General features: G+C 69.6%; 52 protein-coding genes and 4 pseudogenes (2 of these 56 running past the window's edge). 22 read left to right on the top strand and 34 right to left on the bottom strand.

The genetic code is table 11. From position 1 onward, the window contains the following. Positions 1-2,901: the 5' portion of a TIM-barrel domain-containing protein gene (locus ACFY01_RS23405; protein ID WP_390737932.1), read on the bottom strand. 300 nt of this gene lie to the left of the window's left edge; only the first 2,901 of its 3,201 coding nucleotides appear in the window; the start codon lies at positions 2,899-2,901; its stop codon lies beyond the left edge, outside the window. Positions 2,902-3,663: 762 nt separating this feature from the next. On the opposite strand from ACFY01_RS23405, the gene ACFY01_RS23400 reads away from it, so the two are divergent. Next, positions 3,664-4,389, top strand: coding sequence for a peptidylprolyl isomerase (locus tag ACFY01_RS23400; RefSeq protein WP_390737658.1), 726 nt, complete (start codon positions 3,664-3,666; stop codon positions 4,387-4,389). A 129-nt stretch (positions 4,390-4,518) separates the two neighbouring features. On the opposite strand, the gene ACFY01_RS23395 is transcribed toward ACFY01_RS23400, so the two are convergent. The 3 genes from ACFY01_RS23395 to ACFY01_RS23385 form a co-directional block, all read right to left on the bottom strand. After that, positions 4,519-4,644 carry a hypothetical protein gene (locus ACFY01_RS23395; RefSeq protein ID WP_390737657.1) on the bottom strand — a complete coding sequence of 42 codons (126 nt, stop codon included), beginning with the start codon at positions 4,642-4,644 and terminating at the stop codon, positions 4,519-4,521. Positions 4,645-4,919: 275 nt separating this feature from the next. Continuing rightward, complete coding sequence (locus ACFY01_RS23390) at positions 4,920-5,843, bottom strand: NADP-dependent oxidoreductase (RefSeq protein WP_390737656.1); 924 nt, start codon at positions 5,841-5,843, stop codon at positions 4,920-4,922. A gap of 106 nt (positions 5,844-5,949) precedes the next feature. Continuing rightward, a complete protein-coding gene (locus ACFY01_RS23385) occupies positions 5,950-6,345 on the bottom strand; it encodes a MerR family transcriptional regulator (RefSeq protein WP_390737655.1) in 396 nt (131 codons plus the stop codon). Positions 6,346-7,429: 1,084 nt separating this feature from the next. On the opposite strand from ACFY01_RS23385, the gene ACFY01_RS23380 reads away from it, so the two are divergent. Next, positions 7,430-10,126, top strand: a complete 2,697-nt coding sequence (locus ACFY01_RS23380; RefSeq protein WP_390737654.1) for an ATP-binding protein — start codon at positions 7,430-7,432, stop codon at positions 10,124-10,126. A gap of 339 nt (positions 10,127-10,465) precedes the next feature. On the opposite strand, the gene ACFY01_RS23375 is transcribed toward ACFY01_RS23380, so the two are convergent. The 4 genes from ACFY01_RS23375 to ACFY01_RS23360 form a co-directional block, all read right to left on the bottom strand. Next, the gene (locus ACFY01_RS23375) at positions 10,466-11,791 is read right to left on the bottom strand and encodes a sensor histidine kinase (RefSeq protein ID WP_390737653.1); all 1,326 of its coding nucleotides are present in this window, start codon (positions 11,789-11,791) and stop codon (positions 10,466-10,468) included. 302 nt (positions 11,792-12,093) lie between these two features. Further along, positions 12,094-13,368: a hypothetical protein gene (locus tag ACFY01_RS23370; RefSeq protein WP_390737652.1), complete on the bottom strand. Its 1,275-nt coding sequence runs from the start codon at positions 13,366-13,368 to the stop codon at positions 12,094-12,096. 38 nt (positions 13,369-13,406) lie between these two features. Next, positions 13,407-14,675, bottom strand: a complete 1,269-nt coding sequence (locus ACFY01_RS23365; protein ID WP_390737651.1) for a sensor histidine kinase — start codon at positions 14,673-14,675, stop codon at positions 13,407-13,409. Next, a complete protein-coding gene (locus ACFY01_RS23360) occupies positions 14,666-15,319 on the bottom strand; it encodes a response regulator transcription factor (protein ID WP_390737650.1) in 654 nt (217 codons plus the stop codon). Before ACFY01_RS23360 ends, ACFY01_RS23365 begins: the two co-directional genes overlap by 10 nt. A gap of 175 nt (positions 15,320-15,494) precedes the next feature. Here ACFY01_RS23360 and ACFY01_RS23355 point away from each other — a divergent pair, with 175 nt between their 5' ends. Further along, the gene (locus ACFY01_RS23355) at positions 15,495-15,833 is read left to right on the top strand and encodes an iron chaperone (protein WP_390737649.1); all 339 of its coding nucleotides are present in this window, start codon (positions 15,495-15,497) and stop codon (positions 15,831-15,833) included. Positions 15,834-16,608: 775 nt separating this feature from the next. Here the strand turns inward: ACFY01_RS23355 and ACFY01_RS23350 are convergent. Beyond that, on the bottom strand, positions 16,609-17,703 hold the full coding sequence (locus tag ACFY01_RS23350) for a sodium-dependent transporter (RefSeq protein ID WP_390737648.1): 1,095 nt from the start codon (positions 17,701-17,703) through the stop codon (positions 16,609-16,611). A gap of 459 nt (positions 17,704-18,162) precedes the next feature. Then, positions 18,163-18,357: pseudogene (locus tag ACFY01_RS23345) on the bottom strand (putative quinol monooxygenase); the annotation flags it as partial. Between the two features lie 175 nt (positions 18,358-18,532). On the opposite strand from ACFY01_RS23345, the gene ACFY01_RS23340 reads away from it, so the two are divergent. The 3 genes from ACFY01_RS23340 to ACFY01_RS23330 all read left to right on the top strand — a co-directional run bounded on the left by ACFY01_RS23340 (position 18,533) and on the right by ACFY01_RS23330 (position 21,895). Continuing rightward, complete coding sequence (locus tag ACFY01_RS23340; protein WP_390737647.1) at positions 18,533-19,366, top strand: helix-turn-helix domain-containing protein; 834 nt, start codon at positions 18,533-18,535, stop codon at positions 19,364-19,366. Positions 19,367-19,519: 153 nt separating this feature from the next. Further along, entirely contained in the window at positions 19,520-20,212 is a 693-nt protein-coding gene (locus ACFY01_RS23335; RefSeq protein WP_390737646.1) for an SDR family NAD(P)-dependent oxidoreductase, read from the top strand. Positions 20,213-20,440: 228 nt separating this feature from the next. Then, positions 20,441-21,895 carry an RNB domain-containing ribonuclease gene (locus ACFY01_RS23330; protein WP_390737645.1) on the top strand — a complete coding sequence of 485 codons (1,455 nt, stop codon included), beginning with the start codon at positions 20,441-20,443 and terminating at the stop codon, positions 21,893-21,895. A gap of 391 nt (positions 21,896-22,286) precedes the next feature. Here ACFY01_RS23330 and ACFY01_RS23325 read toward each other — a convergent pair whose 3' ends face one another. Then, the gene (locus ACFY01_RS23325) at positions 22,287-22,412 is read right to left on the bottom strand and encodes a hypothetical protein (protein WP_390737644.1); all 126 of its coding nucleotides are present in this window, start codon (positions 22,410-22,412) and stop codon (positions 22,287-22,289) included. A gap of 285 nt (positions 22,413-22,697) precedes the next feature. Continuing rightward, positions 22,698-23,744: an epoxide hydrolase family protein gene (locus ACFY01_RS23320; protein ID WP_390737643.1), complete on the bottom strand. Its 1,047-nt coding sequence runs from the start codon at positions 23,742-23,744 to the stop codon at positions 22,698-22,700. Positions 23,745-23,781: 37 nt separating this feature from the next. On the opposite strand from ACFY01_RS23320, the gene ACFY01_RS23315 reads away from it, so the two are divergent. Continuing rightward, the gene (locus ACFY01_RS23315) at positions 23,782-24,342 is read left to right on the top strand and encodes a TetR/AcrR family transcriptional regulator (RefSeq protein WP_390737642.1); all 561 of its coding nucleotides are present in this window, start codon (positions 23,782-23,784) and stop codon (positions 24,340-24,342) included. Between the two features lie 244 nt (positions 24,343-24,586). On the opposite strand, the gene ACFY01_RS23310 is transcribed toward ACFY01_RS23315, so the two are convergent. After that, entirely contained in the window at positions 24,587-25,417 is an 831-nt protein-coding gene (locus ACFY01_RS23310; RefSeq protein ID WP_390737641.1) for a hypothetical protein, read from the bottom strand. A 9-nt stretch (positions 25,418-25,426) separates the two neighbouring features. After that, positions 25,427-25,960 carry a YbhB/YbcL family Raf kinase inhibitor-like protein gene (locus ACFY01_RS23305; protein ID WP_390737640.1) on the bottom strand — a complete coding sequence of 178 codons (534 nt, stop codon included), beginning with the start codon at positions 25,958-25,960 and terminating at the stop codon, positions 25,427-25,429. 135 nt (positions 25,961-26,095) lie between these two features. Here ACFY01_RS23305 and ACFY01_RS23300 point away from each other — a divergent pair, with 135 nt between their 5' ends. Continuing rightward, positions 26,096-26,746 (top strand): GntR family transcriptional regulator, encoded by a 651-nt coding sequence (locus ACFY01_RS23300; RefSeq protein WP_390737931.1) that lies wholly within the window; start codon positions 26,096-26,098, stop codon positions 26,744-26,746. A gap of 583 nt (positions 26,747-27,329) precedes the next feature. Here ACFY01_RS23300 and ACFY01_RS23295 read toward each other — a convergent pair. The 5 genes from ACFY01_RS23295 to ACFY01_RS23275 form a co-directional block, all read right to left on the bottom strand. Continuing rightward, the gene (locus tag ACFY01_RS23295; RefSeq protein ID WP_390737639.1) at positions 27,330-27,944 is read right to left on the bottom strand and encodes a GAF domain-containing protein; all 615 of its coding nucleotides are present in this window, start codon (positions 27,942-27,944) and stop codon (positions 27,330-27,332) included. Next, complete coding sequence (locus ACFY01_RS23290; protein WP_235458097.1) at positions 27,907-28,530, bottom strand: ATP/GTP-binding protein; 624 nt, start codon at positions 28,528-28,530, stop codon at positions 27,907-27,909. The genes ACFY01_RS23295 and ACFY01_RS23290 overlap by 38 nt, the downstream gene beginning before the upstream one ends. After that, complete coding sequence (locus tag ACFY01_RS23285; protein ID WP_350838696.1) at positions 28,508-28,894, bottom strand: DUF742 domain-containing protein; 387 nt, start codon at positions 28,892-28,894, stop codon at positions 28,508-28,510. Before ACFY01_RS23285 ends, ACFY01_RS23290 begins: the two co-directional genes overlap by 23 nt. Positions 28,895-28,897: 3 nt before the next feature. Further along, positions 28,898-29,290: a roadblock/LC7 domain-containing protein gene (locus tag ACFY01_RS23280; protein ID WP_106960650.1), complete on the bottom strand. Its 393-nt coding sequence runs from the start codon at positions 29,288-29,290 to the stop codon at positions 28,898-28,900. Positions 29,291-29,364: 74 nt separating this feature from the next. Next, a complete protein-coding gene (locus tag ACFY01_RS23275; RefSeq protein WP_390737638.1) occupies positions 29,365-30,834 on the bottom strand; it encodes a sensor histidine kinase in 1,470 nt (489 codons plus the stop codon). Between the two features lie 1,189 nt (positions 30,835-32,023). On the opposite strand from ACFY01_RS23275, the gene ACFY01_RS23270 reads away from it, so the two are divergent. Both ACFY01_RS23270 and ACFY01_RS23265 read left to right on the top strand, forming a co-directional pair. Then, on the top strand, positions 32,024-32,716 hold the full coding sequence (locus ACFY01_RS23270) for a VOC family protein (RefSeq protein ID WP_390737637.1): 693 nt from the start codon (positions 32,024-32,026) through the stop codon (positions 32,714-32,716). 435 nt (positions 32,717-33,151) lie between these two features. Further along, positions 33,152-35,419, top strand: coding sequence for a M4 family metallopeptidase (locus ACFY01_RS23265; protein WP_390737636.1), 2,268 nt, complete (start codon positions 33,152-33,154; stop codon positions 35,417-35,419). Between the two features lie 109 nt (positions 35,420-35,528). On the opposite strand, the pseudogene ACFY01_RS23260 reads toward ACFY01_RS23265, so the two are convergent. From ACFY01_RS23260 to ACFY01_RS23210, 11 genes and pseudogenes are all read right to left on the bottom strand, one after another. After that, a pseudogene (locus ACFY01_RS23260) lies at positions 35,529-35,772 on the bottom strand (CBS domain-containing protein); the annotation flags it as partial. A gap of 101 nt (positions 35,773-35,873) precedes the next feature. Next, positions 35,874-36,502: pseudogene (locus ACFY01_RS23255) on the bottom strand (hypothetical protein); the annotation flags it as partial. A 34-nt stretch (positions 36,503-36,536) separates the two neighbouring features. Beyond that, positions 36,537-36,710 carry a hypothetical protein gene (locus tag ACFY01_RS23250; RefSeq protein WP_390737635.1) on the bottom strand — a complete coding sequence of 58 codons (174 nt, stop codon included), beginning with the start codon at positions 36,708-36,710 and terminating at the stop codon, positions 36,537-36,539. 224 nt (positions 36,711-36,934) lie between these two features. Further along, on the bottom strand, positions 36,935-37,378 hold the full coding sequence (mscL, locus tag ACFY01_RS23245) for a large conductance mechanosensitive channel protein MscL (protein WP_390737634.1): 444 nt from the start codon (positions 37,376-37,378) through the stop codon (positions 36,935-36,937). 77 nt (positions 37,379-37,455) lie between these two features. Further along, the gene (locus tag ACFY01_RS23240; RefSeq protein WP_390737633.1) at positions 37,456-37,629 is read right to left on the bottom strand and encodes a hypothetical protein; all 174 of its coding nucleotides are present in this window, start codon (positions 37,627-37,629) and stop codon (positions 37,456-37,458) included. Positions 37,630-37,633: 4 nt separating this feature from the next. Continuing rightward, positions 37,634-37,822: a hypothetical protein gene (locus ACFY01_RS23235; protein ID WP_390737632.1), complete on the bottom strand. Its 189-nt coding sequence runs from the start codon at positions 37,820-37,822 to the stop codon at positions 37,634-37,636. Positions 37,823-38,353: 531 nt separating this feature from the next. Then, a complete protein-coding gene (locus ACFY01_RS23230) occupies positions 38,354-39,193 on the bottom strand; it encodes an STM4011 family radical SAM protein (protein WP_390737631.1) in 840 nt (279 codons plus the stop codon). Between the two features lie 11 nt (positions 39,194-39,204). Further along, the gene (locus ACFY01_RS23225; RefSeq protein WP_390737630.1) at positions 39,205-40,563 is read right to left on the bottom strand and encodes an STM4012 family radical SAM protein; all 1,359 of its coding nucleotides are present in this window, start codon (positions 40,561-40,563) and stop codon (positions 39,205-39,207) included. Next, a complete protein-coding gene (locus tag ACFY01_RS23220) occupies positions 40,560-41,366 on the bottom strand; it encodes an STM4013/SEN3800 family hydrolase (RefSeq protein WP_390737930.1) in 807 nt (268 codons plus the stop codon). The genes ACFY01_RS23225 and ACFY01_RS23220 overlap by 4 nt, the downstream gene beginning before the upstream one ends. 1 nt (position 41,367) lies before the next feature. Continuing rightward, entirely contained in the window at positions 41,368-42,516 is a 1,149-nt protein-coding gene (locus ACFY01_RS23215) for an STM4014 family protein (protein ID WP_390737629.1), read from the bottom strand. A 7-nt stretch (positions 42,517-42,523) separates the two neighbouring features. Beyond that, a complete protein-coding gene (locus ACFY01_RS23210; protein ID WP_390737929.1) occupies positions 42,524-43,468 on the bottom strand; it encodes an STM4015 family protein in 945 nt (314 codons plus the stop codon). A 305-nt stretch (positions 43,469-43,773) separates the two neighbouring features. Here ACFY01_RS23210 and ACFY01_RS23205 point away from each other — a divergent pair, with 305 nt between their 5' ends. The 6 genes from ACFY01_RS23205 (at position 43,774) to ACFY01_RS23180 (ending at position 48,392) form a co-directional block, all read left to right on the top strand. Then, positions 43,774-43,989 carry a hypothetical protein gene (locus ACFY01_RS23205; protein ID WP_390737628.1) on the top strand — a complete coding sequence of 72 codons (216 nt, stop codon included), beginning with the start codon at positions 43,774-43,776 and terminating at the stop codon, positions 43,987-43,989. Next, positions 43,949-44,362: a GAP family protein gene (locus ACFY01_RS23200; RefSeq protein ID WP_390737928.1), complete on the top strand. Its 414-nt coding sequence runs from the start codon at positions 43,949-43,951 to the stop codon at positions 44,360-44,362. Before ACFY01_RS23205 ends, ACFY01_RS23200 begins: the two co-directional genes overlap by 41 nt. Positions 44,363-44,873: 511 nt before the next feature. Further along, positions 44,874-45,908 carry an ArsR/SmtB family transcription factor gene (locus ACFY01_RS23195; RefSeq protein WP_390737927.1) on the top strand — a complete coding sequence of 345 codons (1,035 nt, stop codon included), beginning with the start codon at positions 44,874-44,876 and terminating at the stop codon, positions 45,906-45,908. A gap of 238 nt (positions 45,909-46,146) precedes the next feature. Further along, positions 46,147-46,557 carry a hypothetical protein gene (locus ACFY01_RS23190; RefSeq protein ID WP_390737627.1) on the top strand — a complete coding sequence of 137 codons (411 nt, stop codon included), beginning with the start codon at positions 46,147-46,149 and terminating at the stop codon, positions 46,555-46,557. A gap of 75 nt (positions 46,558-46,632) precedes the next feature. After that, a complete protein-coding gene (locus ACFY01_RS23185; RefSeq protein ID WP_390737626.1) occupies positions 46,633-47,529 on the top strand; it encodes a hypothetical protein in 897 nt (298 codons plus the stop codon). 653 nt (positions 47,530-48,182) lie between these two features. Continuing rightward, the gene (locus tag ACFY01_RS23180) at positions 48,183-48,392 is read left to right on the top strand and encodes a hypothetical protein (protein WP_390737625.1); all 210 of its coding nucleotides are present in this window, start codon (positions 48,183-48,185) and stop codon (positions 48,390-48,392) included. Between the two features lie 49 nt (positions 48,393-48,441). Here ACFY01_RS23180 and ACFY01_RS23175 read toward each other — a convergent pair whose 3' ends face one another. After that, entirely contained in the window at positions 48,442-48,780 is a 339-nt protein-coding gene (locus tag ACFY01_RS23175; protein ID WP_390737624.1) for an SDR family NAD(P)-dependent oxidoreductase, read from the bottom strand. A 247-nt stretch (positions 48,781-49,027) separates the two neighbouring features. On the opposite strand from ACFY01_RS23175, the gene ACFY01_RS23170 reads away from it, so the two are divergent. Both ACFY01_RS23170 and ACFY01_RS23165 read left to right on the top strand, forming a co-directional pair. Then, positions 49,028-49,765, top strand: coding sequence for a dienelactone hydrolase family protein (locus ACFY01_RS23170; RefSeq protein WP_390737623.1), 738 nt, complete (start codon positions 49,028-49,030; stop codon positions 49,763-49,765). Positions 49,766-50,049: 284 nt separating this feature from the next. Then, positions 50,050-50,243 (top strand): annotated as a pseudogene (locus ACFY01_RS23165) (IS701 family transposase); the annotation flags it as partial. A gap of 124 nt (positions 50,244-50,367) precedes the next feature. On the opposite strand, the gene ACFY01_RS23160 reads toward ACFY01_RS23165, so the two are convergent. Continuing rightward, positions 50,368-51,255 (bottom strand): neutral zinc metallopeptidase, encoded by an 888-nt coding sequence (locus tag ACFY01_RS23160; protein WP_390737622.1) that lies wholly within the window; start codon positions 51,253-51,255, stop codon positions 50,368-50,370. 172 nt (positions 51,256-51,427) lie between these two features. On the opposite strand from ACFY01_RS23160, the gene ACFY01_RS23155 reads away from it, so the two are divergent. The 4 genes from ACFY01_RS23155 to ACFY01_RS23140 all read left to right on the top strand — a co-directional run bounded on the left by ACFY01_RS23155 (position 51,428) and on the right by ACFY01_RS23140 (position 54,440). Then, positions 51,428-51,646, top strand: a complete 219-nt coding sequence (locus ACFY01_RS23155) for a hypothetical protein (protein ID WP_390737621.1) — start codon at positions 51,428-51,430, stop codon at positions 51,644-51,646. An 80-nt stretch (positions 51,647-51,726) separates the two neighbouring features. Then, the gene (locus ACFY01_RS23150) at positions 51,727-52,323 is read left to right on the top strand and encodes a hypothetical protein (RefSeq protein ID WP_390737620.1); all 597 of its coding nucleotides are present in this window, start codon (positions 51,727-51,729) and stop codon (positions 52,321-52,323) included. Between the two features lie 46 nt (positions 52,324-52,369). After that, positions 52,370-52,705, top strand: coding sequence for a transcriptional regulator (locus tag ACFY01_RS23145; protein ID WP_390737619.1), 336 nt, complete (start codon positions 52,370-52,372; stop codon positions 52,703-52,705). A 136-nt stretch (positions 52,706-52,841) separates the two neighbouring features. Continuing rightward, positions 52,842-54,440: an alpha/beta hydrolase gene (locus tag ACFY01_RS23140; protein ID WP_390737618.1), complete on the top strand. Its 1,599-nt coding sequence runs from the start codon at positions 52,842-52,844 to the stop codon at positions 54,438-54,440. 283 nt (positions 54,441-54,723) lie between these two features. Here ACFY01_RS23140 and ACFY01_RS23135 read toward each other — a convergent pair whose 3' ends face one another. Together ACFY01_RS23135 and ACFY01_RS23130 are read right to left on the bottom strand one after the other, a co-directional pair. Continuing rightward, entirely contained in the window at positions 54,724-55,374 is a 651-nt protein-coding gene (locus ACFY01_RS23135; protein WP_390737617.1) for a hypothetical protein, read from the bottom strand. Beyond that, positions 55,371-56,345 carry the 3' portion of a serpin family protein gene (locus tag ACFY01_RS23130; RefSeq protein ID WP_390737616.1) on the bottom strand. 180 nt of this gene lie beyond the right edge of the window, so the window shows 975 of its 1,155 coding nt (coding positions 181-1,155); its start codon lies beyond the right edge, outside the window — the gene reads right to left on this strand; it ends in the stop codon at positions 55,371-55,373. Before ACFY01_RS23130 ends, ACFY01_RS23135 begins: the two co-directional genes overlap by 4 nt.

Here is a 56,345-nt window from a genome sequence, read left to right as displayed (position 1 = left end):
GTACAGACGGTACGACCCCGGCGCGCCGGAGGCGACGGTCAGGGTGACGTCGGTGAGCGGGTTGCGGTCGTTGTCGGCGACGTCATTGGTGCGGGTCGGCAGGATGCCGCCCGCCTTGATGAACACCGGCATGGCGTCCAGACCGGTGGCGATGTCCTGGGTGGTGCCGCCCTGGTACGTCTTGCCGGTGAAGTAGTCGGTCCACCGGCCGGGCGGGAGCCACACCGTGGTGGTCGCCGTCGTCCCCGGCGTCGTCACCGGAGCGACCAGGACATCGGGGCCGTAGAAGTACTCACTGTCTGCCCTCTGGTACGCCTGCGCTTCGTTCGGATACTCCAGGTAGGTGGGACGGACGATCGGTACGCCGGTCCGGTTCGCCTCTTCGGCCAGCGAGTACGTGTACGGCACCAGGTTCTCGCGGAGGTTGAGGAACTTGTCGGCCGAGTGCCGCGCCTGTGTGCCGTACTGCCAGGGCAGCCGGTCACTGTGGTTGCTGTGCAGCCGGTCGATCGGCTGGAAGGTGCCGAACTGTACCCAGCGCGCGTACAGGTCGTCGGGGAGCTTGTGCGTGGTGCGGGTCTGCCCGCCGTCGGTGTACGTCTCCGAACCAGTCAGCCCCGTTGTGTCGTTGTGCCCGCCGATGTCGTGGGTGATGGCCGCCATCCCCGTCGCGGCGGACTCCCCGGGCGTGTAGCCGATCTCCAGCTTCAGTGTGCCCCAGGTGGAGGCGGTGTCGCCGGTGAAGTGCACGGTGGTGCGCTTGTCCGCCCAGGGTCCGGTCGGCAGCGCCTGCTGGCCGCTGTATCCGCCGGCCTGGAGCGAGCCGTAAGCGCGGGAGAGGACAAAACCGCGGCTGTTGGTCTCACCGGTGAGGGTGGCGTACTGCTGATTGATCCACGCGTCCGGTGTGATGCCCTGCAGCGATGACTGGGAGGAGTCGCAGCACCAGTCGAGCCACCAGAAGTCGTTGCCCTGCTCGTTCATGGTGCGGTGCAGGTCCATGTAGGCCTTCAGCTGGTCGGGGTCGCCGAAGTCGAAGGTGTAGCAGTTGTTGTCGACCGAAGCGGCGGAGGCACAACCGCCCTTCGCCAGCTTGCCCTTGGCTGTGCTCTGGGCCTGGGCGAACTGAGGGTCGGTGGCGAGGATGCTCGGGTGCACGTTGAGTGTGTTGTGCAGCCCCTGTGCGGCTGCCCAGTCGAAGAACCCCTTCGGGTCGGGGAATCTGCCGGGGTCCATCTCCCAACCGCTCCAGCTGTTCACGGCCTTGAAGTCCGTGTCGGTGACCAGCACGTCCAGCGGGACGTGTTCGGAGCGGAATGCGGGAAGAATCGTGTCCTCGTAGTCGGCCGCGGTGCGGTCGATGTACTCCGAGTACCACACGCCGTACGCCCACTGCGGCAGCAACTGCGGGGGCCCGGTCAGGGTCGCCAGGTCGGCAAGTCCCTGCTTGTAGTCGTGCCCGTAGCCGAAGACGTAGCCGTCCTGGTAAGGCGCGCCACCGTGTGAGGGCCGGGGCGTGACCTTCTTCGACGCGTTGCCGTAGAACGCCGACGGGGTGTCGTCCAGCAGGTACCAGCCGTCCTGGTTGAGCAGGCCGGGGGTGGTCACCGGAGCGCGGCCGTTGCCGCTCACGCCGTCCAGGCCACGGCGGTAGCCGCCGAGCGCGAGGTGCGGCGCCGGCGCGGCCTGCTTCGTCGCGGCCACCGAGACGGTGTCCAGGTTGACGTGGCAGCTCGCTGCTTCAGGACAGTCGAGGGTGACGTCGTCCTCGCCCGCCTTCAGGGCGATCGGTACGGAGGCTGTCTTCCAGGTGTCCCAGCCCTCTGTCGGTGGCAGCGTCAAGGCCTTGGTGGCGGTGCCGGAGGAGACGGAGGCGGTGCGGGTCTGGTGGAGACCGTCGCCGCCGGTGCCATTGGCGTAGCGCACCCGCAGGGTGTACGTGCCGTCGGCCGGAACGCCAACCACATGCGTGGTCAGACTCGACCCCTTGTTCAGCTCCGCGACGAAGCCGTTGCCCGCGTATCCCCCGTGGTCCATTGCGCTCACCGCGGTGCCGTCGATCCGCCCGGCCTCCGCCTCGCAGCTCGTGCCGAGCAGGCAGTCGGTGATCGCGGTGCTGGCGACCGGCGGGTACTCATCACCGGGGCGGACCAGGGCGACACTGTCGACGTTGACGTTCCCGCTGTCCGACGCGGTCCGGGTCAGGGCGATCGTGTGGTGGCCTGCGGTGAGGTCAAGGCTCGCGGTGGCCAGGCGCCAGGTGTTCCAGTCGGCCGTGGTCGGCAGGGACACCGTCCGCGGGACGTCGCCGTCCACTGAGAGGGCCAGTGTGCGGGTGCGGGTCTGGCCGTCCCCGCCACGGGAGTTGGCATAGCGCAGGTCGAACTGGTAGGCGCCGGCGTCTTTGACATCGATGTCAGAGGACATGGAGCTGCCGGTGCCCTCGAACCCCGCGGCGAAGCCCGTGCCGGTGTGGCCGGCGTGATCCGAGGCCACGGACAGCCCGTTCAGCTGAAGGTTCTCCGCCTCGCACAGCGCGCCGATCTCACAGGTCAGCCGTTGCCAAGGGGTGGCTGTCACCGGACTGCCGTCCGCCGCCAAGTGCACCGAGAGGTTGCGGGCGTTGAACGGCCCGGAACCGACCTGGTAGCGCAGGGTCAGCGCGCTCGTCCTGATAACCAGCCAGCCGTTGGACATCGTGGCCGTGTAGTCGGCCGGAGCGAAGCCGCTGCGGCCGATAGCGTTGAAAGTCGGGTCATCGGTGAACTTCCCGTCGCCCGCGTACTCAGTTCGGATCAGAGTAGACGAGAGGATCTCGAAGCGCGCGTCCCCCGACCTGACGGTGGGAGTGCTGTGGTCGTGCGAGCCGGCCGACACGGGTCCGGCGCCCATCAGCGTCATGGTGGCGGCGACCGCCAGGGCCGCGGTCGTGCCTACCCGCCGCCGTATGGATCTGAGCCGTCGCTTCCTCGATGCGGCAGTCATATCAACTCCGTTTCGATGTCTGTCGGCTGACGCGTCCTCTGCTTGCGCCGGTCCCAACGCACCCCAGTCCTTACATCGTTGGAAACGGTTGCAGTGGCGTGAGAGTACGTCCTTGACTGCGGTGCCCATAAGAGGCCGTGCAACGATGTCACCTCAGATCAGTCTTGGAGGTTCAGATCGAGTCATGGCCCGTCCGTCTCCCTCCTCCCTGAGCTTCATGAGCGTGCGGTGCGCATGGTCACGGAGATCCGCCCCACCTCCCGACCGAGTGGGCCGTGACGAAGGCGGGCGGTCGCGGCGAAGTCGAGCGTTGGTGCCGCCGAGACGGTGCGAACCTGGGTCAAGCGGCGAGCTGTACGCCGTACGAGGTCGGAAACCACACCCGGGTCTGCCCGGCCTGCGGACCCCGGTGAGATCACCTCATGCGCACGGCAGCGTTCGGTGGGCCTCTGCGCGGACTGGGGAGGCCGCGCGACCGGGTTCGGGGAGCATCCAACGTGCACCGGGTGGACGCCCTGATCGGCCAGCCGACGCTGTGCCGGATCCGAACGAAGTGGCCTGCGGCTGCGGGCCGAAGGCTGGGATCGGATGTGGCTTGCGGACGGGTACTCGCCCGCGGGGCCCCGCTTTAGACTGCGACCGCTCCGAAATCTGACGATCTTTTGGAGGGTGTGCAGGATGAACCGAGCTCTCTGGACCGCATTGGCGGCAGCAGCGTTGGTCGTGTCCGGGGGCAGCACCACCGCCTCCGCTTCCGATGCCCCGCCGCGAACCACGCACGGTCCTTGCCAGTACACCCAGACCCCGGACGAGCCGGCGGCGCGGCCGGTTCCCCTGCCGCCCGACCCGCGGCACACCCCCGTTCACGGCACGGTCGACATGGCTGTCCCGACCAGCCAGGGCCCGCTCCCGCTGCGTCTGGACCGGGCGAAGGCGCCGTGCACGGTCCAGAGCTTCGTGCACCTGGCGCGACACCGGTTCTACGACCGTACGGTGTGCCATCGACTGACGGCGTACCCGACGCTGAAAGTCCTGCAGTGTGGCGACCCGACCGGCACTGGCGAGGGTGGGCCGGGGTACGAGTACAAGGACGAGCTGCCGGTGGACCTGCCGCCGGCACCGAGCGATCCCACCGGCGTCCGTCGCCTTTACGGCCGCGGTTTGCTGGCGATGGCCAACGCCGGGCCGAACACGAACGGTTCCCAGTTCTTCGTCGTCTACGGCGACTCCGCGCTGCGACCGAACTACACGGTGTTCGGCACGGTCGGTATCGCCGGCCTGAAGACGCTCGACAAGATCGCTGCCGGCGGTATCGAGCCAACTACGCAGGACCCGGCACCTGTCGACGGCACGCCCGTGCTGCGGACCGAGCTGCTCAGCGTCCGGCCGTCCTGCCGGCCCTGATGAACTGTGGTGCGGTCACCGTGGGTCCAGCTATGTGCCTGGTCTCACGGTGATGTGAAGGAGCCGTTGCTGAACGCCTCGTGCTGCAATTCGCTGTGACGCTGGGCGGGCCGTCGGGCGGGTGACGCGTCAGGGGCCGTAGGGGCTCCAGTGCCCGAGGAAGGGCTTCAGGTCGTCGGCTCGCGGCTCGGGGATGTCGGGCAACTGGGGCGGAGGTTCCAGGGGGTCGAGACGCTCCACGATGTCCGCTGCCAATCCGTTTGGCCTCCGGCAGGGTCCCGGTCGGCGGACGGCCGGGCGGCCGCGCAGCCCGACCGCCGACCCCCGCGGCAGCGCCGGTCTCGACCGAGCGGGTGTCCTGCGCCGTGCCGGGCGGTGCCCTGCCGCACGCGTCCGCACGCGGCTTGTCGGCGTACGCCTGAACATGCTCAACCCCGTACAGGTGAACGTGCTCAGCTGATGATGCGCTGACCACGGGTTCTCGCCAGTCCGCAATGGACGGTCGGCAGCGTCAGACGGCCGGGCACTTCTCATGCCACCTTGATGACAACCTTGCCCGAGGTGTGACCGTTCTCGACGGTGGCGAGGGCGGCCGGGGCGTCGGAGAGCGAATGGACCGCGGTGATCACGGGTGCGAGGAGTCCGTCGAGGGCCAGCCGGGCCGACCGCTCCAGGTTCTCGCGGTCGACCCGGCGCTCGACGAAACGCCCACCGAGATCGGGCACGGACATATCACCCACAGCGATGACGTTGCGGGGATCCTGGGCCAGCGGAGCGACCGTCCGCAACGAGTTGCCTCCGGCCAGGTCGACGATCCCGTCGAAGCCGTCCGGAACCAGCTCGCGTGCCGCGGCGGCGACGTCCTTGGCGGTGTAGTCGATGAACCGCACCCCGATGGCCTCGGCGTGCTCGCGTTTGGCGGTACTCCCGGTGCCGATCACACGCAGCTCGCGCCCGACAGCCAGCCGGGCGACGGCGAGGCCGACCCCGCCCCCGACCCCGTTGACCAGGACCGTGGCACCGGCCGGGAGGCCGAGCTGGTCGAGCACGTCCACCGCGGTCGTCCCGGCTACTGGCAGCGTTGCCGCCACGGTCGCGGACAGGCCCTCCGGGATGCGCGCGGTGTTCGGCGCGGACAGCACCGTCGTCTCGGCGTAGGTGCCGCCACCGGTGAGTGCGAAGCCGAAGACCGCGTCACCCACCTCGAGCCCGTTGACGTCCTCGCCCCGGGCGAGAACGGTTCCGGCTGCCTCCATGCCCAGCACGCGGGGAAACGGACGCCCGCCGTCGAGCCCGTCGACCAGACCCGAGCGCAGAAGGTGGTCGAGGGGATTCACTCCGGCGACGTCGACCTGGATCAGCACCTCGCCGCGACCGGGGACGGGATCGGGGCGATCGAAGAACTCCTGCACCTCGGGCCCGCCATACCTGCCGAAACCCCACGCCTGCCCCATCTTCCGCCGCCTCTCGTATGACCGACCCGGTGATTCCGGGCGTTGTCGCCATCCTCACCTCTGACATTGATGTGAGGGGCAACCGGATGAGATGCAGATCACAGCGTCAGGTCGACCGCGCCACCGGTTCCGGGGCCGTGGACAGCTCCGCCCGGTGTCGGCTGTTGGCCCTGATCAGCACGTCGAGTGCATCCCGGGTCTCGATCAGGTGCGCGATGTCGGCGTCGATCCGGTCGCGCTCGCGCATCATCGCCGTGAACGTCTCCTCGGCGACGCCCAGGTCACCCGGCACGTCCACACACGGCAGCACAGTCGCGATCACCCTGCTGGACATACCCGCGTCGAACAGCTGTCGGATGAGTGACACGCGCTGGACCGCAGCATCGGAATAGTGACGCTGCCCCGCGTCGGAGCGTGAGCTGGTCAGCAGGCCCTGCTCTTCGTAGTACCGCAGTGAGCGCGGACTCACGCCCGTGCGCTTGGACAACTCGCCTATCCGCATCCCTGAGAGCCTACGCCCGCATGCTCCAGGTTCAGACCGCCGTCGAGTCACGGACGTTCGCGGACACCCCCACGGCCGCAGGGTTGTCCTCCCGGTCCCACGACTGAGCACGTTCGTCTGTACACGCTTGAGCACTTTTCTCGATACGCCAACAACGTCCCTCTCGGGCCTGCGGGTGCACGCGGACGGAAGACGCTCGCCCGGTGCAGCCACACCACCAGCCTCCTGGCGTGCCGCCCGCCGGACCCCGTCACCGGTCCGGTGGGTTTGCTCGGTACCGCAGTCCCGTGACGGTGGGCGAACAGTACGGTGCCAGATGTGGGCGACTGCTCGAGGTTCATCAAGCGGCGGGTCTCCTCCCGCCTGCACCGGCGGGACGGCAGCGTGGACCAAGCGGGATCCGGCAGTGTGGACGCTGGCGCACCGCGGCTACAGCGGCAACGGGCGGCTGGATGTGGGGGTGTACGCCACCCAGCGCGAGGCTCTGCTCGAGGGCGCGAGGCTCGCCCTGGCATGCGGCCTGGAGGAAGACGGCCAAGCCCGCCGGGACTTCGAGGCCGGCCACCACCAGCAGGTCCTGGACCGCTACGAGGAAACCCACCCCGACACCCATCTGCTCCGGGTTCAGACGGCGTTCCTGCAGTTCCCCGACCGAGAGGACCGAGCACCGAGCAGATCAAAGGCAACGCGGTGGTCCCGCCCGTCACGGGCAGGACCACTGAGCGCTTTCAACGTTACCGCTCCAGGGTGAGGGCGGCCTCGGCAGTTGACGACACTCGATTCGTGTTGCACCAGGCTCTTCCGAAGATGCGCCAAGACCTCAGCTGGGCCGCGCATGCCCCGTTCGACAGGCGCTCTCGTTGCGGAGAACGCCTGTTTGCCCATGCGCTGGCCTCGGCGATCTCGAGCGTGTCTCTGCCGGTGACCGCTGTGCCGTCGGCAGAGGACCGCGGGAGCCGTTTTCGGTGGTCGTTGAAAGAGCGGCCAGGTGCCGTGTGGAGGCGTTCTGGGCATGACTGACGTCGGGGCGGCGGTAGCGCGTTTGGGGACGGCGCGGATGCTACAGCGCAGGAGGGGGCGGTCGATGACGGTCGAGGAGCTCGTGGCGGCAGTCGTCGCCTTGGCAATCGTGTCTGCGAAGAGGTTGGGCGCCGGTCTGGCGGATCGCGCGGTGCAGGGGCTGGAGCAGTCGGTGGCCGACCGGCTGGGGCGGCTGTACCGGTGGATCGCCGGACGGCTGCCCGGTGAGGAGGGCGCGGCCCTGGTCGAAGAGGCGAGCCGTTCTCCTGCTGCCCAAGCACTGCTGCGACGGCGGCTGATACGGGCCCTGGATGAGGATCTTGCAGGCGTCGAGGAGTTGCGGCTGCTGCTGTCGCCGCACGCGTCGGCCCTCGCCCATGGCGATTTCCTTCTCTCCGGATCGCCCGGCATCCCGCGCCAGCTGCCGTCGGCATTGGCGGATTTCACTGGCCGCGGTAAGGAGATAGCACGGCTGGTGGAGTGTGCCGAGCGTCCAGGCGGCTGCAGGATGTGCCTGGTGCACGGCCCAGGCGGGATCGGCAAGACATCTGTCGTGGTGCAGGCTGCTCATCGGCTGATGGCTTCTTATCCTGACGGCCAGCTCTTCGTCGATCTGAACGGGGCGGAGGAACGCCCTGCCGCTGTGGCCGAAGTCCTTGGTGACTTCCTGGTGGCGCTGGGAGTACCGCGCGGAAGAATCCCCGACGACGAGGCCGGCCGGACACGGCAGTTCCGGACGGAGTCGGCCGACCGGCGTGTCCTGGTTGTCCTGGACAATGCGGCCAGTGAACAGCAGGTAAGTGCGCTGACACCGGGTGGGTCTTCGTGCGCTGTCCTGGTCACCAGCCGCCAGGCCCTTGCTTCGCCGGCGGTGCATGAGCGCGTCGCATTGTCCGGGTTGGACGAGGGCACCGCCTGGGAACTGTTGCGACGGATCGGTGGCGCGGACCGGGTGGACGAGGATCCCGAATCGGGTCGGGACGTAGTCCGTCTGTGCGGCGGACTCCCGCTGGCCCTCCGCATCGCGGGAGCGCGGCTGGCCACGTTTCCCGCGCGCACCGTGGGCTCCTTCGCCCGCGATCTGGCCGACGACCACCGGCGGCTGGATGTGTTGAGCCTGGGCGAGCGCAGTGTTCGCGCGGTCTTCCGCGCCGCTTATCAGGCGCTCCCGTCGTTGCAGCGGCGTGCATTCAGGCTGTTGTCGGCCCTGGACACTCCCGACCTGCCGGCCTGGGCGCTGTCGCCTTTGCTGGACGTGGACGCCGATGCGGCCGACGCGTGCCTGGAGGGACTGCTGCTGGCGCATCTGGTGCAGGCTCGGCGCGGCACGACAGAGGGCCAGCGCATCGTGCTGCACGATCTCGCGCGTGGGTATTCCAAGGAGCGAGCGGCCGAGCATCTCGCGGACGAGGCCGACCGGGCCGTGCGGCGTCTGCTGGGCGCCCTGCTCAGCGCGGCCGACGTAGCCGACGCTCAGCTACGGCCGGCCGGTGCCCGGCACAGCGGCCGCGACGGGGCGGTCCGACATCCGCCGCCGGGCAACGCTGTGGCGGGGGATGTGTGGGAGGCCGTCGAGTGGTTCGAAGCCGAGCGGGTCGTGCTGGTGGCAGCTGTCGCCCATGCCCATGCCCGCGGGTGGTGGGAACTGTGCTGGGAGATCACCGACGCGATGAGTATCGCTCTTGAGCACCAGTGGCGCTGGGACATCAGCAGCCAGGTCCATGAGCTCGCTTTGGACGCGGCCGACCGTCTGGGGGATGGCCGGGCCCGTGCCGCTCTGCTGCGCAATCTCGGCGAAGCCTTGCGTGACGGCGGCAGTGACATGGGCAGGGCCGCGGAGTGCTTCAGGGAGGCGATCGCCCTCTTCCAAAGCTCGGGCGACGCACACGGCGAGGGCGACGCCCTGGGTAACCTAGGAATCCTGCTGCGCCAGCAGGGCGTACTGAGGGAAGCCATGCGAGCGCTCATCGCGGCCGAGATGCTCTTCAGGGCCCTGCCGCTTGAGCGTGGGCTGGCCTGGGCCCTGCGGGAAAAAGCGGTGATCAGCCGGCACCAGGCTCACTACACACAAGCCCTCGCCCAACTCGACGAAGCACAGACCCTGTTCGCAGCCAACGAAGAAGCCCGCGGCATCGGCTGGGTCCTACGCACCCGCGCCGACACCGAAAAGGAGAGCACGGTGGACGGCTGCCCGCTTTCTCGCCGCTGGTATCCAGGCCCCTGGCCCGGGCGTCACGCCACCAGCCGTCCCGAACAGGATCCGCGATGGGCCGCAGCCCGCGCCCACTACGAACAGGCCGCTCAGCTCCTGCACGCCGTCCGAGACCACCGCGGGCACACCTGGACCACACTGGGACTCGCCGACATGGCCCTCTACGAGGGCGACCACACCGCCGCCGAGCTGATCAGCCACGTGCTCCGGGAGACCGATGCCTGCGGCGATCATCGAGGCCACAGCAGAGCTCTGACCGTGCAGGCCCTGCTACGCGCTGAGACAAACCGCCTCAGCGACGCCATCGCGCTGGCAGAACAAGCCCTCGCCGGCCCCACCGACCACGTCGGCGCCGCTCAGGCCAGCTTCCGCCTGGCCCGCCTCTACGGCGCCGCCGGCCAGCACCAAGACGTCCTCCGCACCCTCCAGCAGTCCCGAACCCATCACCACGCCGCCGGAATGCCTTTCCCCGACCTTGCCGACACCGAACTCTCCAGGACACTCACCCGCCCCGCACCCCGAGCTCGCCGCTTCCGCCGACACCAGTGATTCCTAGGGCCTCCGACCAGGCGGCGTCGAACAGGGGCCCCCTTTAGCCCATACGGAGGAGACTCAAAGATGAGCGATACCGCAGGCAGCCATCAGAGCCGCCCCGTCTCCTCACCGCCGGATCCGCCGACGACCAGCTGAACGCGTTGCGCTCACGTGCCCTCGGCAATGTCGGAGCGGGCCTCCTCGCACGACTGCGGGACCTTCAAGCCCGGCGGTACCGCAGGTCCACCGTCTGTGCGGGGTGGCCGTCGTGGATCCGGGCCCACCGTTACTGGCTCGACACCAGGGGCAGGCGAACAAGCCACACCCGGAGCCGAGCATGTCGGAGAGGGACATTCATCTGCCGGCCGGTGCGTTGCCCTCGGAGCCGGACCCGCGGACCGGGACGAGGAGGGTGAACGTGGTCGGAGCCCTTCTGGTGAGGGAGAGTCGGCCGCCGATGGAGAGGGCCAGTTGGGAAGCGAGGGCGAGGCCGATGCCCGTCCCATGGCCGCCGCCGGTGTGCCCGTGGTCGAACAGCTGCGCCGGCTCCCCCTCCGCGGCTCCCTCGTCACTCACGTCGAAGGCGAGGGCGTCGTTCAGGTCCCGCACCACCAGTCGCGTGGTTCCGCGCCCGTGCACCCGTGCATTGTCCAGCAGGAATCCGAGCACCTCGGAAACGGGGCCGCGGGGGACCAGGACATCCGCGGGTCCGTCATGTGTGCCGCACTCCAGGCGTCTGCCGTCGGCGGCGAACAGGCCGAGCCAGTGCTCCCGCGTCTCCTGGAGGAGGTGTGCCACCGCGATGTCCCCGGCGACCGGGCGGGGCGGGGCCGGGGAGCGGGACAGGCGCAGCACTTCTTCCACGGTGTGGTGGAGGCGATGGGTGGTGTCCAGTGCCTCGGTCAGGGCGGCACGTAGCCGGGCGTCGTCGTCCTGGGCGAGGCCCGCCTCCAGAGTGAGTTGCAATCCGGTGAGCGGCGTGCGCAGCTGGTGGGAGGCGTTGGTGGCGAAGTCACGCTCGCGGCGCAGGAGTTCGGACAAGCTGCGAAGCATCGCGTTGTGCGTGCGGGCCACCTGGTCGATCTCGGCGATGCTGCTGGGGGCCGCCTGCGCATTCACGTCCCCTTCGGCGACGGCCCGGCAGTGGCGGGAGAGGTCCTCCAGCGGGGCGGCCAGCGCCCGAGCCTGCCGGCGGGCGACCAGCACCGCGATGGTCAGCGCGACCACGGTCACGCCGAGCAGGACGGCCCACGCCGCCAGGACCCGGTCGCGTACGGCGTCGGCGGGGGAGGACGCGCGGACCACGCCGATCACCTGCTCGGAGTGGGAGACCGGTACGGCGGCGACCAGATCGCCGCCCGCCTGCCCCCGGACCACCTGTCCGCCAAAGGCGCGGCGGACCGGCGCGTCCCCCAGCCCGGGGCCGCTGCCCGCGCGCTTGGCCTGTTGCGGGTCGTACAGGCCCAGATGCCCCCCTGCCGGCGCTCTGGGCAGTTCCACCGGGTCACCGGTCGCATAGTCCGGGCTCACCCGTACGGCCGCGGCGAGGGCCGCGCGCTCCAGGGTGTCGCGCTGTCCGGCGTACAGGGAGGACCTGATGGCCAGGGCCAGGGGGACGGCGAGCAGGACCACGGCGACCAACGCGGCGGTGAGGGCGACTCGCACCACGCGCTGTCTCATGCCCTCATCATGCGGCGGTTCGGCGGGGCGCGCGGGACTGCACTCACGCTTTTGCCGTCGTCTAACCGTCGGCGAGCAGGGCGTTAACCGGCCGCTTCCTAGCGTGGGTGCCATGACCGTCCGGCTTGGAGGGCAGTGGTGATGGCAGCACACGCACGGACGTCCGCGACAGTCGGGCTGGTGCTCGTGGCAGCGGTGACCGCGGGCTGTTCCGGCTCAGGCTCGCACTCCGGTTCTGACCGCACTGCCTCGGCACACTGAGCCCGTCGGCCAGGTGGGCCGGCCGGGCGCTGAGCGGTCTGTCAGCCCATGTCCGTCAGGAGGGCGTCCAGTTCCTTCTCCTGCTGCGCAGGCGACATCGGCGGGTTCGAGTGATCGATGCCGAAGGTCTTGAGTACCTTGTCCATCTGGGCGTCGACAGAGGTCCAGCCGGTCTGGTCCAGCGGCTGCAGCGATGCCTGGTCGGCGTCCCACAGGTCACGCAGCGACTGGGCGGCCGCGTGCGCCCCGGCCGCCTTACCCGAGCGTGCGTCCTTGAGCGAGGTGGACGCGAGCTTCTTCAGCGCAGCGACCTTGGCGGGCGGGAACTTCTTCACCGCCTGGCCGGGAGCCATCTGGACGGAGGAAGTGTTGTCCTCCTCCGGCGCCGGACCGACGTGCGGCTGGCCGTGAGCCCAGACCAGCAGGCCCGCGGTGGCAACGGCGAGCAGTCCGAAGCCGGCCAGCGCGGTGCGCTCCTTGCGCGGGTTGCTGGTGGCCGGTGCGACGTGGGTCGCCTCGTGGGTCTCGGTCACGTCCGAGCGCGTCACCGTCAGGTAGACCACCGTCGCCAGGATCAGGCCCAGGAAGATCAGGCTGGTGGTGAACGTGCCCAGGTTGAGACCGGTGGGGTCGCCCGGGTTCTGGGCGACCTTGGGGGAGGCGAGCCAGTCGCCGATGTTCGCGCCCAGCGGGCGGGTCAGGATGTAGGCGAGCCAGAAGGACAGCACCGGGTTGGCGCCGAACTTCCACAGCAGCGTGATCGCCGCGATGAGGCCGAGCGGCAGCAGGACCGAGACTCCCGGGCTCCAGCCGGTGAGCTCGAGGGTCCAGTCGCCGGTCGCGGTGCCGAGCGCGAAGGTGACGAGAACGGCGAGCCAGTAGAACGACTCTCGCGGGAGCGTCGTGACCGAGTGGATCGACAGCGTGCGCTCCCGCAGCCACCACACGCCGAAGACCACCGCGAGCAGCACCGAGAAGACCGCGGAACTGATCCACAGCGGCACGTTCAGCTGGTCGGTCAGGATGTCGGTGTACAGGGTGCCCGTGACGCTGACAACGACCACGGTCAGCCAGTAGGGGAACGGGACGTACCGCTTCAGCCGCAGCTGGACGGCCAGGACCACCACGAACACCGCGGTGAAGATCCAGGCTGTGTTCACCAGGCCGACGCCCAGCTTCATGTTGATCCAGTCGGCGAAGCTCTCACCGACGGTCGTGCACAGGACCTTGATCACCCAGAACCAGACGGTGACCTCGGGAACCTTGTTGAGCATGAGACGCCCGCTGCGCGTGCGTGCTTCCGTTGTCGTTGTCATGCGGGAAGGTTTACGCGGGGAATCTGCACATAACCTGACTACGCGGTTGCACGGGCGGCCGGGAGTGTCACCTCGACGTGACCGCGCCCGTCCGCGATCGCGCGGACCTCCACACCGGCCGAGGCGGCGATGCGCCGGACCACCGGCAGCCCCAGCCCGTACCCGCCGCCGCCGGTCACCCCCGCTTCGAAGACCCGGTCGACGTCCGCGGGATCGATTCCGGGGCCGTCGTCGAGGACATCGACCACGATGGTCTCGCCCTGGTCGCGGGCGGTGATCCACACCCGGGACTTCGCATGCCGCAGGCCGTTGTCCAGCAGGGGTGACAGCAGCGACACGGCGACGTCGGCCGCCACGGCGACCTCGACCTTCGCGGGGAAGGCGACCTCGACCGCGCGGCCGGCGATCGCCTGCCGTGCGGCGGAGCGCAGGTCGCACCGGGTCCCCTTGTCCGTCCGTGCGCGCGCGGCACGCAGAAGCGTCGTGATCGCCGTATCGAGGCGGTCGACCTCGCTCAGCACCGCCTCCGTCGGCACTGACTCGCCGGACAGCTGCGCCAGCTGCGCCTCGGCCCGCAGGACCGTGAGCGGTGTCCGCAGCTCGTGGGCGATCTCGTCGGTGAGCCGGCGTTCATCCGCCAGCGCGTTGTCGACGCGCTCCAGGAGGTGGTCCAGGGTCCGCCCCAGTTCCCCGAACTCGTCGCGGGGGACGCCGAGGTTGAAGCGGCGCCCGGGTTCGTGCTGGCCCCAGTCGTCGGCGAGGGCGGCCATCTCGTGCACGACCCGCAGCGCGCGGCGCACCACGAGGTGTGCGACCCCGCCGGCGAGGAGGATGGTGAGGCCGCCCAGTATCAGGGACAAGGTCAGGCTGCGCTGCTCGGACGTCTCGTAGGGAGTGAGGCCCACCCGGACGATCACCATGACGTGGTGGCCGTGGATCGGGACCTTCCGCGCGTACAGGAGGTAATCGCCGACCGACGCGGTCTGCGATCGCCCCGAGTCCGCCAGCTCCTCGACGCGATCGACCAGGCTCGGCGGGACGTTGCCGTCGATCAGGCGGCCGTCGGAATAAACCCAGGCGACCTCGTCCAGCGCCTCGCTGCTGTTCTCCGTGAGTACGACACGGCCGCCTTTGGAGGTGACGTTCGCCGCGACCGCCTCGGCGCGAGTACGTGCCAGATCGTGCGCGTCGGCGTCGGTCACCCGGCTCAGCAGCACGTGCGAGACGACGACCAGGATTGCGACCACGGCGGTGGCGATCAGCACGGTGAGTGCGACGACCCGCTTACGGAATCCCGTCACTGCCATCGGTAGCCCACGCCGCGGACGGTCGCCAGCCGCTCGGCCACACCCAGCGGACCGAGCTTGGCCCGCAGCCGGCGCACATAGGAGTCGAGGGTGTTGTCGCTGACCTGCGCCCCGTGCGGCCAGCCGGCAGCGATGAGGGCGTGGCGGCGTACCGCGTCGCCCTGCGAGGAGATCAGGCGGCCCAGGAGCCGGAACTCGGTCGGGGTCAGGCTCATGCTCACCGAATCGTAGGTGACCACGTGCTTCGCCGGATCGAGGATGACCTCGCGCGGTGCGGGCGCCACGGTGGCCCGGCGCAGCAGCGCCCGGACGCGGACCAGCAGTTCCGGGATGTCGAAGGGTTTGGTCATGTAGTCGTCGGCGCCGGCCTCGAAGCCGCCCACCTTGTGATGCAGGCCGTCCAGGGCGGTGAGCATCAACACCGGCGCGTCGACGCCGCGAGCCCGCAGGGCCAGGCAGACGTCGCGGCCGTCGGCGTCCGGGAGGCCGAGATCCAGGACGACCAGATGAGGCGCCGGTGCGAGCTGCCGCAGCAGGCTGTCGGCCGTGGCGGCGACGGAGACGGTGTGGCCGTCGTGCTCCAGGGCGCGCTTGAGGACGCCGCGGACCGCCGCGTCGTCTTCGCACACCATGATGAAAGCCACGGGCTGACCCTAGATACTCCCGGCCCAGTTCTCCATCTTCCCAGGTCAACCGCCTGGTGGTAGGGAACAGTCCACTGGTGCCGCACGGTCCGGCCCTGCCATGAAGCCGCGACGGTCGTGCGCGAGGGGCCGAGACTGCAGCGGCGGTGTTCGCGGGAGGACCACAATGGGTCGCATGGGCTCTGTGCAGGAGTACGTCGACTCCATTGCGCCAGGTCACCGTTCGCTCTTCGACCGGGTGAGCGGGCTGATCCTTGAGGAATTCCCGCATGCGAGCGTGGCGCTGTCCTACGGAATGCCCACCTACCGGGTCGAAAAGCGCAGGCTGCACATCGGTGTCTGGCAGCACGGCGTCTCGATCTACGGGTGGGGAACGGACCGCGATGGTGGCTTCAGCTCCCGCCATCCCGGGCTCATCAGCGGAAAGGCCACCATTCGGCTGCGGTCCACGGACATGGCGGCCGTCACCGACGATGAACTGCGCGCTCTCATCCGTGCCGCGCTGAAGCCCTGACGGGGGACCCGGCCCTGCACGCAGGCACAGCCAGGCGGTCCCTGGATGGCCCGACCGCCTTCCGCCCTCGCGGTTGGAAGCTGCAGCGAATCGTGCGCCGGGGTAGCACCAATCGGTGCGGTTCCGGCGGGCGATGTTCCCCCCGCCGGCAGGGAACCGGGTCCCGGTGATCGCGAAGCTGGTGCAGGCGGACGAGGGAACCGTCCGGGCCGCGCATGACCAGCTTCGGTGATGCTCGTGCCGGTCCGTGGGCTGGGACGGCGTGAAGACGGACAGGCCGCGGACCCGGTTTTGTTGATTGATCACTCATCGGTCTCGGAACGGACTGTTCGCAGTACGTTGTTTCTGGCGCGCATGATGGCGGTCCCAGATCCGTGGTGGCGAGGATCGGGGGCCGTGTTGATCGTCTTCGGACCGCGACCAGCGTGTCCCATCCGACCTGGACATTTACGGCTGAGCGTTTCAGTGCTGGTTGGGCACCTTGCGTCTCATCGCCTCGGCCGTCTGCTGACGGGCGACGTACAGCGTGGGACGCGTCTTCGAGCCGACGGGCGGTCTCGGCGCTGTGGCCGACGGCCAGCCAGCGCTTCAGTGTCTCGCATCGTTCGACCAACTCGCGCAAGTGCGGCTGGTACGCGATGACCAAGTCTGCCTCCCGTGCGGGCGGGCCGCACCGATCCCTCTTCACCCATACGGTCGTAGCCATCGACGCCTGTCGCATCCTGGGAACAGGCTGCGACAGCTTGCGCGCATCGGTGCCCTGCGGTTCCCGGCGTCAGGCCGGGGACCGCGATGTTCTAGGCGAACGCAAGACCGTGGGAGGCCGGACCCGTACGACTCGGTTGGCGGCTGTCTTCTGGAGCAGGCCGTAGCAGAGGACCGGGAGCAGCAGGTGTGGCTTGTCCGGGAGCACGGCGGTGATCAGTACGGCGCTGGCGCTGCTGTTGTTCATGCCGCAGGCGAGGGTGAGCGAGGAGGCGGCGGGCGGGTCCAGCCGCAGCAGCCGCGCGGCGCAGCGGCCGAGCACGAACGACAGATGGCAGACCAGTGCAGCCACGACCAGTGCGGCGCCCAGCAGCAGCGGGCGTGGCCGAGCGACGAAGGAGCCGAGGGCGCCGCTGGCGTTGACGTACGCCAGGACCAGTGAGCCGGCCAGGGCCACAGGCACGACTGCGCCCAGCGCCCGGCCGAGCAACGACGCGGGCAGGGCGAGCCGGATCAGGATGCCCGCCGCGCAGGGCAGCACCACGCCGACGAGGGTAAAGCCACCGCCCGCAGTGTGGACACTCGCGGCGAGCGAGTCGGCGTAGCCGCCACTGAGCAGCGGAGACAGCAACTCGATGACCAGCGGTGTGGTGAGTGGGCTGATGAGGGTGGAGGCGAGGACCAGGCCGATCATGGTCGGCTGGTCGCCGTCGCCCTTGCCGGTCCACACCGTGGCGCCGGCCGCGACGGGCATCGCCATGATCAGGATCATCGCGGTGACCAGGCCGCTGCCGCCGTCGGAGTCGGGCGAGGCGTGCAGCAGGACCGCGATGAGCGGGATGACCAGCAACGGGATCGCCAGGTGCAGCGCGAGCCCGGCGAGCAGGGCACTCGGGCGCCGCAGGACTCGGACCAGCTCACGGATGGGGACCTGGAGTCCGGATGAGAACAACACCAGCCACAGCAGGCATGGTGCGGTGGACACCGGCAGTCGGATCAGTGGTCCCAGCGGCAGTGCGTAGGAGTGGCGCAGCCACAGGCCGGGGCCCGGCACGAGCAGGGCTGAGGCGTAGGACAGGACGACGGCCCGGCCCAGACGGCGCCGCAGCCAGGCGGTCGCACGGTCAGTGGGCGCCGGTGTGGCGGTGGGAGCTGGTGCGTGCATGGCGGTCTTCTTCCGTCGCGGGGGCAGGGGCGGGACGGAAGACCGTTATGCGGAGACCATGTGCGTGCGTGTGCATGGAGCCATGGTGCGCGCACGGAACCGGCGGGGCGGGTGATCCACGGCGGCAGTCAGGATGTGTTCAGGCACCCGATGCCACGGTCGGGCAACATGGCATACGAGACATCTGAGGATCCGGTGCTTGAGGAGGTCGGCCAGGCAGACAGCCCCTTCCCGTCAACGGCTGCGCTGGAACAAGGTGTCCGAGGTCACCGTCTGCTTCTGGGTGATCGGGGTGCTGTGCACCACAGTCGGCGAGACCGCCGCCGACCTCCTGAACGAGATCGTCGACCCTGGTCGCCACGGGGAGGCCGCATGCCTCACAGGCCATGTTGGGTCCGTCGGCTCCGTCGAGGCCGCAGCAGGCACCGAATTACAGTCCCCCGGGTACTGCATGCGGGGTGCCTGCAGGTGGCTTTCGAGGGCCTGGCGGCTCTCCCAGCGCTCGAAGATGACGAACGCGCCCGGTTGTCCCTCGACCTGGTGAGCCTCGTAGTCGATGTTGCCCGCGTCGTAGCGCGATGCGGTGACGGCGGCTGTCATGAACGCCTTCATCGCGGCTTCCTTTCCGGATTTGGCCCGGGCTTCCCACAGCACGGTGACGTAGTGGTTCGACGTGGTGGTCACACTTGCCTCCTGACTCCGAACAGCATCGTTGTGCGCCGTTCACGACTCGACACTGAGCCCCCGGAGAGCGTCGGCGGGAGCTACGGGACTTCGTGGTACAGCGCGTACCACCCAGCGGAGCGGGGTGTGCGGGAGGATGGTGTGCATGGATCAACTCGGTGCCGCGCTGCGGGCGTGGCGGGACCGGCTGGACCCTGCGACGGTGGGCTTCGCACACGGCTCACCCCGTCGGGTCCCCGGTCTGCGACGCGCGGAGCTGGCGACGCTGGCCGGCATCTCGGTCGAGTACGTGGTCCGGCTGGAGCAGGGACGGGTGGCGACACCCTCGGCGCAGGTCTGCTCGGCCCTGGCTCGCGCCCTGCACCTGTCCGACGACGAGCAATCTCACCTTTTGCGCATGGCCGGTCACGCAGCGGATCCGAGCCGGGTTCCACGAATGATCCCAGGGAGCCTGTACCGGATCGTGGACCAACTCGCCGGCAACCCGTTGGCGATCTACGACGCCACCTGGCAGTTGCTGCACTGGAATCCGCTGTTCGCGGCCACGTTCGGCGATCCCACGGTCCGCGCTGTGGGGGACCGCAACGTCCTGGTCTGGCAGTTCCTGGCTGAGCTGCCCCGGGTCCGGCAGACGGCGGCCGAGCGGGTGGCGTTCGAGGAGTCCCTCGTCGCCGACCTGCGCGCGACGACGAGCCGGTACCCCGACGATCCCGACCTCGCGGCGTTGATATCGAGGTTGAACCTCAGCCCACGGTTCTGCGAGTTGTGGAGCCGCCGAGCGGTGGGCGGTCACCAGAGTGCGCACAAACTCGTCCAGCACCCGGATGTCGGAGACGTCGCCATGAACTCCGACATCCTCAACACCCAGGACACGAACCTCCGCCTCGTGGTGTACACGCCGCAGCCAGGCACCGACGCCCGCAGCAAACTCGAATTCCTTGCGGCCATCGGGGTCCAGAGGATGTCTCCTCAGGGATGAAGGCCCGCGTTTCTGCCTCGTCCGGTGGACCAGGCTGCTGGGTGGTACGGGCGGTACCAGGAAGTCCCGTAGCTCCCGCCAACCCTCCCGGGGACCCAGCATGGAGTGCGTGAACAGCGCACGACCGTGCTGTTCGGACCAGTAGGAGCCAGCATGACCACCACATTCATCACCGGGGCCAACAAGTCCCTCGGTTTTGAAACCGCTCGTCGTCTCGTCGAGGCGGGGCACACCGTCCTCCTCGGTGCCCGCCACCGTGAACGCGGTCGGGCCGCGGCCGAGTCGCTCGGCGCCCGGTTCGTTCAGATCGACGTGACCGACGACGTCTCGGTCCAGGCCGCGGCCGCGGATGTCGCCGCGCATGAGGGAACGATCGACGTCCTGGTCAACAACGCCGGCGTCCTCGGCAAGGTCGGCCCCGTCGAGGAGTACACCGCGGCCGACGTGAGGGCCGTGCTCGACGTGAACGTCGTCGGGATCGTGCGCGTCACGCACGCCTTCCTCCCGCTGCTGCGCAAGTCGCCGAACCCCGTCATCGTCAACGTGTCCAGCGGGATGGGCTCCTTCAGCATGACCCAGGACCCGGCGCGGATCGAGTCGCAGTATGCCCTGCCCCTGTACTGCGCCTCGAAGGCCGCGGTCACGATGCTCACGACGCAGTACGCCAAGGAACTGAAGGACGTGAAGGTCAACGCCGCAGACCCCGGGCAGACCGCGACCGACTTCACCGGCGGCCTCGGACACGGCGTCGCCGACGGCGCAGAGTCCATCGTGACCCTCGCGACGATCGGCCCGGACGGGCCGACGGGACAGTTCATCGACCGATCCGGGAACCTCCCGTGGTGAACCTGCCCTGAGCCCAGGGTCGGCCGACCCGCCGCGCTGCGCGTACCTCATGCTCGTAATCTCTATGGGCGTGTTCGGGCGATTCGACAACGCGGCGAGGGGCCGTAGCTGTCGTCGCGCGCCCTCCGGCGATGTCCCCTCCCCGCGCGGCCGCCGGCGCCCGGTCCCCCTCAGCCGCCCGGCCCCGCTCGCCGTGCCGGTTCGTGACCGCCGCCCTACGCTCGGGGCATGCAACGTCGCCTGATGCACATGTCTGCCGAGGCCCAGGACGCTCTGCGCACCGCGCTGGAGGAACTCCGCGCGGAGCTGAAGGTCCCCCTGAGCTTCCCCAAGCGCGTACTCAAAGCGGCCGACAAGGCCGCGGGTGAGGCGCGCTTGCCCGACAAGGACGCCACCCACCTGCCGTTCTTCACGATCGATCCGCCGACCTCGAAGGACCTCGACCAGGCCATGCACCTGGAACGGCGGCCCGGTGGCGGCTATCGCGTGTACTACGCCATCGCGGACGTGGCGACCTTCGTCAGGGCGGGCAGCCCTCTGGACATCGAGGCGCACGACAGGATCGAAACGCTGTACTTCCCCGACCTCAAGGTGCCCCTGCACCCGCCCGTCCTCTCCGAGGGCGCGGCCAGCCTGCTGCCGAACAAGGACCGCCCCGCCCTGTTGTGGCAGCACGACCTCGACGCCCACGGCAATCTGACCGACTCGTCCGTGAGCCGGGCCGTGATCCGAAGTCGGGCCCAGCTCGACTACGCCGGCGCCCAGCAGGCCATCGAGAACGGCACGGCGGAGGAGTCCCTCGCCCTGCTGCGCGAGATCGGCGAGCTGCGGGAGGCCGTCGAAATCGCGCGCGGCGGCATCTCGGTGAATCTGCCGGACCAGGACGTCACCCTCGAGGACGGATCGTTCCGGCTGCGCTACGTGGCGACGCTGCCGGTCGAGGGCTGGAACGAGCAGATCTCCCTCATGACCGGGATGTCCGCGGCCCAGATCATGCTCGACACGGGTACCGGCATCCTGCGGACCCAGAAGGAGCAGGCCGATCAGAACGTGATCAAGCGCCTGCACGACATCGCGAAGGCCCTGGGCATCGTCTGGCGGCCCGGCGTCTCGTACGCCACGCTGGTCCGCAAGCTCGATCCCCAGAACCAGCAGCACATGGCCTTCCTCACCGAGGCCACGAGCACGATGCTCAAGGCGGAGTACACCGTCTTCCGCGACAACCAGAAGCCGGCGTACACGATGCACGCAGCGATCGCGGCCCCGTACACCCATTGCACGGCTCCGCTGCGGCGCCTGGTCGACCGGTACACCGGTGAGCTGTGCGTGATGGCGTGCGCGGACAAGACCCCGCCGAACTGGGTGCTCGACGCCCTGTCCTGCATCCCGTGCGACACGGCACGGGGGAAGGGCGGCCTGGCGCACCGGCAGACCGTGGACCTGGTCGAGGCCGCGGTGCTCAAGGACCGCGTGGGCGAGGTGTTCGACGCCGCGGTCATCGACACCGACGCGGAGCGGGGCAGGCCGCGCGAGGGCAAAGTGTTCCTGGCCGACCCCGCCGTGCTGGCCAAGGTCGTCTCGACCAACGGCCTGGATCTCCAGCTCGGATCCAGCATCAGGGCCAGGCTCAAGCAGGCGGACCCCGCCGCGGACGAGGACAAGGTCCTCTTCACCGTGCCCTGATAGGACTCCGTCAGGTCTTCCCGTCGGGCCTGTTCCTGGGCACGTTGGATGTGTGGATGCATACGAAGTGAAGCGTGTACAGACGGGCGATACCGATGCGTCACACCTGCGACTTCTGCGAGCTGCCCTTCGGCGGTGCCGGAGAGCCGCCGCCGTGCACCGGGCCCAATCGACTCACGCCTTGGCGACGAGCCCTGCGACGCACGGCGCCGATCAGAGTCGCGGTGGTGGCAGCCGCCCTCGCTGGGCGGGTGGCTGCAGAGCCTCAGAGACTGGTGAGCCGTTCGGCGTCGAGGTGCCGCTCCTCCGCCTCAAGTGCGCGGACGGCAGCAGCGGCGGCCAGGTAGCGTTCGGCCGCGGCGCATTCCTCGGAGTTCCCGTCGAGTAGGTGCTACAGGTCGGTGCGGTCGCGGGCGAGTGCCTCGCCGAGCATGCGGGCGCGGCCGCGTTCCAAGATGTGGACTGCCTGGTCCCGCCGGTGGCACCGGGTCCTGACCCGGAACTCGCTCGAGATCATGACGGCGCTGGAAGACGCGCGATCCGGGAGCGGCGGCACCTGAACGGAGTCCCGTTGTAGGAGGCCGCGCCCGCCAGGAAGGCGTTCGGCGACCTGGCGGAGGGGGAGCGAGACGTCGTCCGGGAGGCGTTGGTGGCCATCGCCCGCGACCCGGCGGTGGGCCGGGAGATCCCCGACTGGGCCCTCGATCGACAACCTCACCAAGCGCATAACGGACGAGACGACACCCACCTGGCGAGGAACGTACTAGAACGTAAACGGCAATCTGCCCACTTCAAGCGCCCTCTAAGGCTGACTGCCTAGCTCGACCGCGCGGTGGAGGTCGTCGGCGTAGGCCTCGGGTTGTTCCCAGGCTGCAAAGTGGCCGCCGGCAGAGTGCTCGACGTATTCGCGAATGTTTAGGAACACCTCGGCGTAGCTGCGCGGCTCCGGTTTGATGTCGCGCGGGAACACCGAAAGTACGGTCGGGGCGTCGATCCGGTCGGGGAGGACGACCGGTTCGGTGTAGGTGGCGAATGAGGTGCCGATCGTACCGGTGACCCAGTAGGCGGTGACCCACGTGAGGAGCTCGTCCTGGGTAAAGGCTGCATGGTCGGACCAGGATTCCAGCTTCTCCACGATCCACGCCGCGAGTCCGGCAGGTGAGTCGCCGAGGGCGACGGCCAGCGTGTTGGGCCGCGTCGACTGCTGCGCTATGTACCCGCCCTCGTTGCGGAACCACCGTGCCGACCGGCTGAGGTAGGCCGCCGCGTCGGGCGCGAGTGTCGCCGGGTCCGCGGTGAGTGCACGCTGCGGGGCGACGTTCGTCAGGTGCAGGGCGCCGACTCTGTCCGGGTGCCGGGCCGCGAGGATCTCCGCGACGGTGCCGCCCACGTCCCCGCCGGAGAGTGTGTACCGGGCGTAGCCGAGCTGTTCGAGAGCGTCCGCGACGATCCCGGCGATCCGGTCGGACGACATCCGGGGCGTGGTGAGCGGGGCCGCGAACGGGAAGCCCGGCAGTGCGGGAACCACCACGTGCAGGTCCGCCAGCAAAGGCAAGACGCGCTCGAACCGCAGTACCGAGTCCGGCCAGCCGTGCAGCAGCACGACGACCGGAGCGTCGGGATCCGCGGACCGCTGGTGGATCACGCGCAGCTCGCAGTCACCCGCCTGCACTGTCACCCAGGGCAACGCGCGGATGCGGCGCTCGTGCACGCCCCAGTCATACCCGTTTGCCCAGCGTGCGAGCAGGTCATCCAGGTGGGCGCAGGTGACGCCGCGCGTTGCGTCGTCGCTCCAGGGAGTCGTGACACGCCGCGTGTGCCGGATCCGTTCCCGTATCTCGCTATTCATGTGTATCACCATACACATGAAGTGTATGCTCGTACACATGTCTTTGCGCAATGCGGCCGCCACCAGGCAGCGAATCCTGGAGCACGCCCAACGTCAGTTCGCCCAGCACGGGTACACCGCGGTCACAGTCAAAGGCGTGGCCGAAGCGGCCGGCGTGTCGCCCAACCTCATTACGCGCTATTTCGGCGGCAAGGACGGCCTCTTCCTGGCGGCGTCCCAGGTGCGGATCCCGGTCTCGAATCCCTTCCACGGCGAGCGTTGCGCGCTGGGTGCGCGCCTGGCGGCGAGCATCGTCCAGCGCTGGTTCGGTGCGTCGGAGGAAGATCCGCTACTCGTGCTGCACCGTGCTTCCGGCGAACGTCCTCAGGCGGCCGAGGCACTGGCCGCCTTCCTCGACGCCAACTCGCTGGAGCCGCTCCACCGCTACCTGCGCGACAGTGGTCTGGACGACGACGAGGCCCGCAGCCGAGCCGCAGCCATCGACGCCTTCGTGCTCGGCGTCTCGACCCGCCGTCGCGTCCTGCGTTCCGAACTCGGCGACCCGGCTGATCTTCAGGCCTGGCTGAGTACCACCATCCAATGTCTCGCCGATGGCTGATGGACGAGAGCTCGAAGCACGGGTCTTCGCCTGCCGCGCCGCACGATCCGCCCCGAGGCGCAGGACGCTCCGGTGACCAGCAGCCCTGAAGAAGGGCAGGTCAGATGCCCGTTGTCACCGCCCTGGTTGTGTCGTGGGTGACCTTTCGCTGGGGCGATAGGCCACCCACCCGTAGCCGGATGCGATCAGGTTCGCGCCGAACGCCTCGCCCTCGGCGCTCGGTTGCGCGTCGAACGGGTCGTGATCAGCTCAGTGGTGCGTAGGTTCCGGCCGCGGCGAACGCGTCGTCGATGGGTGTGATCAGCGCGGCCAGGCGGCGGGCCGCCGCATCGCCGATCGGCGCCCAGAGCGCGGCGCAGTGTTCGTCGGTCTCGGCCTCGATCTGTTCGCGAGCTGTCGCGCCCGCAGCGGTCGCGGTCCCGTCGGTGTTGAGCCAGCCGCGTCTGACGAGGCGGTCGATGGCCGCTGCCCATTCCTCATCGTTCCATTGCCGGGTGTTGCGCACGATTGCCGTCGGGAGGCGGCCGGTGGCGGTGTGAAGGACGTTGCAGTCGCACGGTCCGAGGCGGTTGTCGACGAGCACGCCGATGTGTGCGTCGCCGCGCCACTCGCGCAGTACGGTGATCTGCTGCCAGAGCGCGGTGAGCGGGTCGGGTGGAAGGGGGACGGAGGAGTTGGCGGCCGCCAGCGGCTTGCCGGCGTGGTCGGCTGCGGTGATGACCGGGTCGGTCAGTGATCGCGCTTCATCGATCTGATCGTCCGTCAGGTGCACCCCGGCACGTCGCATCGCGCGTTCGGCGGCGATGAAGCGGGCGGCCTGCCACCGCTCGGGCGGCGCGGCATCCCACACGCCTGTCATGGATCGCACCGCACGAGAGCTGAAGTTGTAGAAGGTCGCGAGCGTGACCTGCCAGGGGACCGCGCCCATCGGTGCCGAGCGAAACGCGAAGTAGGCCGGCGCGCGGTCGGTCACGCCGAGTTCGGCGGCCTGCTGCGCGGATTCCGGGACGAGGTAGATGAACCTGTGGGCCGCGTTGACGGCGAGGCTGACCTCGCGAACGGCGTCGATACTCATCTGCGCCGCTCAATTCGAAATTTCGGCAGTGGCGATCAGGACCGCCCGGCCGAGGACATGACCGGACATCGCGAAACCCAGGTAAGCCGGAGTGGACTCCGCCGGGACGCCGATGTGTTCGACGTCCAGGGCGTGCACCACGATGAAGTAGCGGTGCGGGCCGTGGCCGGCGGGCGGCGCGGCACCGAGGAAGCGGGCCGCGCGGGCGTCGTTGGGCAATTGGAAGGCGCCTTCGGGAAGGCCGGAGCCCGTGTCGTTGCCGGCGCCTGCCGGGAGATCGGTGACGGTGGCGGGGATGTCGGCCACGGCCCAGTGCCAGAAGCCGGAGCCGGTTGGGGCGTCGGGGTCGTAGACGGTCACGGCGTAACTCTTGGTGCCCTGGGGGGCTCCGCTCCAGGACAGCTGCGGGGATATGTCCATGCCGCCAGGCACGTAGGCGGACATGTGCTCGGGAGGTAACGGCGCCTTCCCGGCCACGGTCGTGCTGGTGACGGTGAAGCTCGCTGCCTCGGGCAGGCGGGCGAACGGGTCGTTGCCGCTCATCACGTACTTCCTTCCTTCGCGGGTATGGGATGGTGTGATAGTCGATCATAGCAGAAATAATCGATTATCATTGCTCTGGTTAGACTACGGATCGTGAAGCAGGCAGCCGATGACCCCGCCCCGGCGGGCAAGCAAATACTTTCCGAACGGGTTTACGTCCGGCTTCGTGAGGCTGTCCTGCACGGAGCCTTCGCTCCCGGGGACGCCCTGAAGCCGCAGCAATTGGCGAAGCAAGAGGGGGTCAGCCTGGCCGTGGTGCGCGAGGCCCTGGTCCGGCTGGTGGGCGAGGGACTCGCGAACCGGCTGCCCAACCGCGGCTTCGCCGTACCGGCCTTCTCCGACAGCCGTTGGCAGGAGCTCACCGAGGCCCGCCTGACCATCGAACCGGCCATGCTGCGCATGGCCATCGAGCGCGGCGACCTCGACTGGGAGACCCGGGTACGCGCCGCTCACCACCGACTGGCGCGGACCCCGGCGTTCGAACCGGAAGACGGCGAGTACTACAGCGACGCCTGGGCCGAGGCCCACCGCGGCTTCCACCGCGCACTGCTGGAAGGCTGCGGCAATCCCGTCCTGCTCGAGACCTTCGACCGGCTGTGGACAGCAGGCGAAATGGCCCGCCGCCTGTCCAGCCGCCGGACGCCCCACCGCTCGGGCCCCGATGAACACGAAAGCCTGGAGCAGGCCGCGCTCGCCCGTGACTCCGTCACCGCGGCCGACACCCTCATCCGGCATCTGAGCCGCACCGCGGCGGCTCTGTCTCAGGCCACGAACACACTGAGTTGACAGACTGGACGACCACCCCGCCAATGGCCGTACCGAGAGGTGACCATCCCGGAAGCAGCATGGCGGAAAGCTCTGGTCGCAGGGTGATCGCCGAAGAGGGAACCCTGTGCCAGGGGGTGCGTACCCGGCCGCGCACGGCGCCTCAAGCGGGCCGCCGCGATTCCGCCCAATCCCGCGGGCCACTTGCGTTTCGGGAGGCGGGGGCCGGGTTCGTCACCTTGCCACGCTCATGGCATCCAGCCGGTGTACCCCGCGACGACGCTCACCTTGCAGCCCGTCGGCGAGACAAACCCGTATGTCGTCGAAGTTGAGTACTACGACACTCAGTGGCGCCCGGGATCCGTGAGGAGACGCAAAGCACCGACTATCAGTCCGACTTCGTGGGAAGCCCAGGTGGGCCGCTGGCGGGCCGCCGGGTTGCCGCCGCTGGAGGGGCGCCCAAACTGCCAGGACCGCCTCAGTGGTGCGCCGGATGTTGCGCTGAGCGCTCCCCCCAGATGTCACTTTCTCCGCCGCAGTCTCACACCCGTGTCAACTTCCAGGTCACCGGCTTCGGCGCCGCGTGCGCGTCCGGCAGTGCCGGTCAGCCGCGGTGGTTCGCCGACTCCTCCAGTCGCTCGACCAGTTCGGCAGCCATGGCCTTGATGGTTTCCAGCCCTTCGCGCCCCCACGGCTGTGGTTCCTGGTCGACCACGCAGATGGTGCCCAGCACCACGCCGGTGCTGTCTATCAGCGGTGCGCCCAGGTAGGAGTGGACGCCGATCGCGTCGACCACCGGGTTGCCGGCGAACCGGGGGAAGTCCCGGATGTCCTCCAACACCAGCGCCCGGCGGCGCTTGACCACGTGCGGGCAGATGCCCATGTCGATGTCGCGGGGCATGACGCGGCCGGGCACAGGGTCCTCCAGCAACGGCGGCCCCACATGAGCCGTGGTGTCCTGCGCGGCGCTGTACAACCCCGCGAAGTACTGGCGGTCTGCGTCGAGGAAGAAGTTGACCCCGGCGTAGCAGCCGCCGGTGCGTTGTGCCAGCTCCCGTGCGAAGGCGTCGAGTTCGGCGTCCGGACGAGCATCGATGCCCAGCTCGCGCAGCCGCTCGGAACGGGCGCGCACCTGTGGGTCCTCCGGGGGGAGGAGCAGATGGCGCAGGGCGATCCCGGACTCAGGCCCGGACGGTGGGTTGGTCTGTGTCGCTGCCATGGGAACTCCTTGTCGTGATCAGATGCTGAACCAGATCGAGCAGCACGCGTATGCCCGACTTCTGGACGCGGGCGTCGCACAGCACCACTGGCACCTCCTGCCTGAGGTCGAGCGCGGTCCGCACCTCCTCCCCGCGGTAGCGGTGAGCCCCGTCGAACTCGTTCACGGCGACGACGAAGGGGATGCCGCGCCGCTCGAAGAAGTCCACCGCCGCGAAGGAGTGCTCCAGCCTGCGGGTGTCGGCGAGAACCACCGCCCCGAGCGCTCCCTCGGAGAGTTCGTCCCACATGAACCAGAAGCGCTCCTGCCCGGGCGTGCCGAACAGGTACAGGACGTGGGACGGACTGAGCGTGATCCGGCCGAAGTCCAAGGCCACCGTGGTGGTGGCCTTGTTCTCCACTCCGTCCAGTCGGTCCGTGGCCGCGCTGACGGCGGTCAGCATCTCCTCGGTGCTCAGCGGCTCGATCTCGCTGAGCGCGTTGACGAAGGTGGTCTTTCCCACGCCGAACCCGCCGGCGATCAGCACCTTGACGCCCACCGGCAGGACGTCGGCGGGCAGCGGGTCACAGTCGTTTGAGGAGGCCATCGCGTATCGCTTCCAGGAGGTCTCGATCAGGTCGTGCGGAGTGGCCCGTGGGCGCCGGGCGGGTATCACCTGCGACCACCGCGCCTCCCTCGGCCAGATCGGACAGCAGTACCTTGACCACGGCGGCGGGCACCTGCATCCGGGCCGCGACCTCGGCAACGCTCACGGGCTGTTCGCACAGCGCCAGCACCTGCGCGTGCTCCAGGCCGAAAACGCCCTGCGTCTGGGCGCCGGTGGCCCGCACCGTGGTCACCAGTGTGAAGTGGGACGTGGCCCTGGTCCGGCCGTCGCTCACCGTGTAGGGACGGACCAGTCGCCCGGCCGCTTCGTCGAGCTGCGGTCCGTCTGGGAGGACCGGCGTCATCGGTCACCCCACCGGGTGCCGGGGCGGTGTGGCCAGGTGCGGACGCACGCTCTTCACCATCATGCCCATCTCGTAGCCCAGTACCGCCGCGTCCGCATCGCGTCCGGCCAGCACCGCCAGCACCGCGCCGTGCCCGGCGGACGAGACGAACAGCAGCGAGGTGCTGAGCTCCGTCACGATCTGTCGCACGTCACCGCCGTCGTCGAAGTGCCGGCCCGCGCTGCGCGCCAACGAGTACAGCCCACTGGCGAGCGCGGCCAACTGGTCCGCGGCGTCCTTGTCGAGCCCCTCCGCTGCCTTCACCAGCCCGTCCGAGGACAGCAACAACGCGCTTCGGGTGTGCGGCACCCGGTTCACCAGACCCGTCAACAGCCAGGAAAGGTCTTCGCTCGCCACGATCGTGTACTCCTATTCGGCAGAAGGAAACGTTTCGCTGTACGGACCCTGGGCCTTCAGGGCGGCTGCGGCCATCAGGGCGTCTCCGCTTCCTCGGCCCTGCGTAGTCCGGTCTGGAATGCGGCCATGAGGCCGGGGTCGTGTTCGATGTCCTCGGCAGCACCGGCGCCGCCGACCGGTTGCGGCACTTCGGCGGCGTGGTCCTGACGGCGGCGCTGAGGCAGCCGCGGGCGGTCGTCCTCGCCGTCGGAGGGGGCCGGGGCGGGCCCGGGTGCGGAATCTGACACGCTCGGATCCGCGACGACGGTTGTCTCCGTCGCCGGGAGGTCCACCGCCTCGGTCTCCGTCCGGTCGTGCGGCTCCGCCTCGGGGGCCGGGACGGTGTGGGGCGCCGGCGCGGAAGCTGCCGGCTGCGGACCGAGCAGTGCCTCGGGCAGCACCATGACGGCCTGTGTGCCGCCGTAGACGTTGCTCTGCAACTGCACGGCGATGTCGTGTCGCTGAGCCAGGACGGAGACCACGTACAGGCCGATCCGGCCGTCTTGCAGCAGTTCGCCCAGCGCAACCTTGTCGGGTGCGCTCAAGACGGTGTTCATCTGGCCGCGCTCGGCCGGGGACATGCCCAGGCCCCGGTCCTCGACCTCGATCGCCACCCCCGCGGCGACGGGCTCCACCCGTACGTGCACGGTGGTCTGGGGCGCTGAGAAGACCGTCGCGTTCTCCAGCAGCTCGGCCAGCAGATGGACGACGTCGACCACGGCGTGGCCGCTGACCGATCCCTCGACGGGCGGGACCAGCTTGACCCGGGCGTACTGGTCGATCTCGGCGACGGCGGAACGCAGTACGTCGGTCAGGCTGACGGGGCGGGTCCACTGGCGGTGGGTGTTCGCGCCGCCGAGCACGGCCAGGTTCTCGGCGTAGCGGCGGATCCGGGTGGACAGGTGGTCCACGCGGAACAGCCCCTTGAGCAGGTCGGGGTCCTCGGCCTCGTTCTCCAGGTCGTCCAGCAGGCCGATCTCGCGGTGCACCAGGGACTCCAGACGGCGCGCCAGGTTGGCGAACACCTCGAACTGCTCCAGCCGGGAGTGGCGTTCCGCGCCGATCGCGGAGGCGGCGGTCTCCAGCAGGGCTGCCTCCGCCTCGTGCCGGGCCACGGCGATCTCGAATCCGAGGCGGGAGAGTTCGTCCGGGCCGGTCTGCGGCGGGAGTTCCGGCCGGCCCCGCACAGGGCGCTCCCCGGCCCGCAGCCGACGGCACAGCGACTCCAGTTCGGCTCTGCCCTCGGCTGTGGCACGGGTCAACTCGGTCAGCTCGGCGCGGTTTCGGTCGGCTGCGCGGGACAGCGCCTCCCAGTGCTCGGTGACTGCTCGTGCTTCCGCCGAAGCCCGCATGCCCGCGATCGCGGCCGCCATGGTCCCGATGAGCACAACGCCGCCGAACACAGCCCCCTGGTACGCCTGGTCCAGGTGGCCATCGCCGACCAGCGCGGTGGCCACCGCACCCGTCACGGCGACCACGCTCGGCGGCAGCACGGACGACAGCACCAGACGCCGTCTCAAGGACCCGGCCGGCGACTCGGCCGTCACACGGGGCCTCACGGGCGACGCCGGCCGGTCGTCCGGCGGCATGGAAGGATCAGGCATAACAGTCCCCGGACAGTACGATGATCAGGCCGAGCGCGCACGGTATCGCGCACCAGGACCCCGGTGTCAGTCCCTGGCGCGTACAGAAATCGAACCGTTGTACTTTGAACGTTTTACGAAATGCCCGTCCCGGACCTGCGGCAGTGCGGTGATGGGGCTCGATGCGACGCCCGCCGGGGACGCCGCATCCCGTTCGCCCGGTCAGTCCGTGGTGGGGACCGGTGTCTCCTGCTCCGCCGCCGGCGACGCCTGCGTGATCACTTCGGAGCGCCGCCGATCGCACGTCGCCCCCTCCCGGCATCGGGCCGATCTCGTACTCGACGGAACGATGCCGACAACCGACCTGGTGCCTGCGGTCGACCGCCTGGTCGGCGCGCATCTGTCATCCACCCCCTGTCCGGCGGGAGCGGAGGGCCAGACCCGGAACACCGGCTGCCGACAGGCCACCCTCATGCCACGGCCCCGCCTTCTGCGACCAGAGGAGGCGGGGCCGGCTGCGTCATGCCGTCCGCCCGTCACGGTTGGCCCTCACGCCGCGTCCGGCGAGCGGGGTTGCGTGCCTTGCTCGCCGCCACGCCACGGTGGGGGGACCGGCCCGGGGGAGCGGTGACTACACAACCCGCTCTCCCGGGCTGCCTGGCCACGCCCCGAACGGAGAACCCACCCCATGGACCAGCCGCACACGTAGACGCGGCACCAGATCCGCGCTGAGCAGGTGTCATGGGTCAGACCCGCCGCGACAGCGGACCCCAGCGCGCCGCGAAACGCAGCCGCGCCGAGCGCAGACGCTGCCCGTCCTGCGGCCGCGGCAACGCACTGCGCGCGGGCGACGACAACTCTGTTCGTCGCCCCTCTGGTCACCGCGGTCACGGCCGACTCGCGCTTCCATGACGTCACCGAGCTCGAGGAGTCCGGCCTGCTCGGCGGATACCGTCGTGAACTCGACTGGGGCCGGGGGAGGAGGCTCGGTGTCCGTACCGCGGCAGGACCGGAGTATCCGGACTGAGCTGTATTCTTCGGGCTTCCGCGAGCCGTGCGGCAATCGCTGCATGCCGCTTCCATGTCCGAAGCGACCTGAGATGAGGACGGGATGGAGCAAGCACTGAGCCGCGAGGAGGCGTCTGAAGCAGTGCTAGACCACGGCTGGCGCTACTTGCTGGGCACGCTGCAGACGTCTGTCCCGGTCCGATCGCTGGCCCAGGGAATCAGGCTGACGTCGCGCGTCGTGGCGGTCTGCGGCGACGACGCCGATCAGCATCTTCGCGTCGACGCCAGCCCCGATCTGGTCGTGCTCACTCTGCAATCGCTGACCCGCGCGACGGTCACCGTCCGGGACGTCGAACTCGCGCGGGATATCTCCGCGACCGTCCGCGAGGCCGGGCTGCGGGCAGAGCCGGGGATCGGGACGGGAGCACAGCGGTCCGTCCAGCTTGTGGAGATCGCGATCGACGCGTTGGACATCACCCGGATCCGGCCCTTCTGGAAGGCAGTTCTGGGCTACGCCGACGAAGTGGGAGGCGAAGGGCCGACAGATCCGCTGGTCGACCCGTTCCGACTGGGGCCCGCCCTGTGGTTCCAGCAGATGGACCGAGCGCGCCCGCAGCGCAACCGCATCCACCTGGACGTGAGCGTCCCCCATGACGAAGCGCTCCTGCGGGTCGAGGCCGCACTGGCGGCCGGGGGGCGACTGGTGTCCGCACGCCGTGCTCCGGCGTTCTGGGTCCTCGCCGACGCGGAGGACAACGAGGTCTGCGTGACCACATGGCAGGGCAGGGACGCTTGAGTTGCGGTCGGCTCAGGGCCACGCTCACTCAGCGGCGGCTGTAGGCGCCATCACCAAGGCGTCCACCTTCCCGTAGACAACCCCGACGATGACGACTGTCCCGCCCGCACCGTCCGGCCTGACCGCCGGTCACCCCTCTTCTTCCGAGCCGCACGCGGCGGGTGCGGCCGAAAACCGGCGCCGTCCGTTCCGATTTGCCTGATCTCCATGACCATTTCCAGCCGTTCATTTGACCGGCGCATGACAGTGCAGCCTGTGTGATGTCACCCTTGCACAGGAAGTTCACCGTTCCTTGACGAAAACACCACGCGGTGCACCCGCAGCACCCCCCAAACCTCCTTCCACCCGCACGCCGTGCAGCCTCCAGACCGGCGCAATCCGCCGCTCCGTGCCGCCCGAGGTCCCATCACGGGCCGTCATATCGAAGGAGAACCCTTGTCCCTGCGAGATCGCACCCTTGCCCGGCGCAGACGCTCCGCCGCCCTAGCCCTCACCTCACTGGGGTCTCTACTCGCCCTGAGCCTCCCCGGCCTCGCGACTGCCGCACCCGCCGACCCGGGCCCCGTGAAGATCACCGCCAAGCCGCGCGCCGGTGCTCTGCCTGCGTCACTGACATCCGCCCGCCGCACCGCTCTGCTCAAGAATGCCCAGTCCGCGGCAGCCGACACGGCACGGCACATCGGCCTCGGCGCCAAGGAGAAACTCGTCGTCAAGGACGTCATCACGGACGCCGACGGCACCACGCACACCCGTTACGAGCGCACCTACGCCGGCCTCCCCGTCCTCGGCGGCGACCTCGTCGTCCACGACAAGAGTGGCCGCACCACCGTCACCAAGGCGAGCCGGGCGGCTCTGGCCGTGCCCTCGCTCAGTCCGAAGATCCGTTCAGCCGCCGCCGCGGACAAGGCCGAGGCGGCCTCGAAACGCGCCCGGGTCAAGGGCTCCGAGGTGGAGCGGAAGCCCCGCCTGGTGCTCTGGGCAGGCTCCGGAAAGCCCGTCCTGGCCTGGGAGAGCGTCGTGGGGGGCGTGCAACGGGACGGCACCCCGAGCGAGTTGCAGGTCGTCACCGACGCCACCACCGGCAAACAGCTCCTGTCCGCGGAGAAGGTGGACACCGGTACCGGAACCGGCCAGTACGTCGGCGCGGTCCCGCTGGGCACGACCCAGTCGGGATCGACGTACCAGCTCACCGACCCGGACCGCGCGGGGCACAAGACGTACGACCTCAACCAGGGCACCTCGGGCACCGGTACCCTCTTCACGGACGACAACGATGTCTGGGGCGACGGCCTGCCGTCGAACCGTCAGACCGCCGGCGTCGACGTGGCCTTCGGCGCCGCGGCCACCTGGGACTACTACAAGAACACGTTCGGCCGCAACGGCATCCGCAATGACGGTGTGGCCGCCTATAGCCGCGCCCACTACGGAAGCAACTACGTCAACGCCTTCTGGCAGGACTCCTGCTTCTGCATGACCTACGGCGACGGAGCGGGCAACAACCACCCGTTGACCGCACTGGACGTCGCGGCCCACGAGATGAGCCACGGTGTCACCGCGGCCACCGCGGGCCTGAACTACTCGGGCGAGTCCGGTGGCCTCAACGAGGCGACCTCCGACATATTCGCCGCCGCCGTCGAGTTCTACGAGAACCTCCCGGCCGACCCCGGCGACTACCTGGTCGGCGAGAAGATCGACATCAACGGCGACGGCACCCCGCTGCGGTACATGGACAAGCCCTCCAAGGACGGTGCCTCCCGCGACAGTTGGAGCTCCTCCCTCGGCAGCATCGACGTGCACTACTCCTCGGGCCCCGCCAACCACTTCTTCTACCTGCTCTCCGAGGGCAGCGGCGCCAAGACCGTCAACGGCGTCTCCTACGACAGCCCGACGTACGACGGCCGGCCCGTCACCGGCATCGGCATCCAGAACGCCGCCGCCGTCTGGTACCGCGCCCTGACGACGTACATGACCTCGACCACCGACTACGCCGGCGCCCGCGCCGCCACCCTGTCCGCCGCAACCGATCTCTTCGGCGCCTACAGCCCGACCTACCTCGCCGTCGCCGACGCCTGGGCCGCGATCAACGTCGGCAACCGCATCGCCCTCGGTGTCAACCTCGCCCCGATCGCCGACCAGACCAGCGGCATCGGCCAGGCGGTCAGCCTCCAGCTGGACGCCTACACCACCAACACCGGAGCGACCCTGACCTACGAGGCCACCGGGCTGCCTGACGGCCTGAGCCTCAGCCCGAGCGGTCTCATCACCGGCACGCCGACGACCCTCGGCACCGGTGACGTCACCGTCAAGGTCACCGACAGCACGGGAGCGTCCGTCTCCAAGACCTTCAGCTGGCGGATCGCCTACGTCTACGCCAACTCCACCCGCGTGGACATCCCTGACAACGGCCCCGCCGTGGAGTCACCGGTGACCATCACCGGCCGCGACGGCAACGCCTCCGCGACCACCTCCGTCTATGTGAACATCGTCCACACGTACCGCGGTGACCTGACCGTGGACCTGGTCGGCCCCAATGGCACCGTCTACTCCCTGCTCGACCGCAGCGGTGGCTCCGCCGACAACGTCGACCAGACCTTCACGGTCGACGCCTCAACACAACCGCTCAACGGCACCTGGAAGCTGCGTGTGCAGGACCGGGCGTCCATCGACGTCGGGTACATCGCCCGCTGGCAACTGACGCCCTGACCCACAGCCGTCACACCGCTGCCCGGACCCGCCGGTCTGGGCAGCGGCGCGGCGACGTGTCCCGGCGACGTCGAACGGGCGTTGCAAGGTGCCCGGGACACCCGGTGGCTCAGCCGGTGGACAGCGCCTGCCCCAGGTCGCCGACCTCGGGGTCGAGGAGGGAGCGGGCGACGTCTGCCTGGGCGACCATCCCGATCAGGTCGTGTCCGTCGATGACCAGCAGGCGGTGTACCTTGTGCTCGGTCATCGTGCGCAGAATCTCCTGTTACGTCGTCGGCGCCGATGGTGACGGCTTCGCCCTCAGCCAGTTCCCCGGGCGGACAAGTGGCGGGGTCCTTGCCCGCGCCCAGCAGATGGGCAGGGCGCCGATCCTCTGCTCCCAGACGGTCTGGACCGTAACGCGCTCCCTTCCGGGATCTCCGGTCGGAGCGATGCTTGCCTCCAGTCGAGAGGGTTACTCGACGGGCATGAATGGCACACGCCCCCTCGCCGTGGTCACCGGCGTCCAGTGGAATCGGCCACCAGCTGGCCCGGCAGTTCGCGCTGAACGGTGACGACCTCGTGGTGAACGCCGAGGACGAACGGCTGGAGTCTTCTTATCCGGGTCCTCGAGCAGACCGACTGCCGCCCGTAGCGTCACGATGCCGCCGCGCGTGTCGAGCAGCCGGAACGCGCCGACGCGACGTGCCGCGGGCGCTCGGAGTTGATGCGCTCCAATAACCAGTCGGCGGGCAGTTCCTTGGCCAAGGGCAGCAGGGCGGCGACGGTCTCACGGACGACACCGGCGGCAGGGTCGTCGATCAGTGGCCACAACTGCTTGGCATCCGCGCAGTCCAGTGCCCGCAGCCCTGCCACCGCTCGCGCCCGTACCCCGGCCGCCGGGTGCACGAGCAGCGGCCGCAGCAGCCCGGCGTCCGCGCGGTTCCCGCGCTCGGCCAGCCCGATGACCGCGCCGGGCGGCAACTCGGGGTCGTCCGGTGGCGTGCACCGCTCCCGGTACCAGGCCGCCGGGTCGCCTCCCTGCTGTCGTACGACATACCGGGCGCAAGCACGCACGAGCGCACCGCGGTCTCCTTCCTCGGGTGGATCGGTCAGCGATGGTGGCGGGTGGGGTGGTCTACAGCCGGCGGAAGAGGTTGCGGACAGCGGAGGCCGCGCCCGAGACGTTGTCGGCGTCCAGGCGCGCGTCGAAGTCGTAGGGGTCCTCGGTCTCGTCCATGACGTTCTCGGACGCGGCCGCCAGGACGTCGGCGAACCGCTCGTGGACGGCCGACTCCTTCAGGGCCTGCATGACGCTCTCGCGGTCGGTGGTGCCCCGCCTGAGCCTGACCGAAGGCTGCGGCTTCCCGCAAGCGGAAAGCAGCAGCGCGGTCACCTACCCGGGGCATGGATCGAGGGCACGCGTCGCTGGTCAGACGAGAGGAAAGCGGTCGCTGCCAGTCGGCTGCGGGGGCAACCGGGCCAAGCGTTGAGCACCGAGGTTGTCCAGCTGTCACCGATCGATCAGGGGGCCGGTCACCCGGCCCGCTGGGTTGTCTCCCCGGCCTGGGCGGGTACCGCGGGCAGGGGGACGGTGCAGGAGGCGCAGCGTCGGGCCTGGGCCGGGACGGGGCTGAGGCACTCGGGGCAGTCCCGCTTGGGGGCTTGGACGTCGTGGTGGGGAGCGAGGCGCTCGTGCAGCTTGTTGATCGGGAGTACGACGAGGAAGTACAGGGCGCTGGCGAGGAGAAGGAAGCTGATCGCCGCGTTGATGAAGGCTCCGTAAGGGAACTTGGTGGCGCCTACTGTGAAGGTCTTGCGGGTCATGTCGCCGGTGGCACCGGTGGCCAGCCCCACGAGCGGGGTCAAAAAGGCGCTGACGAAGCCGTTGACGACGGCGGTGAACGCCGCTCCGATGACGATGCCGACCGCCAGGTCGACCACATTGCCGCGCAGGATGAAGCTGCGGAAGCCTTTCACCTTTTTCACCCCTTCAAGGCCCATGTCATCGACGGGCGGGCACTCCCGGCCCCTCACCCTGGATGCCCTGCCACGTCTCACCCATACCTACTGGGCGGCGGCACCACGGACGCCGCCGGCTCGCCGAGGCCGTCCTCTGCATCGGTGTCGTCCGTCTCACGCGGCTCGTGCCAGTGGCCGAACGGTCCCTCCCGGCCGGGCAGCGCACCCAGGGCTGGCGCGCCCTTGGCGCGGTGACTGCCGTGGATCATTCGCCTATTCCCCGAGTGCGAGACTGACCGGCTTGTAGGCGATCTTCGAAGCCTTCACCCGGCTCATCCCTTCCGGCGGCGGCAGGCCGGCCACACCACGACGGATGGTTGGCGGAAGCTCACTGCGGTCGAGAGCCAAGCCATGGGCGAGGCACTCCTGCTCGATGCCCTGCTCTCCGAGTACGGTCTGCACCGACCGGTGCTGACCGGTGGTCCGTTCGGGATCATCATGGTGACTCCACGGCCTCACCAGATCCTGATCCGCGTGGCGCCGTGGCAACTCCCCGTTGGGCAGCAACAGCCCTGCGCACCGTCCTGCGGGAGCGGGATTGCGTTGGTCTGCCGAGGAGCACGGCATCGCTTTGACCCTCGCCGGCGCCCGCGTAGTGCTTGTCGTCACGTCAGAGTCCGACTGGCCTGCGGCCATGAACTGGGCAGAACACTCCGTCGGCCAGCCGGGCAGTGCGCCGGCCCATGACAAGCGCATCAACTATCTGTCACCGATCGTTCCCCTGCTCTCTGCTACCCTGCGCCGCATCCACCTCCTGACTGACTCCGAGGTGGGCAGTCCGACGATCGAACTGCTCATCGCTGAGCACCGCGGTGAGCCCTACCTGTACGACGCCACTGGCGGAGCTCCCTCGGCGGTACCGCTGTGGCAATCGGTGGCCGTCCCACTCGAGCTGTGGCCGTCAGCTCCGGCCTACCAAAGGCGACCCGCCACTCAGGCCGGGATCCGTTCCAGCACCCCGCCCGCGAACACGTCGTACAGCGGCAGCGTCTCCAGGTGGACGTAGCCGATGTGGCAGTCGCAGACCGCCAGTGGGCAGGCGCGGGGCCGCAGCGCCCGGCGGTAGGAGCCGTCGTAGAGGTTGCCCAGCTCCGACCGTACGAAGTGGCAGCGGCGCACCGTGCCCTCGCCGTCCACCGAGATGACGGACTCTCCGGTACGGCAGGGCAGGCCCGCGCTGCGGTGCGGGTGGCGGCTGTACGGGAAGAGCGGGTCGAGGGCGGTCCACTCGTCGGCTTCGGCGTCGGTGTAGGTGTGGCCCTCGGCGGCGTTGACCCACAGGTAGACATGCGAGGGGAGGTCCGCGCGCAGACGGCGGGCGTGTTCCAGGTGTCCGGGCAGGCCGACGACGCCGACACTGTGGCGGACTCCGCGGGCGGCCAGGTCGTGGCACTTGGTCAGGAAGCGGTCGTACGGCGTCTGCCCGGGGTGGAAGGTGCACCACAGGGCGAGGGTGTCCAGGTCGGCGGTGTCCAGCCAGTGGGTACGGCAGCTCAGATTGGTCTGTATCGCGATCCGGCGGATGTGCGGCAGCCGGCTCAGTTCAGCGAGCGTACGCCGATACCAGGAGCGCACCAGGCCCTCGCCCCACGGAGTGAACAGCACGGAGAGCCGGTCGTCCCGCTGTGCGGATGCCCAGGCGGAGAAGCGCTCCAGGGCGGCGCGGTCGGTGGACAGTTGCGCGTGGCTGTCCCGGCGCTTGGCGAAGGGGCAGTACGGGCAGTCGTAGTCGCACGACGCCAGCGGGCCGCGGTAAAGGATCGTCAGGTCCATGTCGGTATCCGTCACTTCGGTTCGTACGCGGCCATGCGCTCGCGTACCGCTGCGGAGAACAACTCGGGGCCCAGCGCGTCGGAGTGGGCCAGACCCTCGGGGGAGAGCCGCAGCAGCTCGGGGCCGGCGGAGTCGTCCAGCCAGCCCCGGTCGCGGAAGCGGTCCAGTTCGGCGGTGAAATCGTCACCGGGCCCGGTGGCGAAGCGGGTCCGGTAGTCCGCGACGGGCATGCCCTCGGCCTGAAGCAGTGACTGCAGCAGATGACGGCGCCGGGCCTCGTCCCCGGTCATCTCCCAGCCGTAGTCGGCGTGGTGGAAGCCGTCGGCCGGGCGGGCGGTGTAGTCGTCGATGATCCCGCGGATGCGGTGCATGTCCACGGCGTAGTCGAAGGAGTAATGCAGCCTGGAGGTGTACGAGCGGGCGCCGCAGCCGAGGCCGACCATGCCGTCGGTCTGGCACGCGTGGTCCTCCCCGCCGGTGGCGGGGGCGCCCGCACGGCGGAACATGCGCATCGACACCTGCTCGTAGCCGCGCGCGAGCAGGTGGTCGCGGCCGTGGCGATACAGCCGCAGCCGCTGTGCGTCCCACTCGGCCTCGCCGGCCACCCGGTCGCGATGGCGGCCCAGACCGGTGAGCGGGCGCACGTAGAGCGGATAGAGGTACAGCTCCTCGGGCTGCCAGGCGAGGGCGGCGTCGAGGGAGTGGGCCCAGGACTCCTCGGTCTGGCCCTCGATGCCGTAGATCAGATCGATGTTGAGGACGGGGATGCCGGCGTCCCGGATCCGGCCGAGGGCCGCCTCCACGTCCGACCGGCGCTGGGGGCGTACGGCCGTCCGAGCCTCGGCGTCGACGAAGCTCTGCACGCCCAGGCTCAGCCGGGTGGTGCCGCGGGCGGCCAGCACCGCCAGCCGGTCGGCGGTCGCCGTGGCCGGCGAGGCCTCCACCGACAGCGGTATCGCGTCCAGATCGGCGCCCAGGCCACGCTCGGCGAGATCGCACAGCCGCTCGAGCTCCGCCGCCTCCAGGAAGGTCGGAGTGCCGCCCCCGAAGGCCGCACTGGCGAACCGCGCCCCCTCGCCCAGCGCCTCGCGCACCGCGACCGCCTGACGCCCCAGCGCGTCCAGGTAGGCGCCGGCCAGGCCGTCCGGCGCCCCGATCCGGGTGAAGAGATTGCAGAAGCCGCAGCGGACTTCGCAGAAGGGGATGTGGAAGTACAGCGAGAGCGCGCTCTTCGGTTCGTCGGCCCACAGTTCGCGCAGCGAAGCGTGCTCCCGGCGCAGCGGGCGGTACGCGGTCTTGTGCGGATACGCGTACACGTACTGCTGGTACGGACGGACGGCGGACATGGCCGCCGCTTCGGTGATGGTCATCGTGCCTCGTCGACGAAGAAGTGGGCGTAGGGAACGGTCCAGACGACCTCATGGCCGATACGGTGGCCGGTGTAGCCGTCCTCGCCGTACGCGGTTCCGTGGTCGGAGCAGACGACGGCGAAGCACGGACGGCGGCTGGAGGCCGCCGCCAGCAGCCGTCCCATGTGCCGGTCGACGTACTCCAGCGCCGCGGCATGGGTGGCCCGCGTGTCACCCGCCTCGCCGGTGGCCCCGGTGAGGTGGAACCAGTTGGGCTGGTGCAGGGCCGACACGTTCACGAAGAGGAACAGTCGCTGCTCGTGGGGGAGTCCGGCGACGACCTTCTCGGCGCGGGCCACCTGGGCCTCGAAGGACGTGGGGGAGGTCACGCCGAACTCGGGCTCCCAGTGGCTCTCCTGGAACATTGCGGGCAGCACCGAGCCCAGCGGTCCCTGCTTGTTGAAGAAGCCCACGCCGCCTATGCAGACGGTGCGGTAGCCCACGGTGGCCAGACCCGAGACCAGGTCGGGTGTGTCGTAGACGAAGGTGCCGTTCGCGGTGGTCTCACTGCCCGCGAAGCGGGCGGCGAAGAGACGCGGATGCGGACCCGGCGCGGCGGGTGTCGGCAGGAAGCCCGCGAACAGCGCCTGGTGGGAGGCGTAGGTGAAACTGCCGGGGGCGTGCCGGCGCTCCCAGGCGCCGCCGGGCAGATGCCGGGCCAGATGCGGGATGCGTCCGGCAGCCGCCAGCTCCTGCGCCACGTCGTAGCGGAGTGTGTCGAGCGTGACCAGCAGGAGGTCGTGGCTGCCCACGACCTCGTTCATGTCAAACGGTGGTGTCATTGTGCTGCTCCTCGTGTTCGGCTCGCCGTACGGCGGCCGGTGCCGCCGCGACCTGCGCGGCGTAGGTGTCCAGGTCCTCGGCGCCGCTGCCGGGCAGGCCGGTCAGACGGGGCAGCAGGTCCCCGAAGGCGTTCACCTCACCGACGGCGAAGCGGCGCCACCCGGTCGACGGCAGGACGTCCACGCCGACGCACAGCGTGCCCGGGAAGCACGCGGCCGCCCGCTCGGCCACCTCCAGCACATCGGCGAAGCTGCCGCCCGCGGCGCGGATCGCCGCGCGTGCCGCGTCCAGGTCGCCGCGGGCGCCGCCGAGGTGCAGATTCGTCATGGGGTGCCGGCTGGTCCGTACGACGGCATGCGTGGCGCGTCCCGCCACCACGACCACCCGCAGATCGGCGGCCCGGCCGCCCTGCGAGGCCTTGGGCAGCCACCGCTCGACGTGGATCCCGTCCGTGACCAGGGCGTCGACGAGCGCGGCCACCTCGCTCTCCGTCGTGTAGCGGCGCACCCGCAGGGAGTTGTGCAACGGGCCGTCGGGGGTGGTCTCCACGGACGTCGTCGCCTTGACCCGGCCAGGGCCCGCCATCGTCAGGGCCAGGACACCGGAGGCCGACGAGCCATGGGCCGGCTTCACGAACGCCCGCGAGATGCGGGCGGCCGTCAGCTGCTCCTTGAGGTCGTCCCAGCCGCCGACCGGTCCCGCCAGGGCCGGGGGCACCGGGACGCCCGCGGCGGCGAGCCGGGCATGGCATCGCCGTTTGTCGAACATGACCGCGACATCCTCCGCGTCCGCGGACGTCACCGCGCCCGCACGGTGCGCCGCCCCTGTCACCGCCCGGACCGCGGCGGTGAAACGGCGGTGCCACAGGGCCGTCCCCTCGACCCGGGTGGGATCGTCGGTGCCCCGCAGCAGCCGGTCGACGTCGGTGTTCTCACCGGGGGAGTCGATTCGTACGAACTCGCCCGGCGCGAAGGCGTACCGGCCGTGCAGCACGTCCCGCCACGCGAGCACGCGGGGTGCCGGGTGGCCCGCCGCGCGGACGGCGTCGGCGAACAGCGCCGTGCGGCGGTTCTCCGGGTTGCCGACGACAGCGAACCCGAGGCGGGTACCGGGCGCGGATCTGAAGGTCACCTCGGCCTCATTCCGCGACGGCGGTGTAGCGGTCGTCGATGTCTTCGTCGTTGTGTTCGGACAGGTCGATCTCGACGCCCGACGGCTCCAGCGCCGCACGTATCCGCTGGGCCACCGGCTCGGTGACGTAGTTGTGGTGGAGGTCGAGCCGCTCCAGATGGGTGAGCGGCCGGCCGCCGAGCAGTGCTGTCACGCCCTCGTCGGAGAGCGTTCCGAGGGACAGGTCGAGCGACGTCAACCGGGAGACGAGCGGGGCGCCGGCGACCGCCGCGGCGATCTCGTCCTGGATCTCGCTGTTGCGCAGGCCGAGATGACGCAGTGCCGGGAAGCGTCCCCCGTCGAGGATCGGGGCGAGGTCGGCGACCGTCGCGTCCCCGCCGTACTCCTCGACGCCGAGCCACATCTCCAGTTGTTCCAGCGCGGGGAGTTCACTGGCGGCGACACCGCGTACGACCTCGCCGGGCAGACCGCCGGCCTCGAAGCGGAGGGTGCGCAGGTGCTCGTGCCGGACCGCCGGGAACAGCAGTCCGCTGCCGCCGCGGATCCCGAACTCCTCCAGCCGCGGATAGGCCGTGAGGACCGGCGTGACGTCGGATTGCTCGATCCAGGAGATCTCCGCCTCCTCCATCTCCAGGTCGCCGATGAACACGGCCCGCAGCGCGGGGAACCGCTCACGGGCGTCCACGAGGCACCGCACGACGTCTTCGGAGTCGTCGCCGTACCCCTCTCCCCACTGGCCGATGACCAGCGCGCGGACACCGGCGGGTTCTACGGAGCCGAGGAACCGGTCCCACAGCTTCTCGAACTCCACCTCACCGGAGTCGCCGTAGTAGTCGAGCACCAGCCGCCAGGCCACGGCGCCGGCCTCCGGCAGCTCCCGTTCCACCCCGAGTACCGGGAAGTCAAAGGCCGGCAGGCCGTGCAGTTCCTGCAGATGCGAGACGTAGGACATGGTGCTGGCCTCCCGGGACCCGGACACGTTGTGATGATCGTGAAGAGTTCTACCAAGCGGCGCTGACATCGCGGGTGACGGGCTGTGGACAAAGGCCGCGGCGGGTACCGGTGTCAGTGGTTATCGGTACGGTCTGCCCGTAAGCAAAGAGCGAGACGGCGACGGCCCGGTGTGGAACTGCGCGGGAGAGTTCGAGATCCACCTCACGGTCCAGCCGGGGTCAGCGCAGGGGGCGAGGACCGGATACGCGGCTGGGCGAGACAGCACGGTCGCAAGTCACACGAATCCTGCTCCATTGGGGACTGGTGACGACCCGCCGGTGGTTGGCACGGCTGCGCGACGACGGCTTCGCCGTGGCAAACGCCCTTCCCCACGGCAGCTACTTCGAGCACCACGTCAAGCTGGTCCTGTCCGGGGAGGGAGAAGCAGCCGCCGTACGGGCGCTCGCGGTGCCCTACACGGCGCACGTCTCCCGCAACGCTGGCGGTCCGCAAGTGGTGGAAACGCCCGCGCGCGTGTGAGCAGGCCAAGCCACCACGGTGGATGGCCTCGCTGGATGGTGCCACCGCTGGACGGGCACTGCTCCTGGGGGCGCTGCTGGCCGGCGCCAACCCCAAGGACCTCGTCCTGACAGCATCGGCCGCCACCTCGATCGTCGAAGCTGGCGCCCACGACGTCGGCCGTGCCGTGGCAGTTGCCGTCTTCGTCGTCACGGTTTCCTGCACCATTCTGGGAGCCGTCGGCATCCACCTCGCCGGAAACCAGCACGCCGCAACGTTCCTGGACAACGTCAGACAGTTCATGGTCACCAACAGCGCCGTGATCACAGTGATCGTGCTGCTCCTTCTGGGCGCGAAAGTTTTGGGTGACGGCCTGTCCGGTCTGGGCCGCTGACACCCCGCGTCAGCCTGGAGGACTGAAGACACCAGACAGGCGATCTACTCCGCAGACAGCCGCCCACAACCAGCACGATCACCACGAGAACCGATCACACCAGCCCTTTGACCCGGTCCTTCAAGTTGGCGGAGGCTCAAGCCACTGCACCTGGTGCGATGCCGGCGCACCGCACCGATGCGCACGCGCACGGCGATCCGCATGGGAGTGCGCACCGCCCGTGATGCGTCTTCTTGTTCGCTCCCAGTGCCCAAACTCGCTGGCGCGAGGCGCGGGACGCGTACCGTCGGCCCGCACCTCCGGCCCCGACGCCGGACCTGGAACTTGGTGCCCCCAGCCGGTCCGTCCGCCACCTCGACCCATGTGTCCCCGGGCACGCTCCGAACTGCCCGGCACGGTCGCCCCTTCCGGGCGACGTTCCAGAGCGGCCGGAACGGAGGTTGTCTCGCATGCGAGCGGTGACCCAGGCTGCTGTTGAGCAGGACGACAGTCGATTCGGCGGGTGGGTTCTGTGCTGCGCATCCACTTCGGTCCCGAGGACCTCGCCCGCGTCCGGGTGGCACGCACCCCCGACCCGCTGTGGGAGATCGCCTGCAGCTTGCACCGGCTCCAGACCACCCGGGGGCGATGGGCCTACGCCGACTGGTACAGCGAGACCCGGGCCACCCTCGCCGGCGGCCCGCTCGGACGGGCCGTACGACGACTGCTGATCCCCGTGCTGCCCCGAGCCCGCTACATGCCCGACTTCCTGACCCCGCCCGAAGCCGCGGGCGGGTTGGAGGACGGTTTCGAGGCGATTCTCGACACTCCCGCCGAGCGGGTCACCCACGAGATGCGCCTACTCGACCGGCTGAGCGGCGCCCCCGGCTGGGCCCCGCGGCTGTCCGAGCGCGCGGCCCGCGAGGAACTGGTCAACGTGCTGCGCGCCTACCACGAGGCCATCATCGCGCCGTACGAGGACCGCATCCTGGCCACTATCACCGGAGAACGCGCCCTGTGCGCCCGAGAGACACTCGACGCCGGGGTCGGCGGCCTGCTGTCCGGGCTGTCACCGGGCATTCGCTGGTACCCCCCGGTCCTGCACGTCGACTACGTCGAGGACCGGGACCTGTACCTGGGGGGACGGGGGCTGCGTCTGGTCCCGTCCTACTTCTGCTGGCACACGCCGGTGTCGCTGGCCGACGAAGCACTGGAACCCGTACTCATCTATCCCGTACACGGCATACGGCCGTCGGCGTCGGCGCGCCCCGCCGATGCCTCCCTCGCCGCCCTGCTCGGCCGTACCCGCGCCACCACCCTGCAGGCGCTGGCACCCGGCGCCACGACCTCCGAACTGGCGGGCTTCGTGGGCGTCTCGCCGGCCACCGTGACCCACCACGTCACAGTGCTGCGGGACGCCGGCCTGGTCCAGAGCCGCCGGCGCGAGAACACGGTGCTGCACACCCTTACCCCGCTCGGCGCGGCCATGCTCCGCCGGACCCCGCCTGTCCGGCCCGCACGAGCCGTCGGCCCGCAGGCCCGCCCCACCCCCGACACCGGACCCTGACGGGGCACCGACCGAGTCTTGGGCACCCCACGCCCCAGCCCGCGATCGCACTCGTGCCTCCCATGGGTCACAGCGGTACCGGGGACACCACCGGAGCACCCGCTTCCGCCCTTCGGCCAGGGACTTTCGAGGCTGGTCGAAGGTTGTGGTCCGGCCGGGCACCCTCTGCGAGGGTTTCCCGCGAAGCAAGGACGGGTGGGGCAGCCGCCTCGCCCGCACCCGCAGAAGAGGGAATCCCATGCAGAAGGCTCTCGCGGCCGGCGCGCTTGCGCTGGTGTCCGCCGCCACATGCCTGGCGCTCGCTCCGGCGGCCTCAGCCGCGCCGGACGCATGCTCGACCGTCACCCTGAAGACCGGGGGCAACGAGGGCGTGGGCACCACGGCCAACAAGTCATCCACCAGCTCCTGCAACGACCTCAACCTCGTCTACGCCCACGACGCGGCGGGCGACGGCTACGACGCCTACGCCGGCCGCCTCTACCACTCGTCCACGGGCTCGTGGAAGACCTGCGACGCCGGGTACATCGGGGTCCTCGACGGCTCGTACGCCGTCGACCGGTACGTGCTGTGCACCGACGTCAGCGACGGCACCAAGTTCACCGTCGCCAGCAAGTACGACTCCGGCGACACCGTCAAGATCGTCCACTGACCGTGCGCGGGCCGGGGGTGCCGCCGCCTTCGGCGGCACCCCCGGTCACACCACGAAGTGAAGGGGAACCGACGAATGACGCGCCACGCCGCCCGGTGCCGGTTCGCGGTACGCGCCGCCGCCACGGCCGCCGCCCTGCTCCTGGCCGCCTGCTCGGCCGGCGCCGGCCGACCCGGCAGCGCCCTCACCACGCCGGTGTCCCCGGCCCGTCTCACGCACACGCTGCCAGATGACCCGCTGACCATGGTCCTCCCGGCCCTCGGGGCCGAGACCCGTTGGGCCCAGGGTCTGGACGTGTTCGTCCAGCAGGTCGGCCGAGTCACCGCGACCGCATGCGCCCGAGACCGGGACACCGACCCCCCAGCGGCAGTCCCGCTCGCCTACATCCGCTTCTTCGACGTGCCCGACCTCGCGTTCATCGCCCGGCACGGCCTCAGCCAGAGTGCCGAGGTCCCGCGGCCCACGGCGAGCCCCCGGCTCCACCCCGCGCCGCGGAGCACCGCCGTCCGGACGGCTCGCTCCGGCCCCGTCCGAGACTGCGCCGACGAGGGCACGGCCGCGGTCGCCGCACTGCGCGACACTTACGCCCCGCTCCAGCGGCAATGGTTCACCGAAGTCGCCGCGCTGCGCCGCGACCCCGCCGTCATCCGGGCGCTGGCCGGTCTGCCCGACTGCTTCGCGGGCCGGGGCATACCGGCCCGGGACGAGATGGCCTTCATGGGCCGCGCCGAGGAGCGCGAGAGCTCCGCAGGACCGGCCGAACTCCCCGCCGTCGAACGGTCTGTGGGCCGTACTTACGCCACCTGCATGCGCCCCGTGGAAGCCATCCGTGAACCTGCCCGACTGCGCCTGCGGAACGCATTCCTCACCACCCACTCAGACGAGGCCCGCGACCTGCGCAGAGCCCTCGTCCCCACCCTCCGCACCGCCGAACGGCGCTACGGCTTGCGCCTGTCCTTCCCGGCGCCCTGAGAGTCCAGGAGCGCTACCGCCGCGCCCGGCTCGGGAGTTCCGCCGACCGGCAGTGCGACCTGACCTGGGCGGCACAGCCGGTCGGCCGCGGACCGGCCGCTCGGCGCCCGCGACCGGAACGCCAGTTCTGCGGCCTCTCGGTTTGGGTTCGGTGGTGGTGAGAGTCGGTGGGGCTGGTCTGGTGGTTGGTGTTTTGCTGCTGTGCAGTGGGGTGTTGAGGGTGGGGCTGGCAGCGTCGTGAGGCGAGAGTCTGATGGGTGGGGTCGCTGTCGTGGAGCTCTGTCTGATGGTGGGTGATGCTGTCTTGGGTTCGTGAGTTCTGATCCGGTGGAGTGGGGCAGACCGGTGTGATCGTGGGGTGAATCAGGATGTAAGGCCCGGTTGGGGTGCCTGAATTGCCGAGGGCGTTGTTGGTGCGTCGTCGGCTGGAGCGGCAGCAGGCGGGGGAGTTGTCGACCAGGCCGATGCGTGTGGCGTGACCATGACCCGGCTTCGTGACGCAGGGGTGGTGAGGCAAGTTCAGACGGCCTATCAGTGGGTTTCCGATCATCGGGCTGCATTGGAACGCTCAGTGCGGTGAGCGCGTGGAACGACCGCAGTCGGTTCGCTGATTCCGTCCCGTGGCGGTTGGACGGACTTCTACGATCCAACGCATGCTGGATCCCGAACTCCTGGAACGGATCACCGCGCGCGGTGCGGAACTGGACGAACTCGAAGAACAGCTGGCCAAACAGCTGGTGGAGGTGCGGGCCGAGCGTGACGAGCTCGCCGTCGCCGAACGTGTCCTTGACCGGGCGAGCGAGCAGCTCGCCGACGAACGCGCCTCGGCCGCGCCTCCGGGCAGGTGGGCTGCCGGGCGGTGATGCTGATCCCGCCCGCACGCGATGTGGAGGAGACCATGTTGCCACCGGACTACCAGCGCATCCTGGCCGCCGTGCGGAAGGCCGCCGGACCGGTCATGGCCCGCCAGGTCGGCGAGACGCTGGGCGTCGACGTCACCGTGCGGGCCAGGCTGGAACCGCTGCGGGGGCTGGTCAGACTCGTTTGTGAGGTGAGTATCTGCAACGCCGTCTTGCTGGAACCGTACAGAGAGCACCCGGGGATACCCCGGTTGGCCACGATCGTCGTGACGTTGACGATCGCGCCGTCACCACGTTCGGTCATCCTCGGCGCTATCGCGCCCTCCAGCAACAGTGGGGCGCGGACGTTGACCGCCATGACGGTGTGGAATTCATCGACTTTGACGTCCACGGTGGCCGCACAGGAGAGCACGCTTCGCCGCCGAGGACGCGGTCCGCAAGCTCGCCGAGCACATAGCGTGTGGAACCCTGCTCCTCCTGTCTGCGCGGCCGATGTGTAACGGGCTTCTCCGACTCGGTCGAACGGTTGAGCCCATTCTCGTCGGTCTTGCAGGGCGGCCGGGCGGTGGCTGGAGAGCGTTCTGCCAGCGGCGTAGCAGCTGCCGGATCGGGCTTGACGGTCACTACAGTCCAGTCTCATGACGACGATTACGACGCGTACGGTCGAGTACCCGGCCGACGGTTTGACGATGATCGGGTACCTCGCGCTCCCGGCCGGTGTCGACCGCCGGCCCGCGGTGCTGCTCGGACCAGAGGGCATGGGGCTCAGCGATGTCGAGCGCCGTCGGGCCGATGCTCTCGCCGAGCTGGGATATGTCGCGCTGGCATTCGACCTTCACGGCGGGCGCTATTTGGGCAACCCCGAGGAGATGCTGGCCCGTTGCATGCCACTGCTCGCTGATCCCGACCGGATGCGGGGCATCGGCCACGCGGCGCTCGACGTGTTGCGCACCGAACCGCGGGCCGACTCCGACCGGATCGCCGCCGTCGGTTACGGCACCGGGGGCGCAATCGTGCTGGAACTCGGGCGCGGCGGCGTCAGCCTGCGCGCGATCGGGACAGTCAACGCGCTGACCACGGGCCGACCGGGCGAGGCGGCGCGCATTCGCTGTCCGGTATGGGCCGGGGTCGGGTCGGAAGACCCGATCATGCCGCCCGCGCAACGGAACGCGTTCACCGCAGAGATGCAGGCCGCGGGCGTCGACTGGCGCCTCGCGGTCTACGGGGGAGCCCTGCACGCCTTCCACCACCCACCGGTCGACCACCCCGCCGTCCCCGGCGTCGGCTACCATCCACGGCATGCGCAGCGCGCCTGGCGAGACGTCGTCGACCTGCTCGCCGAGTGCTTGCCCGTGACGGAGGACCTGGGGGCATGACCCGGGTAAGCATGCTGGCGCCGGGCCTGTTCGGCGTCGGCCCCCGACCGTCCCCTCCCCTCTGGTCAGCACAGCAGAACCGCATTTGAGCTGAGACCCCTACCTTGATCATCGCAACCTGCGGCGGGCCACTCCGGCCGCCGGGGCGAGGTGTACGCATTTGCTGCGGCAGTGCCGGAAGGGGGGGAGCGTGACGACCGAACCGGCGACCGAACGCGAGAGCGGGCGGCGCACTTCGGTTGCCGCACGCTCGGGTCGTGCCCCTGTCCGCCCCGCCGTCGTAGCACGACTACCGCGAGCTCAAGCACGGCCCGGGCCTGGACGGCTTCGTAGGACGCGCCTGGCGCGGCCGGCACCACCACGTCACCCGCGTCACCGCCACCCAGGCCTTCCTCACCCTCCGGCGGCTCGACAACCCCGAAGCTCACTGTCGGCCTGATCCTCTACCAGGTCCTCGATGCTCTTCAGGACCTGCTGAGGTGCTGGACCGGCACCTGCACCACCTGCGGCCGCCCCCTGCCGACCAGTGGGGCGGCACCATACGCGGTCTGCCCACCAGCGGCGACCCACAGCCGGGCGTCGTGCCGTGGTTGTCAGCGTGGTCAGCTGAACGTGTTGCAGCTGGCGACGCGGCCGGAGCGGTAGCCGGTGGAGAACCATTGCTGGCGCTGGCTGGCGGAGCCGTGGGTCCAGGTGTCGGGTGTGACCTTGCCCTGGTAGCGCTGCTGGATACGGTCGTCTCCGACGGCGGCGGCCGCGTCCAGCCCGCGGTTGATGTCGTCCTTCGTCAAGTCGGTGATCAGTGGCTTACCGCTCTTGGGGTCGGGGGTCGTGGTGGCGTGGTGGGCCCACACTCCGGCGTAGCAGTCCGCCTGCAACTCGAGTTTCACCGAGCCGCTGTTCTGGCCCTTTCCGCTGCCGCGGGAGATCGTTCCGCTGAGGTCCTGGACGTGGTGGCCGTATTCGTGCGCGATGACGTAGGCCTCGGCGAACGGGCCGCCCTTGGCGCCGAACTTGCTGCTCAGGTCGTTGAAGAAGCCGAGGTCGAGATAGACCTTGTCATCGGCTGAGCAGTAGAAGGGGCCGACGTCGGAAGTCGCGTTTCCGCAGCCGGTGTTCACACTGCCGGTGAACAGGAACGTCGGGGCCTGCTGGTAGGCCTTGCCGGCGGCTGTCTGCGTCTGCTTCCAGAATGCCTGCACGCTGTCGACCACGGCGACGATCCGGCACTCCTCCTTACGGTTGGCGTCGGCACCGGTCCGGCAGTCCGCCGCGAGGTCCGCGGCTGACTTGCGGGACGAGGACGTGTCGCTGCTGCCCGAGCCGAACATGCCGGGGTCGACACCCAAGAGCACGGACGCGACCAGCACCACGAGCCCGACCAGCCCCCCGCCGATGGTCTTCCCGCCGCCCGGGATCCCGCCCAGCGCACCTCCCCGCCCGTCCGCGACCTCGGACGTGTCCAGAGCAGCATCGTCGTCGAATTGCATACGTTGACCCTCCCTCAAGCAGCGCGCCGGACCGCCCCGCGTCGTCCCGCTCGCCTACCCCGTACGAGGACATCCCCATCCCGGTAGCTTCGTTCTGCATGGCCTCACCGCGGTCCATCTCGCGTCCAGACCGCTGGATCCGCCTCGATGCCCGTGGCAACAAGACCGGCGCGTGTGCGCGGAGGGCGTCGACGCCCGCTTCTCCCTGAACGGTGAACACCTGGCCTGGCCGTTGGACCCGTCGCAGGTCGAGATCGACTACCCGGTGGTCGACGCCTCCCCGCACCCCACCGTCGTGTGTGCCCTGGCCACCGCCCGCCTTGGCCACCGCTCGCCCGGGTGTCGCGGGCTACGACGGCCTCCCGACGGAACTGTGACCGCCTGCTACTGAGGTTTGCCGTGCAAACCAGTTGATGAGACTCTGCCTCGAACGTATGGTTTGTGGCACAGACCAGTTTGGGAGCGGCGGCAATGGAACGCAGAAGTCTGGAGTCAGCGGCGGCGATCTACTACTACCTGAGAGGCCTTCTCTCGATCCCGGTAGGCGCCGTGATCATCTTCGCGGGGCTCGGCAACCTGGCCTGGGGCCCGCTGCGCCACGCCTGGGTCTTCATGGGCTGCCTGCTGGCGGCCGCGGCGGCATATGTGCTCATCGCCCACTACTACAACGAGAACTACGGGCGGGTCACCCTGTCCGCAAGGGCCCAGACCAAGGGCGCCGTCGCCACCGCCGTCAGCGCGGTGATGGTCGCCGCAGGAGTGCAGACGGACTGGTCCCTCGATCTGCCGCTCAGCTTCACCGCGGCCTCGTTCGCCCTGATCATGGTGGTCTACTACGCCGTCGGCGTAGGGCTGAGGGCGCACCACGCGATCATCTGCGGCGCTCTCCTGGCAGCCGGCCTCGTACCCGTCTGGGGTGGTGCGGGAGCGGACAGCAAGATCAATCTGGGTCTGATGGTGGCGGGGGCGGCCACCATCGCGACGGGGATCTTCGACCATCGCGCCCTCAATCGCGCCTTCAGGCCCTCCGAGGAACCGACCATCGGGAACAGCAATGCCCAGGCCTGAAACGTCAGGGTTCGGAAGCTCGGAATCTGAAACCTCCAGGTCTGTCATGCCGGAGTTTGGAAACGAGGAGCTGATCCTCGACCGCCTGATCCACGAACCGGGCCGGTTGGCGATCTTGACGGTGCTGTCCTCCGTGAAAGCCGCCGACTTCGTCTTCCTTCAGCGCGCGACACGGCTCACCAAGGGGAATCTCTCCAGCCACCTGTCGAAGCTGGAGGAGGCGGGCCTGGTCGAGATCGAGAAGACCTTCGTGCACAAGAAGTCCAAGACGAGCGTCACGCTGACTGCGGTCGGGAGAGAGCGCATCGCCCATCACTGGGACCAGTTGGAGCGCTTGAGGAACTTCTCCGAGGAATCCCTCCAGGACCCCGACCGGGAATAGGGCCTCGCACACTTCACCGTCGTCATGAAGTGGGCTGCCGAGCGGTCACTCGGCAGCCCACGGACGGAAGACGCACAACCACGCCCACGGGCGTGCCCTTACATGCACGTGCCTCCATGGGAAAGGAGAACAGCTCATGCTGTTCACCGGCAAATCGATCAGCGGCCGCGGACGATCCGCGCTCGGCGGGAGGGGCGGCAAGCCCTTCCTCGTGGCCGGGGCGGCCCTCCTCGCGGTCGGCGTGATCGGGCAGTACGGACCGGCCGACGAAGCCGCGGCCGCGCCGGGCGCCCAGGCGGGCGAGCCCCATCGCCCGGCGCCGCTCGCCTGGGGCGAGTGCCACGACCTCCCGCCCGCCCCGCCCGGCGGACCGGCGCCGCGAAGCCTCGAGTGCGCCGAGCTGATGGTGCCGCTCGACTACTCCGAGCCTCGCGGGAAGACCATGAAGGTGGCCCTGATCCGCCTCAGGGCGACCGACCGGGCCCACCGCATCGGCTCACTCGTGTTCAACTTCGGCGGCCCCGGCGGATCCGGGATCGACGCCTTCGCCGGAGGCTCCGCGGCCCAGTTCAAGAAGCTGGGCACCCGCTACGACCTGGTCAGCTTCGACCCCCGCGGGGTCGGCCGGAGCCGCCCGGTGCACTGCGTGGGCGACAAGCGCAAGGACGAGTGGCTGGCGATGGACACCAGCCCCGACAACGCCCGTGAGAAGGCCGCCCTCCTCTACAGAGGAAGGGCCTTCGTCAAGGGGTGCGCAAAACGGTCCGGTAAGACACTGCCGCACGTCGGCACGGTCGCCGCCGCCCGGGACCTGGACATGATCCGGATCGCGCTGGGCGAGCGGAAGCTGAACTACTTCGGCTTCTCGTACGGCACCTGGCTGGGCGCCGAATACGCCCACCGGTTCCCCGAGAAGGTCGGCCGCACGGTCCTAGACGGCGCCGTGAACACCGAACTGAACCCCCTACGGTTCTTCCGCGAGCAGGCGGCGGGCTTCCAGCGGGCGCTCGGCCACTTCGGCACTTGGGCGGCCCAGCAGCCGCAAGCGGAGCCGAACGCCAAGGCCAAGGGCCTCACCAAGGACGCGGTGGTCACCCGGGTCGCCGCCTTGCTGCAAGGCCTGGACACCAAACCCATCCCCACCGACACCAGGCGCGAACTCACCCAGAGCCTCGGTGAAGCGGGGGTCCTCACAGGGCTCTACTCCAAGGCCATCTGGCCGGCGCTTTGGCAGGCGATCCAGCAGGCGGAGTCCGGTGACGGCACCATCCTGCTGGCCCTGTCCGACGCCCTCTTCCAGCGCAGTCCCGACGGGCACTACACCAACTACCTCGACGCCTCGGGCAGCATCTACTGCGCCAGCACTCCCCAGCGCTACACCGAGCGGGACGTGGCGAAAGCACTGCCCGCGTTCACCAAGGCCTCCCCGGTCTTCGGCCCGACCCTGGCCTGGCGCCAGATGAACTGCACCGGCTGGCCGGTCAAGGGCACTCCAACCCACCACATCAACGCCCCCGGCGCCCCGCCCATCCTGGTGATCGGCAACACGGGCGACCCCGCCACCCCCTATGCCTGGGCCCCCGCCCTGGCCGAACAACTGGGCTCCGGCGTCCTCCTGACCCTGAACGGCGAAGGCCACACCTCCTACATGACCGGCAACCCCTGCATCCAGAAAGCAGTCAACACCTACCTTCTGCACGGAAAATCCCCGGTCAACGGCACAAAGTGCCAGTGACCAGCCCCCGCGTACGAACGCCCCGGGCCGTGATCGGTCCGGGGCGCGCCTCCACATCCTGATCGCGAGCCACGTGTAGGTGAACGGTCAACTGTGTCGGGTTGTTCCTGCGTCCCCGACTACTCCTGTGAGCTGAGGAACATTCCCTGTTGGAGTACTAGGCAGTCACGACAAGATTCCACGCCTATCACCACATTCCGAGACGATCACTAAACCTTCACCCCGGAACCTCCGCGAGGCTCCCGTGAAGCCCCGGCTCAGAGCCGAAGGCGTATGAACGGGATCACCGTCTGTGGAGCGTGCACTGCACCCCCGCTGGGGGTGACTCGCGGTTGGCGTCGGTGACCTGCATGACGACGCCGTGGGGGTGGCCGCCGTAGTAGACGTCAACGGCACGACCCTCACCGCTGCGGATCCCGGTGCGGTACTCCTCCAGCACCTCGACCGGCTCTTCTGCGACCAGCCCGCTCACCAACGACTCCAGTACGCAGTGCGGGCACGCCTCCACCGCGGTGTAACGTCGCCGCCCCCACCGGCCGTTCAGCTTCGCCGCGACCAGCAGGTCACCGTTCAGATCAAGCTTCAGCGACAGCCCCGGATAGCTCAGACGGGGATCAAGCAGCCAACCGTGCAAGTCCTGCCCCATCCCTTGCAGGCTGGCCTCGAAGCGCGGTATCCGGTCCCACAGCTTGGCCTCGTAATGCGAGGCGAACGCGGGGCTGTGAAGCACCTGCAAGATCAACAGGACCAGCAACCAGTCGGCTCCGTACCACACCATGCGCCAGCCGTGCATGTCGTCGCCGACATAGAGCAGGACACCCAGGAGGATGAACACCACGGGCAACAGGATGCGCCCGCGCCACTGTTGACTCACGGCGAAATGGGTGACCAACGGCATGCCGAGCAGGCCCAGCAGCTCCAGCACCAACATCATGCGCCTCCCCGATCAGCGCCCATGGGCGCAGCCGACTGCCATGCGGTGAAAAGCGGTATCGCGCTGCCGTCGAAGACGACGATGCCGAACGGACGGTCAAAGGCGATGTGTTGGATGACGGGAGGTCGGACGGAGGCACTGAGCACATGGCTGTAGCCCGTCACCGCTGACGCCTCCAACCCCCGCTCATTCACCTTCAGCACCGACTCCTGCACGAACTGACCAATTGTCAGAGGCTCGGGCGATATCCCGGAGAAATCTGCGAGCCGCGACGCCGCCTGTGCAGCCCCGAGTGCCGGGAGGTGCTGCGTCACGTCAAGTCCCGTCCGCAGGCGGAGCCGTGGCAGCGCGAAGGTGACCGCGTCCGCCTTCATGGGGCGCCGCTGGTCGTGCGGGGCCCACGCAGCGGGCAGTACCTCGGCGGCGGGCTGCCCGGGCTCGCCGAGAACAAAGCTCACCTGCACGGGCTCCTGACCGTGTCCCGCCATGCAACGCAGCGCCACCACGTTCACCGGGCTTCCGGACCGGCTGGGGGCTGTCCACGCGTGGGTCGGCCGGGGCAGCTCCTGGAACATGGTCGGCACCCGGTGCTCGACCCCGCGCTCGTCGGTGAAAGGCCGGTCCACGGTGTCCTGCGGTCGGAACGGGGATTGCCAATCAGCCTGCAGAGCAAGCGCGTTGACCAGGACGAGCAGCACTTCCCGGTCCTGCCGGAGCGGCAGCCCTCCGATCAGGCCGCGGGTGACTTCTCGTACCCAGGTGTCGATCGCAGACGCGGCGTCCGGCGCGCTCGGATTCAGGTGTCCGAAGCGGATCTCCGGAAGTGACTCACGGTATTCCCGGTAGACCGGTGTCCGTGCCCAGACCCCCGTGGCCACCGTCAGTCCGCCCGTCCCAGCCAGTGCAGCCGTCACAGCACGGGCCGCCGCGGCGGCCTCCGGCCCGGCGGCGCCCACCAACGATCGCAGCTC

Source organism: Streptomyces sp. NPDC001480, assembly GCF_042894725.1.
Lineage (GTDB): Bacteria > Actinomycetota > Actinomycetes > Streptomycetales > Streptomycetaceae > Streptomyces.
The sequence above is the reverse complement of the archived record's forward strand: the minus strand, read 5'-3'. Positions and strand labels throughout refer to the sequence as shown.

Coding starts and splice junctions, on each gene's coding strand:
- ACFY01_RS23340 (WP_390737647.1), top strand. CDS start 18,533: ATGGATCAACTCGGTGCCGCGCTGCGGGCGTGGCGGGACCGGCTGGAC.
- ACFY01_RS23290 (WP_235458097.1), bottom strand. CDS start 28,530: ATGGCCTCCTCAAACGACTGTGACCCGCTGCCCGCCGACGTCCTGCCG.
- ACFY01_RS23380 (WP_390737654.1), top strand. CDS start 7,430: ATGACGGTCGAGGAGCTCGTGGCGGCAGTCGTCGCCTTGGCAATCGTG.
- ACFY01_RS23310 (WP_390737641.1), bottom strand. CDS start 25,417: ATGAGTATCGACGCCGTTCGCGAGGTCAGCCTCGCCGTCAACGCGGCC.
- ACFY01_RS23295 (WP_390737639.1), bottom strand. CDS start 27,944: ATGGCAGCGACACAGACCAACCCACCGTCCGGGCCTGAGTCCGGGATC.
- ACFY01_RS23220 (WP_390737930.1), bottom strand. CDS start 41,366: ATGAACGAGGTCGTGGGCAGCCACGACCTCCTGCTGGTCACGCTCGAC.
- ACFY01_RS23140 (WP_390737618.1), top strand. CDS start 52,842: ATGCTGTTCACCGGCAAATCGATCAGCGGCCGCGGACGATCCGCGCTC.
- ACFY01_RS23285 (WP_350838696.1), bottom strand. CDS start 28,894: ATGACGCCGGTCCTCCCAGACGGACCGCAGCTCGACGAAGCGGCCGGG.
- ACFY01_RS23270 (WP_390737637.1), top strand. CDS start 32,024: ATGGAGCAAGCACTGAGCCGCGAGGAGGCGTCTGAAGCAGTGCTAGAC.
- ACFY01_RS23145 (WP_390737619.1), top strand. CDS start 52,370: ATGCCGGAGTTTGGAAACGAGGAGCTGATCCTCGACCGCCTGATCCAC.
- ACFY01_RS23375 (WP_390737653.1), bottom strand. CDS start 11,791: ATGAGACAGCGCGTGGTGCGAGTCGCCCTCACCGCCGCGTTGGTCGCC.
- ACFY01_RS23365 (WP_390737651.1), bottom strand. CDS start 14,675: ATGGCAGTGACGGGATTCCGTAAGCGGGTCGTCGCACTCACCGTGCTG.
- ACFY01_RS23250 (WP_390737635.1), bottom strand. CDS start 36,710: ATGCAGGCCCTGAAGGAGTCGGCCGTCCACGAGCGGTTCGCCGACGTC.
- ACFY01_RS23315 (WP_390737642.1), top strand. CDS start 23,782: ATGTCTTTGCGCAATGCGGCCGCCACCAGGCAGCGAATCCTGGAGCAC.
- ACFY01_RS23135 (WP_390737617.1), bottom strand. CDS start 55,374: ATGATGTTGGTGCTGGAGCTGCTGGGCCTGCTCGGCATGCCGTTGGTC.
- ACFY01_RS23190 (WP_390737627.1), top strand. CDS start 46,147: ATGCAGAAGGCTCTCGCGGCCGGCGCGCTTGCGCTGGTGTCCGCCGCC.
- ACFY01_RS23180 (WP_390737625.1), top strand. CDS start 48,183: ATGCTGGATCCCGAACTCCTGGAACGGATCACCGCGCGCGGTGCGGAA.
- ACFY01_RS23240 (WP_390737633.1), bottom strand. CDS start 37,629: ATGATCCACGGCAGTCACCGCGCCAAGGGCGCGCCAGCCCTGGGTGCG.
- ACFY01_RS23355 (WP_390737649.1), top strand. CDS start 15,495: ATGGGCTCTGTGCAGGAGTACGTCGACTCCATTGCGCCAGGTCACCGT.
- ACFY01_RS23330 (WP_390737645.1), top strand. CDS start 20,441: ATGCAACGTCGCCTGATGCACATGTCTGCCGAGGCCCAGGACGCTCTG.
- ACFY01_RS23150 (WP_390737620.1), top strand. CDS start 51,727: ATGGAACGCAGAAGTCTGGAGTCAGCGGCGGCGATCTACTACTACCTG.
- ACFY01_RS23320 (WP_390737643.1), bottom strand. CDS start 23,744: ATGAATAGCGAGATACGGGAACGGATCCGGCACACGCGGCGTGTCACG.
- ACFY01_RS23335 (WP_390737646.1), top strand. CDS start 19,520: ATGACCACCACATTCATCACCGGGGCCAACAAGTCCCTCGGTTTTGAA.
- ACFY01_RS23185 (WP_390737626.1), top strand. CDS start 46,633: ATGACGCGCCACGCCGCCCGGTGCCGGTTCGCGGTACGCGCCGCCGCC.
- ACFY01_RS23400 (WP_390737658.1), top strand. CDS start 3,664: ATGAACCGAGCTCTCTGGACCGCATTGGCGGCAGCAGCGTTGGTCGTG.
- ACFY01_RS23225 (WP_390737630.1), bottom strand. CDS start 40,563: ATGACCATCACCGAAGCGGCGGCCATGTCCGCCGTCCGTCCGTACCAG.
- ACFY01_RS23170 (WP_390737623.1), top strand. CDS start 49,028: ATGACGACGATTACGACGCGTACGGTCGAGTACCCGGCCGACGGTTTG.
- ACFY01_RS23230 (WP_390737631.1), bottom strand. CDS start 39,193: ATGGACCTGACGATCCTTTACCGCGGCCCGCTGGCGTCGTGCGACTAC.
- ACFY01_RS23370 (WP_390737652.1), bottom strand. CDS start 13,368: ATGACAACGACAACGGAAGCACGCACGCGCAGCGGGCGTCTCATGCTC.
- ACFY01_RS23160 (WP_390737622.1), bottom strand. CDS start 51,255: ATGCAATTCGACGACGATGCTGCTCTGGACACGTCCGAGGTCGCGGAC.
- ACFY01_RS23210 (WP_390737929.1), bottom strand. CDS start 43,468: ATGTCCTACGTCTCGCATCTGCAGGAACTGCACGGCCTGCCGGCCTTT.
- ACFY01_RS23350 (WP_390737648.1), bottom strand. CDS start 17,703: ATGCACGCACCAGCTCCCACCGCCACACCGGCGCCCACTGACCGTGCG.
- ACFY01_RS23385 (WP_390737655.1), bottom strand. CDS start 6,345: ATGCGGATAGGCGAGTTGTCCAAGCGCACGGGCGTGAGTCCGCGCTCA.
- ACFY01_RS23325 (WP_390737644.1), bottom strand. CDS start 22,412: ATGATCTCGAGCGAGTTCCGGGTCAGGACCCGGTGCCACCGGCGGGAC.
- ACFY01_RS23305 (WP_390737640.1), bottom strand. CDS start 25,960: ATGAGCGGCAACGACCCGTTCGCCCGCCTGCCCGAGGCAGCGAGCTTC.
- ACFY01_RS23390 (WP_390737656.1), bottom strand. CDS start 5,843: ATGGGGCAGGCGTGGGGTTTCGGCAGGTATGGCGGGCCCGAGGTGCAG.